Origin of the sequence: Burkholderia diffusa (genome assembly GCF_001718315.1) — a bacterium.
In the GTDB taxonomy this organism is placed as follows: Bacteria; Pseudomonadota; Gammaproteobacteria; order Burkholderiales; family Burkholderiaceae; genus Burkholderia; species Burkholderia diffusa_B.
Map to the genome: position 1 here is coordinate 454471 of NZ_CP013364.1, position 57671 is coordinate 512141.

A 57671-nucleotide genomic window follows, 5' to 3' on the forward strand; every position below is an offset into this window, starting at 1 on the left:
TTCAGTTGCTTCACGTTCACGGCATCCGTATCGTCGGTGCCGGCCGCGACGTTCTTCAGCACGACCGCCGCGTTCGCGTTGCCGCCGATCAACGACACCGAGTTCAGCCGGTTGCCGCTGCCGTCGACGTCGTACTTGACGACATTCTTCACGGCCTCGCCAGTCTGGTTCGATACCTGCGTGATTTGTTGCTCGAGATCGGACTTCACGCCGTACAACTGGCCGCCGTTCACCGCATCGGTGCTGCCGGCGGCGACGTTCCCGTCGGCGACGTTGGTCAGTTTCGTCGATGCGCCTCCACGAGCGGCGCTGTATGCGCCGAGCGTCGGATCGAACTGCAATGCATCCTTCTGCAGCCCGGCGATCGCGGTCGTATTGCCCGCGATGTTGGTTTCGGCGTTGCCGATGCGCGTCTCGTGATTTTGAAGCGTCGTGGTGTTGCCGACGACGCGACCATCGAGGTTCGTCAGCGCGTCGCCGACATTGTTGAACGAATCGCCACCTACCTTGTATGCAGGCGCCGTGATCGAGCCGTCAGGATTCGCCGTTGCACCGCCGCCGAGCGCGGCCGCCGTGCCGTCGATCGCGCGGCGCAATTGCGCGCCGTTCACCGCATCCGTGCTGCCGGCCGACACATCGCCTTGCGCGACATTGGTCACGCGCACCGGCACCCCGCCGTTACCCGCGCCGAGCGAAACCTGCCGCTTGCCGGCATCGTCGTATTTCACGGCGAGCGCGTCGAGCTGGCTCGTGCCGTCGTGGATCGCCGCGTTCAACTGGTCGACGTTGACCGCGTCGGTACCGTTCCGGCCGGCCGCGAGGTTGCCGATGCGCTGCGGGCCGTTGCCGCCATGGCTCGCGTCGTAGGTCCCGAGGTTTGCGTTCCATTGCAGCGCATCCTGCTGCAGCGCCGCGATGTTGCCGGCGTTCGTCGTGACCTGGTCGCCGAGCTTCGTCACGTTGTTACCGACGTTGGCGATCGACTGATTCAGCGTGTCGGTCGCCTTGCCGAGCTGGCCGACGTTCACCGCATCGTTCGCAGCCACGCCATCCGCGACGTTGTGCAGGCCAACCGGTGCCGGCGCACCCTGGCCGCCGAGCGTGACGCCGCCATGCGCATCGTCGTCGTACTGCACCGCGTTCTTCGTCGCGTTGCCGATCTGGTTCGCGACCGACGTGCTCAGATTACCGATCGTCGTGCTGACGCTGTTGCTCACGCTCGTGCTGAGCGATGCGAGGCCGCTGCCGAGCTGGCCGACGTTCACGGCGTCGTGCGGATCCTTGCCGTCCGCGACGTTGTGCAGCGTCGTGCCGTTCGGCCCGGCAAACGTGACCGAGTCGAAGCCCCTCTGACCGTCGTACTTCACGTTGCGCGCATCGGCTGCCTGCAGGCCGCCGATGTTCGACGCCGCCGTGCTGAGCGACGCATTGATGCCGGACACGTTGTTCTGCAGGTTCGTGATGTTCGCGGCAGCGGTCGACAGCGACGTCTGCAGCGGTGCAACGCTACCCTTCAATTGCCCGACATTGACCGCATCCGTATCGGCGACACCTGCGGCAACACCGCTGATTGTCGTGCCGTTGCTGCCGTCGAGTGCGATCGCGGCATGCGAATCGTCGGTGTATCTGACGACGTTCTGCGTCGCCGTCACGATGCTCGTGCTGAGGCTGTTGCCGACGCTCGTCACGCGCTGGTCGACGTTCGCGATCGACGTCGACAACGCATTGCCGACGGAGGTCACGCGGGCGTCGACGTTGCCGATGCCGGTGCTGAGCGTGCTGTTGACGTTCTTCAGTTGCTGGACGTTGACGGCATCCGTATCGGCCGCGCCGGCCGCAACGTTCTTGAGCTGGCGCTCGTGGCCGAGCGAGCCGAACGAGACAGCGCCGCCGACCGGTGCCGCCGTGCCGCCTAACACGGGCGTGCCGCCGTTGTTCGCGCCGGTGCTGCCCGAACCGATCGCGACCTGGTTGTCGTCATTCGTCTGCGCGCCGGCGCCGATCGCGACGGACTGCGTGCCGCCCGCACGTGTCTGGGTGGCCGCGTCGTACGCGGCGCCGTTCGATACGCCGTCGCTCGTGGTCGGATTCGCGCCGCCGATCGCAATCGAGCGATCGCCGCTCGCGAGTGCCGAGTGACCGAGCGCGATCGAGCTCGTGCCGTGCGCATCCGCGACGTTGCCGAGCGCCATCGAATAATCGCCGATCGCGGCCGACTGGCGGCCCATCGCGAGTGCCGTATTGCCTTGCGCGAGCGCGACCGTGCCGATCGCCGTGGCCGAGTTCGCTAGCGCCTGTGCACCGACGCCGATCGCAATCCCGCCGCCGCTGCTGGTGCCGCTCTTGCTGCCGGCATTCGACTGGTCGCCGATCGCGATTCCGCTGGAACCGGCCTTCGCATTCGTGCCCGACGTGAAATTCGTGCTGCTGGTCGCGACGTAAGTCCCGCTCTTCGTCGCAATACAGGCGGTATTCGTCCCGTCGATGCATTGCCCGTTCAACGCATTGTCCGGGTTGCCGCGATCGACGAAATTGTCTGCATGTGCGGCCCCCGCGACCAGCACGCCTGCGCCTGCGAACATGGCGGCGACGAGCGCCGGGATCTGGTTCCTCTTCATTTTCTTCTGCTCCGTTTATAGCGTTCGATTTGAATACGGACTACTTACGTTTATTCACAGCTTCCAGCTCGACTCCAACTCCGACTTCAGTGCGAAACGCGCTGCGCGCCCTGCGTCACCCGCCAGGCCGATGGCGATACGCAGCCGCCGCTCATGTCGACAACGCGCGCGCAGCGCCGGGCCGCCGCATGATTTCCGGCCCGCTTCTTTCATTCGATAAATAAATAAGGAATGCAGACTTCACGGTCAGGACGAGTTCCCCCGACCGATTCTCACGGTTCAACCCGTCACGCCGAACATTCCGAATTTGATGCCACGCCGGCCGCGACCAACCCCGTCTCTTTTATTTCATTGCGTGAAACTGGGTGAACCTCTTCGCGGCCGCTCTTTTCTTTTGCTTGAGCGGCGACATTGCCACGCCGCCCGATCCACCCGTCATTCAAAATTCGGACGAATTATGAGACACCACCCAACATCAGAAAAGACAGCATTCTTCATACATTGTAAAACTCAATATTTTCAAACACTTGCATCTCATTACATGCGCACGCAAACGATTAACCACATTTACACTTAATAAAAATGTTTTCACGAACGGACAAATGCTTTGCCGGAGCGGATTAAAAGCACGCGTGATTTTTTTAAATTTTTTAAAAAAGCCGTCGCACACCCGCCAGCACCCCGGACGACACGCGAATCCGAGTGTCCGCGATAACCGATAAGGCGAAAAACACCGAAAACGAGATCACCGCGCCAAAGCGCGAAAACGGCGAATGGAAAAATAGAAGCCCCCGTCATCTGGCGCGAAGCGGAATAACCTCCTACAATTCCGCTCGCATCGATTCCGGTACCGGCAATCATCCGCGCCTTTATCGGCCAGTGATCAGAACAACGAACGCCGAGTATTGCGCCGCCCCTGCCTGCCGTGCAGTCCGGCGACGTCCGCTTGTCGATGCGAGCGTGCCATGCGCATTCGCGAAGTCGCGTCGCGGTTTCCGACGATTTTCCCGAACGAAATCGCCGCCGCGCTGGAACGCTCTCCGCAGTCTTTCCCGAACAGGTGCACGATGCCTCGACCGAGCTCCGCATTGGGCCGCGCCCATATCCTGATCGTCGACGATCAGCCCGAGCAACTGCGCTTGCTGATCGATATCCTGCGCGGCACCGGGTGCCGGATCAGCGTCGCTTTCGACGGATTGCAAGCGTGCGAGCGTGCGCAGGCGCTCGTGCCGGACCTGATCCTGATGGATGTGCGCATGCCGCGCATGGACGGCTTCACCGCATGCCGCCGGCTTGCCGCCGATCCGCTGACGAGCGCTATTCCGGTCATTTTCCTGACGGTGGCCGGCGAGTTGCACGAGCGCGTCGAGGGGCTCGAGATCGGCGGCGTCGACTATGTGGTGAAACCGTTCGAGCCGGCGGAAGTCATCGCACGAATTCGCGTACAGCTGATGCGAACGGTCCGCCCGGTTCCGGCGGATACGGAGGATATGGCGGAGGCGCCCGCCCCGTTCGCGGCCGGCAAGGACGACGACATCATCGTGCGCGCGGCGATTCGCCATCTGTCGCGATCGCTGAACGATCCGCCGACGGTCGAGCAACTGGCGCGCGCGGTCGGCACGCATGAGAAGCGCCTGTCGCGCGCGTTTCGCGACAATCTCGGGCAGACGGTGTTCGAGTATCTGCGGCACGAACGCCTGCGGATCGCCCAGGATCTGCTTGATTCGACGTCGCTCAGCATCGCAAGCATCGCGAAGGAGATCGGTTTTTCCTCACCGGCGAATTTCGCCACCGCGTTCCGCGAACGGTTCGGCATCACGCCGACCGAATGGCGACGACAGCGCCATGCAGCCGGACGCGCGACGGCCCGTAAGCCGCAGCGCGACGCGTAGTCGCGCCCGGCATGACGATCGCGACTACCAGTTGTATTTCGCGCTCGCCAGCACCGTTCGCTCGTTGCCGAACACACATACCGCGTACGACTGGCAGCCGCTGACGTAGCGTCGGTCGAACAGGTTCGCGACATTCAACGCAAACCGCCAGTGACGCAGGTCGTAGTGCATCGCCAGGTCATACAGCGTGGCGCTCGGCACCGTCAGCAAGTTGTCCGGCGCGCCGGCCAGCGCGCTCTGGTAGCGCACGCCGGCACCGATGCCCACGCCCGCGAGCGCGCCGCCGTGCCAGGTCCAGTCCGCCCAGAGCGACGCCATTTGTCGCGGCAGCGGCACCGACACCGGCCAGTTGTTCAACGACGCATCGTTCGCCTGCACGTTCTTGACGTCCTGGTACGCGTACGACGCGACGATCGACAACTCGCGCGTCACCTTTCCGACCGCGCTCAGTTCGACGCCGCGCGAACGCACTTTTCCGGTCTGCATGGACGACGTGCCGGTGCGATCGAGACTCGGCGGCGTCGGCGTGACGACGTTGGTCTGATCGATCCGATAAACAGCCGCGGTGAGCATCAGGTTCCGTCCGGGCGGCTGCCAACGCAGCCCGGCCTCGGTCTGCACGCCGCGCGTCGGTTTCGGCAAGCCGCCGCCGTACATGCGCACGCCGATCACCGGATCGAACGACGTCGAGTAGCTGGCGTAGGGCGCGAACCCCGCATCGCCCTGCCAGGTGAGCCCGATGCGTCCGGAAAACGCACTGATGTCCTGCTGCGTGCCGGTTCTGGCCACCCGGTCGTCGAAGCGCGCGCTCACGCGATCCTCCCGGCCGCCGAGCGTGAGCGTCCAGCGGTTCCAGCGGATCTGATCCTGCGCGTACGCGCCGAGCGTGTTCATGGCCGTGTACTGATCGAAACGCCCGAGCGACGTCCGGCCGGAAAAGATCGCGGCCGTCACCGGAAGATAGACCGGGTGGTACAGGTTCAGTGACGGCGCCAGCGCGAGCCACACGCTGTTGGTCGTCGTCTGCCGGTCGAATTGCAGGCCGAGCAGCAACGTGTGTTCGAGCGGGCCGGTGGCGAAGCGCGCCTGCGCACGGTTGTCGATGTCCAGCCGGCTGTAGTTCAACTGGAACAGCCCCGCGGTACGCATCATGTTGGTCGTACTGCCGGGCGCAAACCCGTTGCCGAATACCGTCGCGTCGTCCAGCGACAGTCGCGACCAGCGCACGTCCTGCTGCAGCGTCCACATCGCATCGACGCGATGTTCGAGCGCGTAGCCGAGCGACCATTGCTTCTTCCGATAGTCGTTGAACGCCGGGTCGCCCATGTAGATGTCCTGCGACAGGCGCCCGTTCGGGTTCGGCAGCACCGTGCCCGCCGCCGGCAGGAAGTTCGACGAAATGTCGCCGTGATCCTGCAGGAACGACGCGGACACCGTCAGCGACGTGTCGGCCGTCGGCCGCCAGCGGAACGACGGCGCCACCGCGACCCGCCGGTCGGCGTTCGGACCGGTCACCGCATTGCCGTCGCGCGCGACGCCAACGAAGCGGTACGCATACTTGCCGTCCGGATCGAGGGTGTCGCCGACGTCGAGCATGGTCTGCTTGCGCGCGTCGTTGCCGATCTGCACGCCGGCTTCGCGAATGCGCTCGCCGTCGGCGAGCTTGGTGTGCGTATCGACGATCGCGCCGGGCTCACCCGCGCCGTACAGCACCGACGTCGGCCCGCGCAGCACGGCGACCGAGTCGATCGTGTACGGATCGACGCGCCAGTTCGCGATGACCGCCGTGTTCGGCGCCGGCACGCCGTCGACGTACAGCGTCGGCGTGAAGCCGCGCAATGCCGCATACCAGTCGGTGCGCGTGTCGGCGCCGAACGTCGCGAAACCCGGCACGTAGCGCAATGCCTGATTCAGGTCGGTCGCGCCTGTCATCTCGATCTGCTGCGCGGTCACAAGGTTGGTCGTCTGCGGGATTTCTGCGACAGGCGTGTCGGTCCTGGTGGCGGTGGCCGTGCGCAGCCCCACGAGCCCGAGCGACGCACAGTCGGCCTCGCCTGCCACGTCGATCTTTGGCAGCACCGCCGCCGCGTCGGCTGGCCGCACCGTCGCCGTACCGGATGCCTGCGCGTGTACACCGCCTGCGGCCGCCGCGCACAACGTCCCCCCGGCCGCGATCGCGATTGCGCGTCGCACCGAACCTGTCGCCGTTCCCATCGTTTCGATACTCTCCGTCGTCCCGCCGCGGCCCCGCCGCCGCGTGGTGCTGCCTGCCGCGCACGAATCGGTGCGCGTCGATCGATTGCGTCGTTTTCGAGCGCGTGAATGATATCGCCGCACATTGCGCGGTCCTTATAAAAATGCATGCGGCCGCGATCCCGGTGTCGCGGACGCATGAGCGTTCACCATGTCCCGTACAGCCGCCCGTGTCGCGCGCGTTCAACGGAGAACGCGACGACCGCACGCCGTGCAATCCGTGCGCTTGACGCGCAGACCTGTCCGATCATATTGGCGACGTCGACGCGGCAACCGTCATTGCCGCCATGCCCGCGCATGCCTGGAGCGACTGACCCGCACCGCGCGTCGTTCGAACCGTTCCTCCAGGTCCGCATTCCTGCGCGTCATCGCGCCGTTCCCCGGTTCTTCTCGTTCGTCGAACGATACCGATGCGGCTTCAACGGCATGCGCTTGTCGCTGCCTCCGGCCTGGAAAGCGGTCTGAAACATCGCACCATGTCATATGTCGTGCGACAACTATGTGAAATGGTGGGAATCCATCGTTTTGGATGTCTGAAAAGCCTGCGGCCCGACCGCCGGTGACGATCATATCTCGCAAACGTATCAATCGCCATTTTTTGGCGACACTATTAGCATGTTAATCAACGAATCCACTGCAATCGGCTTCCGAAAAATAGATCGCCCCCAAACGCCAGTTCATGGTCGAAAACGCTGATCCTTCCAGTACAATCCGCATCGTCATGCGATGACTGATTTCAAAATGGCGCTGTCTCTTTTCAGCTGAGTCCGATCAAGGAAGGACGCACACGACATGAACGACCCGCGGCTTCGGCCTGAATCCGGCGCGCGCATTTCCCGGCGCACCTTCCTTTACAGCATCGGCGCGCTCGCGCTTTCCGCTTGCGGCGGCACGGGAGCGAGCGAAAGCGTCGCCGGCACCACGGCCGCCGCGACCGGCAACCGTGCGCTCGCGCGCGTGGCCACCGGCACCACGGCCATCGCCACGAATGACGCGTTCGCGCATCCGGGCCTGCTGCACGCCCAAGCCGATTTCGAGCGGATCGCGCAGAAAGTGGCGGCCGCCGCATCGCCATGGCGCGAAGGCTGGAACACGCTGATCGCGAACGGGCATGCGCAGTTGTCTTGGTCGCCGCGCCCGCAAGCCGTCGTCACGCGCGGCGGCACCGGCTCGCAGAACTACCCGGTGCTGTACAAGGACATCGCGGCCGCGTATGCGTGCGCGCTGCGCTGGCGGATCTCGGGCGACACCGCGTATGCGGACAAGGCCGTGCAGATCATGAATGCGTGGTCGTCGACGCTGCAGAACCTCGCCGGCGACTCGAACGTCGACCTGGCGGCCGGCCTCTACGGCTACGAATTCGCGAACGCCGGCGAGATCATGCGCACCTACCACGGCTGGGCCGCCGCCGACTTCGCCGCTTTCCAGACGATGATGGCCGGCAAGTTCTACCCGATCAACGCCGATTTCCTGAACCGCCACAACAACACCGACATCACGCACTACTGGGCGAACTGGGATTTGTGCAACATCGCGTCGATCATGGCGATCGGCGTGCTGTGCGACGATCACGCGAAGTTCGACGAAGCCGTCAACTACTTCATCGACGGGCCAGGCAACGGCGCGATCGCGCAAGCCGTGTACTACGTGCATCCCGGTCATCTCGGCCAATGGCAGGAGTCGGGCCGCGACCAGGGGCACAACACGCTCGGCATCGCGCTCGGCGGTGCGATCTGCGAAATGGCGTGGAACCAGGGCATCGACCTGTACGGGCACGACAACAACCGTTTCCTCGCGGGTGCCGAATATGTCGCGAAGGCGAATCTCGTGCAGCCGGACGGCACGTTCCTTCCGGTGCCGTACGTGCCGTATGCGAACGCCGATGTCACGCAGGCGCATTTCTCGAGCGCCAGCCAGGGAACGATCCGTCCGTGCTGGGCGCTCGTCTACAACCATTACGTGAACCGCAAGGGGCTGTCCGCGCCGTGGTCCGCGAAGTTCGCGCGCGCGATCCAGCCCGAAGGCGGCGGCGGCAACTACGGCGAAACGAGTGGCGGATACGATCAGCTCGGCTACGGCACGCTGACATGCACGCGCGACCCCGTTGCGCCCGCAACGGCACCGAGCGGGCTGACCGCGTGGCCGGCCGCCGGACAGGTCGTGTTGTCGTGGTGGGGCGTCGCGAACGCCGCCAGCTACAACGTGAAGCGCGCCGCCACGACGGGCGGGCCGTACAAGACCGTGGCAAGCGGCATCGTCGATCCGCTCACCTACACGGACACGCCCGCGCAAGGCATCTGGTACTACGTCATCAGTGCGCAGACCGCATCGGGCGAATCCGCGAATTCGGCGGAAGTCACTGCGTCGACAGCGCTGCAACTGCATACGATGCTGACCTTCGACGAGACGAACGGCACGACCGCCGCGGACGCGTCCGGCAACGGCCATGCGGGCACGCTCGTCGGCGGCACATCACGCGTGTCCGGGAAGACCGGCAACGCGGTGTCGCTTGACGGCGCCAGTGGCTACGTCGCGCTGCCGAACGACATCGTCGCCGACGTGTCGGATTTCACGATCGCGGCGTGGGTCAACTGGCGCGGCGGACAGACGTGGGCGCGCATCTTCGATTTCGGTTCGGGCACCGGACGTTATCTGTTCGTCACGCCGAAAAGCGCGCGCGGGACGATGCGCTTCGCTATCACCACCAACGGCGGGCATGGCGAGCGCACGATCGACGGCAACACCGCACTGCCGGCCGGGCAATGGGCGCACGTCGCGGTCACGCTCTCCGCAACGACCGCAACGCTCTATCTGGACGGCAATGCAATCGGCTCGGCGAGCGACGTCATCTTCGCGCCATGGCGCATTGGCAAAACCGCGCAGAACTGGATCGGACGCTCGCAATATCCGGGCGATCCGTTCTTCAACGGCGGGATCGACGAGTTCCGCATCCATCGCGGCGCGATGTCGGCCGACCAGGTGAAGGCGCTGGCTCAGCGCGCGTGATGCGTGCCGGGTTCCCGAATGCGTGTCGCGGCGGACCGCGCGTCCGCTGTCCGCCGCCGCGACATCGCGCACGCGCTCACGGCGACCGGTTGAAATAATGCCGGGCCAACGCGACCCAATACCGGACCCCGGCCGGAATGATGTCGTCGTTGAAATCGTATTTCGGGTGATGCAGCGCCGGGGCGGCCGTTCCGGCCGGCGCGTTGCCGATCAGCACATAAGCACCGGGGCGCTCCTCGAGCATGAAGCCGAAGTCCTCGGAGGTCATGTTCGGCGGCACGTTCGCGTAAAGGCGTGCGTCGCCGAAGGTGTCGCGAATCACCGCTTCGCAGAGCGCGGTCTCGGCCGGCGTGTTGACCGTCGCCGGGTAGTACTGAAAGAACTCGACGTCGACTTGCGCGCCATGCGCGCGGGCAAGCGCCTCGCACACTAGCCGGACGTCGCGCTGCAACTGTTGCTGCAATGCCGACGACAGCGTGCGAATCGTGCCGCGCAGCTCGGCGCTGTCCGGAATGACGTTGTCGGTCGTTCCCGCATGGAACATGCAGACGGAAATGACGGCCGGGTCCACGGGATCCTTGTGCCGCGCGGCGATGGTCTGACACTGCAGCACCATCGAACAGGCGAGCGGGACGGGGTCGATGCCCAGGTGCGGCTGCGCCGCATGCGCGCCCTTGCCGGTTACCGTGATCCTGAACCGAGAGCCCGCTGCCATGATGGGCCCGGTGCGCAACCCGAAATGCCCGGCCGGCAAGCCGGGCCAGTTGTGCATGCCGAATACCGCCTCCGCCGGGCATTGCTCGAACAGCCCGTCGTCGATCATCTTCCGCGCGCCCGCGCCGCCCTCTTCGCCGGGCTGAAATACGAAATGAACCGTGCCCGGCAACTGCGGCAGCGCTTTCAGCACGCGCGCGGCGCCGAGCAACATGACGGTATGTCCGTCATGCCCGCACGCATGCATGATCCCTTGCGCGCTGGATGCGTGCGCGAAGTCATTGGCTTCCTGGATCGGAAGCGCATCCAGATCCGCACGGAGCACGATTCCACGCCCCGGGTCCGCGCCGGGCAGGCTCGCGACGACGCCCGTGCCGCCCAGCCCGCGCGTCACCGCATAGCCGAGATCTTCGAGCTCACGGGCAACGACGTCGGCCGTCCGGTGTTCCTCGAATCGCAACTCGGGATGCGCATGCAGGTCGCGACGCAAGGTCGCCCAGTGCGCGTGATGCGTTTCCAATGACGTCTCGGGGATGATGGGGTTTTTCAATTTCGACACCCTCGCAAGGCAAACCGGTTCAAGTCGGGACTGCGGCCGCGTCAATCATGAAACCCGAGAATCGACTTGACCTCCATGTACTCTTCCATCCCTTCGATCCCGTACTCGCGGCCGTTGCCCGACTGCTTGTACCCGCCGAACGGCGCCTGAGGGTCCCATGCCGGGTAGTTCAGGTGTACCTGCCCCGACCGGATGCGCGCTGCCACCGCACGCACGCGCTCCATGTCCGTGCCCTGCACATGCGCGCCAAGCCCGTAGACCGTATCGTTCGCGATGGCGACCGCTTCGTCGACGGTGTCGTAAGGCAGGATCGCGAGGACCGGGCCGAAGATCTCCTGCTGCGCGATCGCCATGTCGGTGCGGACGTCGGAAAAGATCGTCGGCCGCACGTAGAACCCCCGGTCGAATCCCGCCGGCCGCCCGGGGCCGCCGGCGATCAGCTTCGCCCGTTCGTCGATGCCCGCATCGATCATTTGCGCGACCCGGCCGAACTGCGCGCGATTGGCCAGCGGGCCATGCGTCGTCGACTCGGCGAACGGATCGCCGACGACCATTCGCTCCATTGCCGCGACGGCCAGCGCCTCGACATTGCCCAGCACGCCACGCGGCACGATCAACCGGGTCGGCGCGCTGCACGACTGGCCCATGTTCCGGAACGCGGCGGCAACGCCCGGCGCGATGGCGCGCGACAGGTCCGCATCGGGCAACACGACGTTCGGCGATTTGCCGCCAAGCTCCTGCGCGACGCGCTTGACGGTCGGCGCCGCCGCCTGCGCGACCAGCACGCCGGCACGCGTCGAGCCAGTGATCGAAACCATGTCGACTTCCGCGTGCGACGCGAGCGACGCGCCCACCTCCGTTCCGCTGCCGCTCACCAGGTTGAACACGCCCGCAGGCACACCCGCATCGGCGATCACTTCCGCGAACAGCAACGCGCTGAGCGGCGACAGCTCGCTGGGTTTCAGCACCACCGTGCAGCCCGCCGCCAGTGCCGGGCCGACCTTCGCCGTGATCTGATAGATCGGCCAGTTCCACGGCGTGATCAGCGCGCAAACACCGATCGGCTCGCGCACGATCGCGGTCGTCCCGCGCCGGGTGCGAAACGGATAGCTGGCCAGATTGTCGCGCGCGACGCGAATATGTTCGGCCGCAAGCGGCACATGCGCGGTGCGTGCATAGCCGATCGGCGCGCCCATTTCCATCGCGAGCGCCATGGCGAATCGTTCGGCACGCGCCAGGATCAGCATGTGCACGCGGTCGAGGAGCACCGCGCGTTCTTGCGGCGACGTCGCGGACCAGCGTTCGAACGCATTGCGCGCGGCCTGCACCGCACGGTCGGCGTCGCGCGCGTTGCCGAGCGGGATGTCGCACAGCACGTCTTCGGTGGACGGGCAGACGACCGCGAAACGGTCGCCGCCGTCCGGCAAAACCCAGTCGCCGTCGATGAAGAAGCGATCGAGCCTGCCGGCTTCCATCAGACGACGAACCGGTGAATCGGTGGGTGAATTCATTACGGGATGTCCTTGAGTCGATGCCATGCGCCCGCCAGCGGCCGAAGCCGCGGTGTGCCGACTAGAAATCGGCGACCTTGCCCCATGCGGAATCGCCGAACCGGCTCGGCCGATACGGTATCGGGTCCACGATCGGTTGCGCACCCGTGGCGAGATCCGCGATCAGGTGACCGGCGCCGGGGCCGATGCCGAAGCCGTGACCGGAAAAGCCTGCCGCGAGGATCAACCCCGGCACGCCCGGCACTTCGCCGATACCCGGCACGCCGTCCGGCGTGCTGTCGACGAATCCGGCCCATGCATGCGTGATCGTCGATTCGCGCAGTTCCGGGAGCAATTCGACGGCACGGCGGTACGTTTCGGCGACCGTCGGCATGTCCGGCTTCGGATCCAGGATGCGCACCGCCTCCATTGGCGTCGGCGCATCGAGCCGCCATCGCTTCAGCGTTTCGTGTCCGCCGCGCATCCCTTCGAGACCGCCCGGCAGAAGATTGCGCCAGCGCTTCGCGAACATCGGCACGAACTGCGGCGCGAATCGCAGGAACTGCGGCGTCACGTCCACGCGTGCGCGGCCGCTGATGGCCAGTGCATAGCGCCCGTCGCCGCGGCGCGTCACGGACACGCCGGACGTATACAGTGCATCCGGCAAGCGCTGTTCGATGGGCGACACGCTCAGGATCGACTGGCGGATCGACGCCTGCGGAAACCGGATGCCGAGCTGACGGCAAAACGACGACGCCCACGCGCCGCCGGCGAGCACGACCGTCCTGGTCCGGATCACGCCGGCTTCCGTGACGACACCGCCGACGCGCCCGCCCTCCAGCTCGATGCCGCGCGCCGCGCAGTGCTGGTTGACGCTGCCGCCGAGCTTCATCAACGCGGCCGCCACGGCCGGCGCGGCTTTCCCCGGGTCGGCCGTGCCATCGCTCGGCGAGAACACACCGCCCTTCCACGGTCGCCCGGTCGCGTGCCCGCGCTCGCCGGCCTGCTTGCTGTCGAGCATGTACGTCGTTACACCCGCCGTCTTCGCGAATTCGCCCCAGCTGGCCCAGCGTGCCAGCTCGGCCTCGTCATTGCTCAGATACAGCAGCCCGCAACGATGGAAGCCCGTGTCTTCGCCGGATTCGGCGGCGAATCGTTCCCACAGATCGATGCTCTTGCTCGCCATCGGCAATTCGCGTTCGTCGCGGTTCTGCTGCCGGCACCAGCCCCAGTTGCGGCTCGACTGCTCGGCCCCGATTCGGCCCTTCTCGACCAGCGCGACCGACACCCCGCGCCGGGCCAGGTAATAAGCGGTGAAGACGCCGATGATGCCGCCGCCGATCACGACGACGTCGGCCGAGGCCGGCGGCGAGGATGGTGTTTCGATATGGCGCAACGGAGGGGACATATTCACTCTCGTTCGGTTGATACGGTGACGTTTTGCACAACGTAGAATTTCGCCACGCGCTCGCTGCTTTCCCATCCGATCGGTGCGCCGCGCGGCACGAAGAGCGCGTCGCCGGCGCCGAGCGACAGCACGCTGCCGTCGGGCGCGGCGAACCGTACGCTGCCGGCGAGCAGGAGCATGAACTCGTTCACGCGATGCGGGCGAACGATTCGGTGATAGGGCGTCGAATCCCACGCGCCCGCGCAGTACCCGGCGCCGTCATCGATGAATACGTTGTCGCTGCGGCATTGCGGTGCGGCGCCGAGCAGCACTTCGGCCGGGAGCGACGCGGACGGCTTGAAGTCGGCGTCGGCGCGCAGCGCGAACAAGCCGCGCTTCGTCGGTTTCGTGCATGCAGCCGCGCAGAACATCACGAGCACGCGCGATTCCGCCGCGACGCGAAGCGCCGTGCCGACGCCGATGACCGCCCCCTCCCCCGGCCCCAGCACCAACGGAGCGGCGCCCGCCGCTTCCAGCGTCAGCTCGCCTTCGACGACGATGAGGGTCTCGATGTGCGGATAACGCGCGACGTCGAACTCGCCGACGAAACGGATACGCCCGGCGGCCATCGCGTCGGGCCCTTCCCACGCGATCTCCCGATGTCGGGCGAAAGGATCGCACTCGCCGAATGCCTGCTTGCGAAAGGCGCTTGGATCAGTCGTGCCGTCGGCACTGTGCAACACGAACACTGCGGTCATTTCAGCTCCTGCCCGGTGCGCGACGATGTTGTCGGGAACCACGTCGCGCGGTATCGGAAATCATTGTTCGCGGATGTCGCCCGCGCCGCGCCTACGCAACGTGACACGACGCCTCGCGGCGTTCGGCATGCATGCGCACCGGCGACGTTCGCACCGGCGCGTCATCCGGCCGGGCGAGCACGTAATCGCGCGGCGTGATCCCGAGCACCCGCCGAAAATGCCGGCACAGATGGCTCTGATCGAAGAAGCCGACCTCGGTCGCGACCACCGACGGCGCCACACCGGCGCGCAGCAAATCCTGCGCACGCCGCACGCGCACGAGACACAAATACCGGTGCGGCGACAAGCCGACTTCGCCGCGAAAGCGCGCCGTGAAACGCGACACGCTCAATCCGGCCACGGCCGCGAGCGTGTCGAGGTTCAGCGGCTGCGCGAACGATGCGTCGATCGTGCGCAGCACGTCGCCGATCGCCGACGAGACGGGCTGCGGAACACGCGGAGCGCGCGGCGTCGCGCCTTCAAGCGATTCGTGGAACAGGGTGGCCATGCTCGCCGTCCTCATGCAATCGCCTTGACGGCAGTGCCTTGTGCGATGAAATGCGCGACCGAGCGCGGCTCGATCCATGCGGCCACTCTCTTACCCACAGCCGCCCTGGCGCGGCTGGCTTCGTCCAGCGCAAGCGGGCAAATGAATCGTGCGGTCATATCGAATCCTCCCGGGGCAGCCGCTTCAGTGCAGGAAATCCTGCATCCGGTAATACGCGCCGACGAACGGCAGGAACCACGCGTGCCCGAAATGGCCGGGCATCGCCGGCCAGTCGAGCTCGCGCCACGGATTCGATGCGGCCATGCCGTACAGCACGTCTGCCATCACGCGGCCCATGTGCACGGACATCTGCACGCCATGGCCGCTATAGCCCATCGAGTAGTAAAGCCCGTCGTGCTGGCCTGCGCGCGGCAGCCTGTCGGCGGTGATGTCGACCAGCCCGCCCCAGCAGTAATCGAGCCGCACGTTCGCCAGTTCCGGGAAATAGCCAGCCATGCCGGCGCGCAGGATCTCGCCGCTTTTCGCATCGGAGCGCGGGCTCGACATCGCGAAGCGCGCGCGGCCGCCGAACAGCAGCCGGTTGTCGGGCGTCACGCGGAAGTAGTTGCCGATCTGCCGCGATGTGACGTACGCACGGCGATGCGGGAACAACCGGTTCAGTTGCGCGTCGGGCAACGGCTCGGTGACGACGATGAAACTGCCGACCGGTGCGATGCGCCGCCGGAACCACGGGAACGGGCCGTGTTGCGACGCACCGGTCGCGACCAGTACGCGATCGGCGACGAGCGTGCCGCGCGTGCAGGTGATCACGTGGCGCTCGCCGTCGATCCGCTCGAGCCGCGTGACGGCCGCGTGTTCGTAGATGCGTGCGCCCGCCCGCACGGCCGCCTGCGCGAGGCCGACGCCGAACTTGCCCATGTGCATCTGCACGCCGTTACGCTGCAACAGCCCGCCGTAAAAGCCGTCCGACGCAATTTCATCGCGGATCCGCGACGGCTCGATCAGTTCGATGTCCGGATCCACGTCACGCCGCAGCGCGTCGAACGTCTTCGCCAGTCCCGCGAAATGCTGCGGCTTCGCGGCGAGCTTCAGCTTGCCGGCACGGCGGAAATCGCAGTCGATCGCATGTTCCGCGACGATCGCCTCGACGCTCTTCACCGCGCTTTCGTACGCGCGATAGAACTGCGTTGCAGACTCGGCGCCGATCCGCGCGGCCAGCGACGCGTAATCCTGCGCGACGCCCGTGTTGCACTGGCCGCCGTTGCGGCCCGATGCTTCGCCGGCGATCTGCGCGGCTTCGAGCACGACGACCGATACGCCGCGCCGCGCCAGCGCGAGCGCCGCCGACAGGCCGGTGAAACCGCCGCCGATCACGGCCACGTCGGCGCGACCTTCGACGGGCCCTTCGCAACCTGCACGAAACGCGGGACGCGTATCCAGCCAGTACGATTCGAATTTCATCGGATCCTTCTCGAGCATTCCGTCGACAGCGATCGGCGATCGCCCGTTGAAAGCCATTTAATCACCGTCAAAAAGCGCGGTTGCCGCGTATTCGCGCGCGGTACACGCACGATTCACCGTTTTGCACGACCGTCGCAGCACACTATGCGGCAACGCTGCTCGCCGCACCGGCGACCGCGACGGACGAACGATTCGGCATGCTACTGACGCACCGGCTGCGCCGTTGCGACGCCCTTCGCCGGCTCGGCCTGGAAGCGCGCGAGATCCGCCTCGCTGCGATGACACAACACCTGCGCGCCATTCTCGAGCGTGCGCAGCGCGGGCGCGGTCCGGTTGCACACGCCGTCCACCCGCATCGCGCAGCGCGACAGGAACGGGCACAGCTCGGCGTCGTCGGCGCTCGCGCCGATCGGCACGAGCGGCCGGTGGCAGCGTTCGGCCGCATCGTCGAGCCAGCCCGCGCGCAATTCCGGCGCGGACGACACGAGCAGATGCGAATACGGGTGATAAGGCGGCGCGCACAGCGCGTCGCGGCTGCCCGTTTCAACGCGGCGGCCCGCGTACAGCACGACGATGTCGTCGCTGATCGCGCGCACTTTCGCGATGTCGTGCGTGATGAACACGTACGACACGCCGAGCTTCGCCTGCAGGTCGCGCAGCAAGTCCATGATCGCGGCGCCGACCACGGTGTCGAGTGCCGACGTGACCTCGTCGCACAGGATCAGGTCGGGCTCGGCCGCGAGCGCACGCGCGAGGTTCACCCGCTGCTTCTGCCCGCCGGACAGCTCGCCGGTGCGCCGCGCGGCCACCGCCTGCGGCAGCCGCACGAGATCGAGCAGCTCGGCGACACGCTGCCGCGCACGCGCGCCCTTGATCCCGTGATAGAACGCAAGCGGCCGTGCGAGCGTGCGCTCGACGGTATGCACCGGGTTGAGCGCGGTATCGGCGTTCTGGAACACGATCTGCACGCGACGGTGCTGCTCCTTGGTGCGCTTGGCTATGTCGAGCGCGAGCGGCTCGCCGTCGAGCAGAATCCGACCGGCCGTCGCCGGCACGAGACCCGCGATCACCTTCGCGAGCGTCGTCTTGCCCGAGCCCGATTCGCCGATCACGCCAACCGTCTGCCCGCGCCCGATGCGCAGGTCCACTTCGTGCAGGATCACCTTCGCGGGCCAGCCTTTCGCGGTCCGGCCGCCGTAGCCGGCGACCGCGCCGCGCACGTCGAGCAGCGGCGCCGGCGCGGCGCTCGCCGCTTTCGCATCGCGTTCGGCATCGGTCGGCGTCACCGCTGCGATCAGGCTTTGCGTGTACGGATGCGTCGGCGCATGCAGGATCTGTTCGGTATCGCCTGCTTCGCGGATCACGCCGTCGCTCAGCACGACGATCCGGTCGGCCATCTGCGCGACCACGGCCAGGTCGTGCGATACGTAGACGGCGCTCATCCCGTAGCGCCGGATCACGCTCTTGAAGGCCTGCAGCACGTCGATCTGCGTAGTCACGTCGAGCGCGGTGGTCGGCTCGTCGAGAATCACCAGCTCCGGATCGGTGATCAGCGCCATCGCGGCCATCAGCCGCTGCAGCTGACCGCCCGACACCTGATGCGGATAGCGTTTGCCGATCGTCTCGGGTTCGGGCAGCGCGAGCGCGCGGAACAGCTCGACCGCCTTCGCCTGCGCGTCGCGCTTCGACAGCGTCTTGTGGATCAGCGCGCTCTCGATCACCTGATCGAGAATCGTGCGCGACGGGTTGAACGCGGCGGCCGCGCTCTGCGCGATGTATGCGACCTTGCGGCCGCGCAGCGCGGCCAGTGCCGGCGCGGGCAACGTGCAGACATCCGTGCCGCCGAGCTTCACCGAACCGCCGGCGATCCGGCAGCCGGCACGCGCATGGCCCATCAGCGACAGCGCGATCGTCGTCTTGCCGGAGCCCGATTCGCCGATCAGCGCGAGCACCTCGCCTCGCCCGATATCGAAGTCGACGCCGTGAACGATCGTCGTTTCCTCGCCGCCCGGCCGGCCGCCGACCACGCGCAGCCCGCGCACCTCGACGAGCGGAGTCGAATCGTGTCGCATCAGTGTTCTCCGGCGGCGACGGCCGCACCCTTGCGGCGGCCGCGATGCGGCAGTCCGTCGATCAACAGGTTGACGCCCACCGTCAGGATCGCGATCGCGACCGCGGGCATGATCGCGACGGCCGAGCCGTCGCCGAGGCTCGCGATGTTCTCGCGCACGAGCGAGCCGAGGTCCGCGTACGGCGGCTGCACGCCGAGCCCGAGAAAGCTCAGGCCGCTCAGCAGCAGCACGACGAACGTGAAGCGCAGCCCGGTATCGGCGAGCATCGGGTGGATCATGTTCGGCAGCATCTCGACGCACGCGATGTACAGCGCGCTTTCGCCGCGCGCACGTGCAACCTGCACGAATTCGAGCGTGCTGATGTTGACGGCCAGCGCGCGCGCGATCCGGTACGAGCCGGGCATGTAGCTGACCGCCGCGGTCAGGACCAGGAGCGGCAGCGACGAGCCGAACGCGGCGACGAACATCAACGCGAACATCTTCGACGGAATCGACGTGAGCGCATCGAGCAGCCGGCTCATCGTCTCGTCGACCGCGCGGCCCGACACGGTCGCGAGCAGCCCGAGCGTCGTGCCGGTCAGCGCGGCAAGCAGCACCGCCGCGAGCGCGAGCAGCACGGTCAGGCGCGTGCCGTACAGGATCCGGCTCAGCATGTCGCGGCCGAGGAAGTCGGAGCCGAACGGCAGCTTCGCGCTGAACGGCGCGAACACGTCCGGCGTGACGATCGCGCCGACGTCGTGCGGCGCGAGCAGCGGCGCGAACGCCGCGATGAACAGCATCAGCGCGACCATCGACAGGCCGACACGGCCGCCGGTCGTCAGTGCCATGCGCGCGGCGCGGCGCTTGGGCGGCTGGTCGGGTGCGGGTGCGGCGGGCGGCGTCGCGCCGCTCCACGGCGGAGGCTGATCGCCGGACGGCGGCAGCGCGCTGCTGCGTTGAACGGGTTCGGTCGGGTGCATGGGCGGCATCTCGGAAGGAGGACGGAACGCTCAGGTCCGCAGTCTCGGGTTCGACACGATCGAGCACAGGTCGGCGAACAGCACGAGCGTCAGGTAGGCGACGCAGAAGATCAGCGTGCACGCCTGGACCAACGGGAAATCGCGGTTGCCGACGGCATCGACCATCAGGCTCGCGAGGCCTGGATAGTTGAAGATCGTCTCGACGACGATCACGCCGCCGAGCAGATACGACAGGCTCAACGCGATCGCGTTGGCAATCGGGCCGATCGCGTTCGGCAGCGCGTGGCGCAGCACGACACGCGCGGGGCTCGCGCCCTTGAGCACGGCCATCTCGACATACGACGCGCTCAGTTGCTCGATCACCGCGGCGCGCGTCATCCGTGCCATCTGCGCGATCACGACCGCGCACAGCGTCAGCACCGGCATCGCGTACGCCCGCAGGAAATCGTGCAGGCTTTCGATCGGGCCGCTGTACGACAGCGCGGACAGCCAGTGCAGCTTCACGGCCAGCACGAGCACGGCGACCGTCGCGATCAGGAATTCAGGCGTCGCGACGAGCGACAGCGTCCCGAGGCTGATCATGCGATCGACCACCGACTCGCGCTTGACCGCCGCGAGGATCCCGAGCAGCAGCGCGATCGGCACCGACACGGCGGTCGTGATCGCCGCAAGCGCGAGCGATTTCGGCAGGCGCCCGCCGATCATCTCCGACACCGGCATGTCGCCCGACAGCGAGCGGCCGAAATCGCCGTGCAGCAGCCCCGCGAGCCAGTGCAGGTAGCGCACGTGGGCCGGCATGTCGAGGCCGAACTGCTGACGCAGCGCGGCGACCGTCTCCGGGGTCGCGGACTGGCCGAGCGCGGCCTGCGCGGCGTCGCCCGGCAGCAGGTTCGTGATCGTGAAGATGATCGCGGACACGATCAGCAGCGTCAGCGCGGTGACCGCAATGCGCCGGCCGATCAGCCCGAGCAGGATTCGATTCATGAAGCGGCACTCCGGAAAAGGTCGCGCGCGGCCGGTGCAGTCGCCCGCACCGGCCGCGCGGCGGCGGCATGCACCGGGCTCAGGCGTTCCACCACACGTGCTCGGCGAACATGAAGCCCATCATTCCACCGGTCGGGATCGAACCGAGGCCCGCGAGCCGCTTGTCGTAGCCGTCGAGGAAGCTGATGAAGGCCGGAATGCCGACCCGGCACTGCTGCGCGACGAGCACCTGCATGTCGCCGTACATCTGCTTGCGCTTCGCGTCGTCGGTTTCCGAACGCGCGGCGAGCAGCAACTGGTCGAACTTCGCGTTCTTCCAGCCCGATTCGTTCCACGGCGCATCGGACTTGAAGAACTGCGTGAACACCACGTCGGCGCTCGAGCGCGGGTTGATGTTGCCGAAGCCGAGCGGATGCTTCATCCAGTGGTTCGACCAGTAGCCGTCGGGCGATACGCGGTTCACCTGCAGGTTCAGCCCGATCTTCTGGCCGGCCTGCTGCAGCAGCACGGCCATTTCGATCGACCCGTTCGCGTCGGACGTCGCATAGATCGGCGGCAGCGTGACGCCCAGCGCGCCCGCCTTCTGGAACAGGAACTTCGCCTTGTCCGGATCGTGCGGCCGCTGCGGCAGCGACGCGTTGAAATAGCGATGCCCCGGCGGGATCGGCTGGTCGTTGCCGATCACCGCGTAGCCGCGAAACACCGCCGAGCGGATCTGCTCGCGATCGAACAGGTACTTCATCCCTTCGACGAAATCCGGATTCGCGGTGATCGGGTTGTCGCTACGCACGATCAGATCGGTATAGAGCCCCGACTTGGTTTCCTGCAACGCATAGCCCGGCGTCGACGCCACCCGCTGCGTCGAGCGCGGATCGATCGCGTTGATCAGGTGCACGTCGCCCGACAGCAGCGCGTTCAGGCGCGCGGCGCTGTCGCTGATGCCGATCAGCTCGATCTCGTCGAGGTACGGCATCCCCGGCTTGAAGTAGCTGTCGTTTCGCACGCCGACGGTCGACACGCCCGGCTTGAACGACTTCAGCTTGTACGGGCCGCAACCGATGCCGGTGCTGAAGTCGGTCGTGCCGTCCTTGACGATCACGAGCTGCGGCGTCGCGAGGATCACCGGCAGGTCGGCGTTCGCGCTGACGAGCGTGAGCGTGACCTCGTCCGGGCCGCTCGCCTTCGCATCGGCGAACTGATCGGCGAGCGGCTTGACCTTCGACGCGGTGGCCGCGTTCTTGTGGCGCATCAGCGAGAACACCACATCGGCCGGCCCGACCGGCTTCCCGTCGTGGAACGTGACGCCCTTGCGCAGCTTGATGATCCACGTCTTCGCGTCGGTCGTCTGCAACGACTGGGCGAGGTTCATCTGCGGCGTCAGGCTCGCATCGAGCTGCGTGAGGCCGCTATAGAACATGAAGAAACGAATGTAGTCGGCGCCCGTCGAGCCCTTGGCGGGGTCGAGCGTATCGGCCGTCGAACTCGATTCGTTCGCGACACGGATCTTGCCGCCGCGCTTCGGTGCCGGCGCGGCGAACGCGGACTGCGCGTCCATCAGCAGCCCGCCGCCGCCGACGGCCATCATGCCGCTCGCCGCCATGACCCGCATCATGTCGCGGCGCGTGAAGCCGCCCTTGCCGCCGTTGTCGATATCGTCGCTCATCCGAACTGCTCCTGACTGTGGAAAGTGGGTCCTGGGGTCCAGCGTGGTTCGAGAAACCCGTCGCGGCCGCGTGCTGGTAGCGGGCGCGACGTCATGCGCATTGAGTTCATTTAAGCATCGCCAAAATGCGGGTTGTCGCGATTCGGGGCGGCTGCACCACACGATTCGACCGTTTTGGGCCACCTGCGCAGCATGATTTGCTGCGTGAGCGCACCTGCCGGCGTTTGCGCGATGCGATGCCGCGACGGTCGGGGTAACGGTGGCACGGCGACGGAAGTGATCAAGCGACGCACGCGGCGAATTGCGCCGACAACACTGCCGGCTCGGCATCGCTAACGCCTTCGGCCCGCGCAGGCAGCGTGCTCCTGTCGAACCGACGGCCGTGCGATCTCGCGGCGCCTTCCAGTGCCTCCGCACGAAAATTCAGATGATTGCGTTGTGCTTTCGAACCGACCTGCCGCCGCACCGGTGCACGGCGCCGCGCCATGCGAACGCCGAGACGCCCCGCGCGATCCGGTCTACGGCGCGTTCTGGATCGGCGTATGCAAATTCATGCCGGGTATTTGCCGGCGCAACGTGACAGAGTCGGAGACGACGCAGCCTTCGTGTGCGGCGCGCATGGATTTGCCGGGGATGGTGAAGGCGCCGGCCAGGTCGGCGCGGGCGCGACGCGTTGCTGCGCCGCGCATGCCGGCGAGCGTGACGAGGGATGACACGCGCGGCGCACGTGTCGATGCGATCTTGCAGCGCTGCCGGCATGCCGCGTGCGGCGGTGATCCCCAACGTCGCGGCACGCCGGCAACGCGCCGCGCGCTTACAGGCCGAGCTGCGTCGCGAGATGGCCGATGTCCGACACTTCGTAATAGTTGTAGAACGGCGTACCGGGCTCGTGGCCGCGATTGACGAACGCCTTGTGCCTGATCCCGAGATCCTCGGCCGTCATCAGGTCGTAGCGCAGGCTCGACGACACGTGCAGCACGTCCTCCGGCTTGCAGCCGAGCTGGCCGAACATGTATTCGAAGCCCTGCATGCGCGGCTTGTACGACTGCGCCTGCTGCGCGGTGAACACCGCATGAAACGGCGCGCCGAGCTTGTCGACGTTGCTCATGATCTGGTCGTCCGACGCGTTCGACAGGATCACGAGCTTGTACTTCGTGGCGAGCCGCGAGAGCCCGGCCGGCACGTCCGGATGCGGCCCCCACGTCGGCACCGCCTGATAGAAGCGCTCCGCCTCCGCCTCGTCGAACTTCACGCCGACCCGCGCGCAGGTGCGCCGGATCGCGTTGACGACGACGTCGCGGTACGGCTTCCACGCCCCGAGCACCTCGTCGAGCCGATACGCGGCGAACGCGCGCACGAATTCCTCCATCGCGACCGCCGACAACCGGTCCGCGTAGATCTCGCGCGCCAGTTCCGCCATCCGGAAGCGGGTCAGCGTGCCGTAGCAGTCGAACGTGATGAACTTCGGTTCAAATTGGATCATGGTTGGGTCCTGTCGGTGTGAAACCCCGGCAGGGCCGGGGACGGGCTGGGTTCAACGAAATTGAATCAGGGCAAAAAATCCGTCGCACATCGTTCGACGCCGTTCGAAACGCAGATTCGCCGCGTGTTGCACGCCCCGGGCAGCACGATCTGCGGCGCGGTCGCCAGCGGCGGCGCGAGCCGGCCGGCCGGCGGACTTCACGCAACCGCGGCGCGGTAACCGCCCGGCACGGTTCGCCTGCGCGCGGCAGCGCCGCCGCGTTTTTATCGTAGTGTCATTCCCACAGCAGAAGCTGTCGGAATGGCCGGGCGCGCCGGCATGATGCGCGCGTTCGTGCGCGCCGATCGACCCGGTTTGCGTCGATCTCGCACGACCGTCCGCCGACGCCGGAAAACAGGCGAATCGTCCTATCCGCGCCGCAGCGGCACTGGCAGAGTCGATATGTCATTCCTACCCATCCGGAGTCCGGCGTGGCCGACCTCAATTCTTCCAGCACGCTTACCTATCGGCCGTTCGCCGAAACCGACCTGCCCGCCGCGCACCGACTGTCGGAGGCAGTCAAGTGGCCGCACCGGCTCGACGACTGGCGCTTCGCATTCCAGCTCGGCAGCGGCTTCGTCGCCGAGGACGAATCCGGCGTCGTCGGCACCGCGCTCGGCTGGCGCTTCGGCGAATCGCATGCATCGCTCGGCATGGTGATCGTGTCGCCCGAGCGCCAGGGCCGCGGCATCGGCCGCGAACTGCTCGCGCGCGTCGTCGACAGTCTCGGCGCGCGCACGATCTTCCTGCATGCGACACCGTCCGGCGAGCCGCTCTACGTGAAATTCGGCTTCGAGGCGATCGGCACGATCGACCAGCACCAGGGCGCCGCATTCCAGCCGCCGCTGATCTCGCTGCCGCCCGGCGAGCGCCTGCGCCCGCTCGGCACCAACGACGGGCCGCGCCTCGCCGCGCTCGCATCGCGCGCATCGGGCTACCCGCGCGACACGGTGATCGATGCGCTGCTCGACGTCGCCAACGGGATCGCACTCGATCGCGACGGCGAGTTGCTCGGCTTCGCGCTGTTCCGCCGTTTCGGCCGCGGCCACGTGATCGGCCCGGTGATCGCGCCCGACGCGCTGCGCGCGCAGGCGCTGATCAGTCACTGGCTCGCGCTGCACGAGGGCATGTTCGTGCGCCTCGACGTGCCGGGCGACAGCGGGCTGTCGGACTGGCTGCAGGGGCTCGGGCTGCCGCGCGTCGATACTGTCGTCGCGATGGCGCGCGGCGCGGCGCTCGCCCGCGATCCGGCGTTGCGCGCGTTCGCGATCGTCAACCAGGCGCTCGGCTGAGCGGCGCGCAATGAGTTTCCTCTACAAGGCCGACCCGGTGCGCGGCGCGCAATGGGCGCAGCGCTTCGCGCAACAGGCGCCCGACCTCGCGTTCCGGATCTGGCCGGACCTCGGCGATCCGGAGGCCGTGCGCTATCTCGCCGCGTGGCAGCCGCCCGACGATCCGTGCGCGCTGCTGCCGAACCTGGAGATCGTGTTCTCCGTCGGCGCCGGCATCGATCAATTCGACCTGTCGCGCGTGCCCGCGCACATCCCGGTCGTGCGGATGATCGAACCGGGCATCGTCGACGGGATGATCGAATACGTGACGCAGGCCGTGCTGACGATCCATCGCGACCTGTTCGACTACGCGGCGCAGCAGCGCGAGCACGTGTGGCGCGAGAAACCGGTGCGCGCGGCCGCGTCGCGACGCGTCGGCGTGCTGGGGCTTGGCACCCTCGGGCAGGCCGTGCTCGACACGCTGCGGCGCTTCGGTTTCCCGTGCGCCGGCTGGAGCCGTACGCCGCGCACGCTCGACGGCATCGACTGCCATGCGGGCGACGCCGCACTCGATACGTTCCTTGCTCGCACCGACATCCTGATCTGCCTGCTGCCGCTCACCGACGATACGCGCGGCCTGCTCGGCGCGCGCGTGTTCGACGCGCTGCCGGCGGGCGCATCGCTCGTGCAGGTCGGGCGCGGCCCGCAGCTCGACGCGACCGCGCTGCTCGCCGCGCTCGACAGCGGCCGCCTCGACAGCGCGATCCTCGACGTGACGGATCCGGAGCCGTTGCCGGCCGGCCACCCGTTCTGGACGCATCCGCGCATTCGCATCACGCCGCACATCGCCAGCGCGACGCGACCCGACACCGCGGTCGACGCCGTGCTCGCGAACCTCGCGCGCCATCGCGCGGGGCAACCGATGATCGGCGTCGTCGATCGCGCACGCGGCTACTGACGCGCTCGCCCGGCCTGGCGGAGCACGCAGCAGAAAATGCCGAAGCGCCCCGTGCAAACACTGCTTCCGTACGTTTCAGCGCGCAAATTGAAGGCGCGTGCGGATTTCTCGCCCGGTAGCATGACCTCACGCTGACACCCGACGAGAGTCCCGCACTGCCATGAACCAAGCCACGCTGATCGAAGCCGATCGTCAACATCTGATCCACCCTGTCGTCAACTATCGTGCGCACGAGGCGCGCGGCGTCACCGTGCTTGAATCCGCAGAAGGCGTGTTCCTGCGCGACGCCGACGGCCACACGCTGCTCGATGCGTTCTCGGGCCTGTGGTGCGTGAACGTAGGCTACGGCCGCGACAGCATCGTGAAGGCCGCCACCGAGCAAATGGCGAAGCTGCCCTACGCGACCGGCTATTTCCATTTCGGCTCGCAACCCGCGATCGAGCTGGCCGAACGGCTCGCGGCGCTCGCCCCGCCGTCGTTGAACCGCGTGTACTTCACGCTCGGCGGCTCGGATGCGATCGACTCCGCCGTGCGTTTCATCACGCACTATTTCAACGCGACCGGACGCCCGACGAAAAAGCACATGATCGCGCTCGAGCGCGGCTATCACGGCTCGTCGTCGATCGGCGCCGGCCTCACCGCGCTGCCCGCGTTCCACCGTCACTTCGATCTGCCGCGCGCGGACCAGCACCACATTCCGTCACCCTACCCGTATCGCCACCCGCTCGGCGACGATCCGCAGGCGCTGATCGCCGCGTCGGTCGCCGCGCTCGAAGCGAAGGTTGCCGAACTCGGCGCGGACAACGTCGCGGCCTTCTTCTGCGAGCCCGTGCAGGGTTCCGGCGGCGTGATCGTGCCGCCGGCCGGCTGGCTGAAGGCGATGCGCGACGCGTGCCGGCGCCTCGGCATCCTGTTCGTCGCCGACGAGGTGATCACCGGCTTCGGCCGCACGGGCCCGCTGTTCGCGTGCGAGACCGAGCAGGTCGACCCGGACCTGATGACGGTCGCGAAAGGGCTGACCGCCGGCTATGCGCCGATGGGCGCGGTGCTGATGTCCGACGAAATCTACGAAGGGATTGCGGGCAGCCGCGCGGAATCGGCCGCGGTCGGCCACGGCCATACATATTCCGCGCATCCGGTCAGCGCGGCGATCGGCCTCGAAGTGCTGAAGCTCTATCACGAAGGCGGGCTGCTCGCGAACGGCCGGGCGATGGCGCCGCGTTTCGCCGCCGGGCTCGATGCGCTGCGCGCGCATCCGCTCGTCGGCGACGCGCGTTCAACCGGCCTGCTCGGCGCACTCGAACTGGTCGCCGACAAGACGCGCAAGACGCGCTTCGATCCTGCGCTCAACGTGCCCGACCGGGTTGCCGCCGCCGCGTATGCGAACGGCGTGGTGTTTCGCGCATTCGGCGATGGCGTGCTCGGCTTCGCGCCGGCGCTGAGCTTCACCGCGGGCGAATTCGACCTGATGTTCGAGCGCGTGCGCAAGACGCTCGACGATGTGCTGGCCGACGCGGGCGTGCAGCGCGCACTCGACACCGCACACGCGCAACCAGCCTGACCGGCCAAGGGAAAGCCGGGCTTGTGGCGATAATCGTTCGACTCTAAAGTAACCGGACATTCCATTTTTTCCTCTCACGTGAACATGACGGACAGCAAGCTGGATCGCATCGACCTGCGCATCCTCTCCCAGTTGCAAAAGCGCGGCCGCATGACCAACGTCGAACTGGCCGATGCGGTCGGGCTGTCGCCCAGTCCTTGCCTGATCCGCGTGAAGCGGCTCGAGAAGGCCGGCTATATCGGCGGATACGGCGCGCACATCCAGCTCGAGAAACTGGGCGACGTACAGGTCGTGTTTACCGAGGTCACGCTCGCCGACCACCGGCGCGAGGACTTCGACCGTTTCGTCGCGGCGATCCGCAACGTCGACGAGATCGTCGAATGCCACCTCGCGAGCGGCGGCTACGACTATCTGCTCAAGTTCATCACGCGCAGCGTGAGCCATTACCAGACGATCGTCGAAGGGCTGCTCGAGCAGAACATCGGCATCGAGAAATATTTCAGCTACGTCATCATCAAGTCGCCGTTCGTCAAACGGCATTACCCGCTCGAATCGCTGTTCGGCGAACGTCACTGACGGCCAGCGTGCGGCATCCACGAGCGCGGCGGCCCGCCGCCCGCGCGGGGTAGTCGCGCGCGCCGCGGCCATCGTCACCGAATCGCGCCATCCAAGGACCTGTCATGCCGCTTACGCTGTCCCGAACCGAACTCGTTCGCACCGCCAACCTGATCGACGGCGCCTGGCGCGACGCGCTCGACGGCCGCCGCTTCGACGTCACCGATCCGGCGACGCTCGAGACTGTTGCCCATGCGCCCGACAGCAGCGCGGCCGACGCACGCGCCGCGACCGATGCAGCCGCGCGCGCGCTGCCCGCATGGCGCGCGACGCCCGCCCGCGAACGGGCCGCGATCCTGCGCGCATGGCATGCGGCGATCGTCGCGCATACCGACGATCTCGCAAAGCTGATGTCGCGCGAACAGGGCAAGCCGCTCGCCGAAGCGCGCGGTGAAGTCGCATACGGCGCGTCGTACGTGCTGTGGTTCGCCGAGGAAGCCACGCGCGCTTACGGCGATCTGATTCCGCAGCAGCAGCGCGGCAAGCGGCTCAGCGCGGTGAAGGAGCCAATCGGCATCGTCGCCGCGATCACGCCGTGGAATTTTCCGCTCGCGATGATCGCGCGCAAGATCGCACCCGCGCTCGCGGCCGGCTGCACGGTCGTCGCGAAGCCGGCGGAGGACACGCCGCTCACCGCGCTCGCGCTGGCCTTCCTCGCGCAGGAAGCCGGCGTGCCGCCCGGCGTGCTGAACCTGATCGCGGCGTCGCGCGAACGCGGCATCGACGCGGTGGCCGACTGGCTCGCCGACGGCCGCGTGCGCAAGATCACGTTCACCGGATCGACGCCCGTGGGCAAGCTGCTGGCGCGCGAATCGGCGGCAACGCTGAAGAAGCTGTCGCTGGAGCTCGGCGGCAATGCGCCGTTCATCGTGTTCGACGATGCGGAACTCGACGCCGCGATCGACGGGCTGATGGCCGCCAAGTTCCGCAACGGCGGCCAGACCTGCGTGTCGCCGAATCGCGTGTACGTGCAGACCGGCGTCTACGACGCGTTCGCCGCGAAGCTCGCCGCGCGCGTCGCCGCGCTGAAGGTCGCGCCCGCGACCGACCCTGCCGCGCAGATCGGGCCGATGATCAACGCGCGCGCGGTCGACAAGATCGCACGCCACGTCGGCGACGCCATCGAGCGCGGCGCGCGCGTGCTCACCGGCGGCCGGCGCCTGGCCGAACTCGGCCCGAACTATTACGCGCCGACGGTGCTCGTCGACGCCGCCGCCGACATGCAGCTGACGTGCGAGGAAACCTTTGGCCCCGTCGCCGCGCTGTTCCGGTTCGACACGGAGGACGAAGCCGTCGAGGCCGCGAACGACACGCCGTTCGGGCTCGCCGCGTACTTCTACTCGCAGGACGTGCGCCGCATCGCGCGCGTGTTGGCGCGGCTCGAAACGGGCATCGTCGGCATCAACGAAGGCGCGCTCGCGAGCGAGGCCGCGCCGTTCGGTGGCGTGAAGGAATCGGGCTACGGCCGCGAAGGCTCGCGCTACGGCCTCGACGATTACCTGTCGATCAAGTACCTGTGCCAGGGCGGGCTCGACTGATTCCGCGCTACCGCTGCCGTTGCGCTCGCGTCGCGCGGCGTGCCGCGGCCGGCGTCCCCCGGTCGCACACGTTTGCGCCATCCCGTGCGGTCATCGCTTCGCATGCGGGCCTCGATTTCCGGGTAACCGTGCCGTTAACCCGGATTTGACCAGCGCCGCTGCAGTCGCAGCCGGCTTCCCGCACGAGCGCGAGCAATGCCTGCATCCATTTCGATCGAGAAAATTGCCGACTGGGCCGGCCGCAATCACCTGATCGTCGGCGTGCTGGGCACGCTGATGTCGCTCGCGGCGCTCGGCATCAGCGCCGCGACGCTGTGGGCCGCCCGTAGCGAGGTCGTCGGACATGCACACGAGACGTCGCGCAACATCGCGGCCGTGTTGGTCAGCGAGATCGCGCGCACCGTCGAGACGTCCAACAATGCGCTCGTCGCGCTCGCCACCAATCTCGGCAATCCCGCCGTCGCACGCATGGACGCCGGGCTGCGTCATGACGTGCTGTTCGAACGCACGGCCGCGCAATACGTGACCGGCATGGGCGTGACGGACCGCCATGGCCGTTTGATCGACGGCTGTTGCAGCTCGACCCACAACTGGGACTTCAGCGATCGCGACTACTTCAAGGTCCATCGCGATGCAGACAACGTCGGCCTCTACGTGTCCGAGGCGTATCACGCGCGTTCGCGCGGCGGCACGGAATCGATCGCGCTGTCGCGGCGCATCGAGCGGGCGGATCACACGTTCGACGGGATCGCGGTGGTCGCCGTCGACCTCGCCTACTTCGATCGGCTTCTGTCCCGCCTGAATGTCGGTCCGCACGGCGTCAGCGCGATCCTGCGCGCGGACGGCACGATCCTCGCGAGGAACCCGCCGTTGAGCGATCACCAGATGGTCCGCCTGCGCCGCTCGAAGGCGTTCGAGAGAATGGTGAGCCGCGAATCGGGTTTCTATGCCGCGCGCTCGAGCATCGACGGCGTCATGCGGCTTTACACGTTCCAGCGGGTGCCCGGCACGCCGTTGATCGCGGTCGTCGCACCGGCCGAGCATGATGTGCTGGCCGGCACCACGCACCTGACGTGGACGGTCGGTGTGTCCGCGTCCGTCATCGGCGCGCTGTTCTGCGCGGTGGTGTGGCTGCTCGCGTTCGCGCTGCGGGAAAACCTGCGCAAGCAGACGCTGCTCACCGACCTGACGCGCACCGATCCGCTTACGGGCCTGCACAACCGTCGCGCGCTCGATGCCGCGCTCGCCGACGAATGGGCGCGGCTGCAACGCGGCAGCGACGGCAGCCTGTCGGTGCTGTTCATCGACGCCGATCACTTCAAGCAGTACAACGATCGCTTCGGTCATGCGCAAGGCGACACCGCGCTGCGCTTTCTCGCCGAGTGCATTCGCGCGCATACGCGGCGGCGCGGTGATCTTGCCGCGCGCTACGGCGGCGAGGAATTCGTCGTCGTATTGCCCGATACGGATGAAAGCGGCGCCGCGAAAGTCGCCGAAGCGATTCGCCGCGCCGTGGAGCGCAACCGGCTGGACGGGTTCGATGCGACGGTTCCGGCCTTCACGGTCAGCATCGGCTGCGCGACCGGGCACCGTGCGCATCCGCGATCCGTGCACGCGTTGTCGCATCAGGCCGACGTCGCCCTCTATGCGGCGAAGCGCCAGGGCAGAAACCGCGTGTGCCGCGCCGGCGCCGAATCGGTCGCCCAATTGGCTTGACCGTTCCGGATCCGATCGTCTTTTCGACCACGCGCGCATGCGGGATCCAACCTCGCCAGCGGCCCGATTTTCCCCGTCGCGACGTTCAGCAGCACGAATTCACCAGATAGTGAGAAATCGGGCGCATCGACCGCGACCCGAAACAAATCCGTAACGGCTGCGTCACGATCGCCCACGACAATCCGCCATCTTCGACACTCAGGATGGAGCGTTGCATGTTTGCGTCACGAAGCCGTTTCCCGCTGCACGTCGCAGCATTATCGAGCGCGATCGTTCTCGCCGCGTGCGGCGGCGGCGACGATGTCGCGTCGACCGCCGCGACCAGCGCGGCCATGCCGGCCCCGCCAGCCGATCCCGGCTTCGTCGACAGCGCGCCCGTGCCGAGCGTGCCGGCCTTCGTTGACAACATCGCGACCAACCAGCGCGGCGACGCGCGCTATGCGACGCTGTCGACCAACGCGGCCGTGCGCGTGGTGAGCCGCTTCCTGGACCTGTGGCAGCCGGCGACGATGCTCGTCGATGCCGGCGTGAGCGCGCCGGCCAACGGCGCGTTTCCCGCGATCTCGCCGTCGACCTGCTCGGGCCTGCCCGGCAGCGGCACGCCGTGCGGCACGATCCTGAACGACACGGTGCTGGCCGCCAACGTGCAATACGTGATCAACGCAACGACCGCGCGCACGCAACAGCAGGCCGATGCCGCCTACTTCGACGACCGGCGCGGCAAGGGCTACAGCGTGACCGACGGCATGGGCCCGCTCACCGACGCATGGCGCACGGCGGCACAGCAAACGACCAGCATCACGAGCGTGCCCGCCGACGCAACCACGGTGCTGTACAACGACAGCGGCAACAACACCGGCGTCGGCAGCAGCACCAATACGAATTTCGGCAAGGTGGTCGACCTGCTCAACGAAATGGGCACCAACGCGTCGACCGAACCGTCGAAGCGCTTTTACAAGTACGCGCGCCCGTATCGCTGGAGCACGAGCGTCGTCGTCGCGCCGACGCTCGTGCCGGCGGAAAGCACGACGCCCGCGACCGACGGCGGCTTCATCAGCGGCCACGAAGCCGAAGCGATGCGCGATGCGATGACGATGGCGTGGCTCGTGCCGGAACGCTTCCAGGAGATGGTCAGCCGCGGCCTCGAACTGGGCGAGAACCGGATCCTTGCCGGCATGCACTCGCCGCTCGACGTGATCGGCGGGCGCATGCTCGCGCTGGCCGTCAGCGCGGCGAACCTGACCGCGTATGCGAGCGATGCGCAGGCGGCGTACGGTCAGGCCCATCAGGCACTGCAGCAGCTCACCGGGACGACCGACACGACGTTCGCCGCGTTCGCGCATTCGGGTACGGCGACGACCGATCGCTTCGCCGATTACGCGACGAACAAGGCCGCCTTCGCGCGCCGCATGACGTTCGGCTTCGGCGCGATCGAATCGACCGGCGCACCGCCCGTCGTGCCGAAGGGCGCGGAGATCCTGCTGCAGACGCGTTTCCCCTACCTGAGCGCCGACCAGCGTCGCGTCGTGCTGAAGACGACCGAAATATCGTCCGGCTATCCGGTGATGGACGATGCGGAAGGCTGGGGCCGCCTGAACCTGTTCGCCGCCGCCGACGGTTACGGCGCGTTCAACGGCAACGTGATCGTGTCGATGAATGCGTCGCAAGGCGGGCTGAATGCGGCCGACCTGTGGCGCAACGACATCGCGGGCGCCGGCAAGCTGACGCTGCAAGGCACCGGCACGCTGACGCTTGCCGGCAACAACAGCTACACGGGCGGCACGCAGGTGAGCGGCGGCACGCTCGCGGCAGCATCGGCCACTGCGTTCGGCAACGGCGACGTATACGTCGGTTCCGGCGGCAGCGTGAAGATCGCCGCCGCCGCGCCTGTGACGGTCGCGACGCGCTACACGCAGCTCGACAACACAACGCTCGAACTCGACATCGACGGCAACGGCGGCGGGCGCTTGCGCGTGGGCGGCCCGCTCGCCGTCGCCGGCGGCACGCTGCACGTGAAGTTCGTGAACCGCTATACGCCGAAGGCCGGCGACACGATCGTGCTGATCGACGGCGCGGCGGCTTCCGCGAAGTTCGCGACGGTGACCGTCGACGGATTCAACGCGACGCCGGTGTATACGGCGACCGGCGTGTCGGTCAGATTGTCGGCATCGTAATGTCCGCATCCCGTGCGGCCAGCCGCGCGGGCGCTCACTGTTTCGAAACGTCCGGGACGTGCATGACGGGCCGCCGGGAAGGAACGATTCGCTGCCGTCGGTCAGCACCGACTCCGTCGTGACGAACGAGGTTCATGCCGCAGGCGCGGCACGCATCTTGCTCACCGCAACGCGGATTCAACGGACCGACGGGCAGCGACGTGGCGAGCAAACCGGGCGACATTCACATAGGCATTTCGGGCTGGCGCTACGATGGCTGGCGGGGCACCTTCTACCCTGAAGGGTTGAAGCAGGCAGCCGAACTGCGATACGCGTCAACCCGGATGCAGACGATCGAAATCAACGGTACCCACTACAGCCTGCAATCGCTCGACAGCTGGCGACGCTGGTACGACGAAACGCCGCCCGGTTTTACGTTCAGCGTGAAGGGCTCGCGCTATCTGACGCACATGCTGCGCTTTCGCGACGAAACCGCGATGGTCGCATGCGCGAACTTTTTCGCGCAGGGTCTCCTCGCGCTCAAGGACAAGCTCGGGCCGATACTCTGGCAATTTCCGCCGTCGCTGCGATTCGACCCCGACCACATCGCGCGCTTCCTCGGCATGCTGCCTCACGATACCGAAGCCGCGCTGACGCTTGCGAAGCGGCACGATGCGCGCGTGAAGACGCCTTATCTTCAGATCGATCGCAAGCGCGCGTTGCGGCACGCGATCGAAGTGCGCCACGCGAGCTTCGTCGACCCGGCGTTCGTGCAACTGCTGCGCCGTCACAAGGTCGCCCTCGTGGTCTCCGATTCGACCGAGCCGTGGCCGCAATTCGAAGACTTGAGCGCGGCCTTCGTCTACATGCGGCTGCACGGCACCGAAACGAAATACTCGGGCGAATACTCGGATGCCGCGCTCGACCGCTGGGCGGCCAGGATCGATTCATGGTGCCGCGGCACGCAGCCCGCCGATGCGCATCTCGCAGCACCGGAGCTGCCGCCGCCGCGCGCGCGAACGCGCGATGTGTATTGCTACTTCGACAACGACGTGAAAACACGCGCGCCGTTCGACGCGCAGCGCCTGATGGAACGCCTCGGGCTGCATGCGCGCGAAGCGGCGGCTGGATAAAAGAGCATGCCGCGTGACGGCCCTGCGCACGACGAACCCGAACCGCAAGGAGAAAAGCGATGACGCTGCTTATCTATCTGCTCGGCTGGATCATTTTCATCGCCGGCGTCGCATGGGGATTGATGACGCTGCACGTATCGCAACACATCATCGAGATCGTTGCCGTCATTCTGTTCGGCATCGCCGTCATCACCGGCGCGACGCGCGCACGCAATCGCGACCGGACATAGCGCAATCGCGTCGCCGCCCGCCCGGATGCCCTCACCCACGCGCCACCGCGATGCCATCGAGTTCCCGCACCGCATCGTCCGGCAACGCCAGCGCGCCAGCGGCGAGGTTCTCGCGCAGATGCGCCACCGACGACGTTCCCGGAATCAGCAGGATGTTCGGTGCGCGGTGCAGCAGCCATGCGAGCGCGGTCTGCATCGGCGTTGCACCGAGCCGCGTGGCGACCGCATCGAGCGTCGACGACTGCAACGGATTGAACCCGCCGAGCGGAAAGTACGGTACGTACGCGATGCCGTCGCGCGCCAGCGCATCGACCAGATCGTCGTCATCGCGGTGCGCGAGGTTGTAATGATTCTGCACGCAGACGATGTCGCAGATCCGCCGGCCCTCGGCGATCTGGGCGGCCGTCACGTTGCTGAGCCCGATGTGCCGCACGAGGCCCTGGCGCTGCAACTCGGCCAGTGCGGACAACGGCGCCTCGATCGAGCCCTCGGCCGGCCCGTGCACGTCGAACATGATCCGCAGATTGACAACGTCGAGCACGTCGAGGCCCAGATTGCGCAGATTGTCGTGCACGGCGGCGGACAGCGCGTCGGCGGAGAAAGCCGGCAGCCATGAACCGTCCGCGCCGCGCCGCGCGCCGATCTTGGTCACGATCAGCAGATCGTCGCGATACGGATGCAACGCTTCGCGGATCAACTGGTTCGTCACATGCGGGCCGTAAAAATCGCTGGTATCGATGTGGTCGACGCCCGCTTCGACGGCTTCGCGCAGCACGGCGAGCGCCGCGTCGCGATCCTTCGGCGGACCGAACACGCCGGGGCCGGCCAGTTGCATCGCGCCATAGCCGAGGCGATGAACGCGTCGGCCCGCGATCGGGAACGTGCCGGATTGAACGACGGCGGACATGATCGTGCTCCTGTATCGAATGAATGAACCGCAGGTTACGCCACGTCGGGCTGCGCGATAATCGGCCATAATCCGCACAACCCGTACGAAAAGGCGAACAATGCAAGTCGATCTCGGCGATCTGAACGCGTTCGTGGCGGTAGCGCGCGCGAAGGGCTTCCGCGAAGGCGCACGCACGATGGGCGCGAGCGCATCCGGCCTGAGCGAGGCGGTGCGGCGGCTGGAAGCGCAACTCGGCGTGCGGCTGCTGCACCGCACGACGCGCAGCGTGTCGCCGACCGAGGCCGGCGAGCGCCTGCTCGCGCGGCTCACGCCGGCGCTGAGCGAGGTGGAGGCGGCGCTCGACGTGGTGAACACGTTCCGCGAGAAGCCGGTCGGCACGCTGAAGCTCAATGTTCCGATGAGCGCGGCGCGGCTCGTGCTGCCGTCGATCGTCCCGCGCTTTCTCGACGCGTATCCGGAGATCCGGCTGGAGGTCGTGGCCGACGAGAACTTCGTCGATATCCTCGCGGCCGGTTGCGACGCGGGCATCCGCTACGACGAACGCCTCGAACAGGACATGATCGCCGTACCAATCGGCCCGCGTTCCCAACGCTTCGCGACCGCCGCGGCGCCCGCCTATCTCGACCGGCGCGGGCGGCCCGCCCATCCGCGCGACCTGCTCGATCACGCCTGCCTGCGCGGCCGCTTCGCAAGCGGCGCGATGCCGGCGTGGGAGTACGAGCGCAACGGCGAAGTGGTGCGCGTGGAGCCGTCGGGGCCGCTCGTCGTGCAGATCGGCGGCGCGATCGATCTCGTCGTGGATGCCGCCTGCGCGGGGCTCGGCATCGTCCATCTGTACGAAGACTGGCTTCGCCCGCAACTCGAGAGCGGCGCGCTCGAGCCCGTGCTCGACGGCTGGTGGCGGCCGTTCTCGGGCCCGTATCTCTACTATCCGGGGCGACGCTTCGTGCCGGCCCCGCTGCGCGCGTTCGTCGATTTCATCAAGGCGGCCGCGCAGTAGAGCGGCGCGTCATCGCCGGTTCGATCGCGACACCACGTCGATCCACACGGCGAGCACCAGCACCGCGCCCTTGACGATCATCTGCCAGTACGCATCGACATCGAGCATCGACATCCCGTTGTCCAGGCTCGCCATCACGAGCGCGCCGATCAGCGCGCCGTAGACGGTACCCGATCCGCCGCGCATCGACGTGCCGCCGATGAAGCATGCGGCAATGGCATCGAGCTCGCCCATCGTGCCGGCCGACGGCGAACCGGCCGCGAGCCGCGCGGTGTTGACGATCCCCGCGAACGCGCACATCAGCCCCATCAGCGCGAAGATGGCGAGCTTCACGCGATCGGTGTCGACGCCCGACAGGCGCGTCGCCTCCAGATTCGAGCCGACCGCGTAGATGCGCCGGCCGAACACGGTCTGCGTCGCGATCCACGAGAACGCGCCAAGCAACGCGAGCAGCAGCAGCACGGGCACGGGAATGCCGCCGTAGCGGTCGAGCGTCGCGACAAACGCGAACAGCACGGCGCCGGCGCCCACGACCTTCACGACGTCCTGCCACAGCGGTGCGACCGCAAGGCGGTAACGATGCCGCGTACCGCGCTGCCGGACGACCAGCAGCGCGACGAGCGCGAACAGCAGGACCGCGAGCCCGTCGCCGGCCGCGCGCGGCAGATAGCCCTGCCCGATGAACACGAAGCCGTCGGACACGGGCGCAATCGTCGAGCCGCCCGTCACGCCGAGCAGGATGCCGCGAAACGCGAGCATCCCGCCCAGCCCGACGATGAACGACGGCACGCGCCGGTAGGTCGACCACCAGCCGTTGAACAGCCCGACCAGCACGCCGAGCGCAAGCACGGTCGGCACCGTCGCCGCGACGGGCCAGTGGCGGTTCACGTCGAGGATCGCCGCGACGCCGCCGAGCAGCCCGAGCAGCGATCCGACCGACAGGTCGATCTCGCCCGCGATGATCACGAACACCATCCCGCACGCTAGCATTCCGGTGATCGACATCTGCCGCAGCAGGTTCGACACGTTGCGCGGCGTGACGAACGCGCCGTCGGTCAGCACCGAGAAAAACATCCAGATCGCCGCGACTGCGAACAGCAGGGCGAGCACCTTGTAGCGCACGAAAATCTGGCGCAGCGGACGGCCACGTGCGCGACGCGCGTCTGCGTCCGGCGGCACGGCGGAAGAGGAAGAAAGTTCGGTATTCATGTGGCACTCGCTGCAATGGGTTCGGCCGGCCGCCGCGCGGGGGTCAGCGCGGCGCCGAGTATCTGTTCCTGCGTCAGTCCGTCGTTGACGAAATCGCCGCGCAGTTCGCCTTCGCCGATCACGAGCACGCGATCGGCCAGCCCGAGCACTTCCGGCAACTCCGACGACACGACGATCAGCGCGACGCCGCGCTTCGCGAGCGCGAAGATCAGCCGGTAGATCTCGGCCTTGGCGCCCACGTCTACGCCGCGGGTCGGCTCGTCGAGGATCAGCACCTGCGGGTCGGCCAGCAGCATCCTGGCGAGCACCGCCTTCTGCTGGTTGCCGCCGGACAGGCTCGCGATCGGCAGAAACGGGTGTGCGGCACGCACCGACAGCCGCTGCATCTCGGTACGAATCGCGTCGAGCTCGGCGGCCGCGTCGATCCGCCCGCGCGCGGCGAAACGGCGCAGCACCGACAGCGTGATGTTGTGGCCGACGCCGAGCTGCGGCACGATCCCGTGACGCTTGCGATCCTCGGGCACCATCGCGATGCCCGCGCGGATCGCATCGGCCGGCGCGCGAATCGCAAGGGGCTGGCCGTTCATCCGCACGGTCGCCGTGCTCGCGCCCGGATACGCACCGAAGATCGCCTGCATCAGCTCGGTGCGGCCCGCGCCGACGAGCCCGGCGACACCGAGGATCTCGCCGCGCCGCACGCTGAACGACACGTCGTCGACGCGCTTGCGGCGCGGGTTCGCCACGTCGTGACAGGTCACGTTGCGCACGTCGAGCACGACGTCGCCGATCTCGTGCGGCTCGCGCGGATACAGGTTGCGGATCTCGCGGCCGACCATCATCGCGATGATCCGGTCGGTGGTCATCCCGTGCATCGGCTCGGTCGCGACGTGGCGGCCGTCGCGGATCACGGTCACGGTGTCGCACACCGCATCGACTTCGTCGAGCTTGTGCGAGATGTACACGCACGCGACGCCGCGCCGCTTCAGGTCGCGCACGATGTCGAGCAGGATGCGCGTTTCCGCCGCGCTCAGCGACGACGACGGTTCGTCGAGAATCAGCAGCTTCGCGCGCTTGTTAAGCGCCTTCGCGATCTCGATCAACTGTTGATGGCCGCCGCCGTAGTTCATCACCGGCTGTGCGACGTTGATCGCGTCGATGCGCAGCTCGCGCAGCAGTGCCTCGGAACGCCGCACCATCTCAGCGTAGTGCATGCGCCCGCCGGGCAGCGTGATCTCGTTGCCGAGAAAGATGTTCTCGGCAACCGACAGCTCGGGCACCAGCATCAGTTCCTGGTGAATGATGACGATGCCCGCGCGCTCCGTGTCGCGCACGCCGGACGCGACGAGCGGCGCGCCCTCCCAATGGATCTCGCCGTCCCACGTGCCGTGCGGGTAGACGCCCGACAGCACCTTCATCAGCGTCGACTTGCCGGCGCCGTTCTCGCCGCACAGCCCGACGCATTCGCCGGGGCGCACGGTCAGGTCGATGCCGTCGAGCGCCTTCACGCCGTCGAATGCCTTGACGATGCCGCGCATCGTCAGCAAGGGTTCGGTCATACGTTCATTGCCTCGCAGTAAGCACGCGGCCGGCCGCACACCCGGCCGGCCACGCACATCCTGCCCGTCGTGCCGTTACTGGCTCGCGAGCTGGGCCTGGGTATAGAAGCCGTCCTTCACGACGACGTCGACGTTGCGCTTGGTCAGCAGCGTCGGCTGCAGCAGCACCGTGTCGACCTTCTTCTTCCCGTTGTCATACTGCGCGTTGAACGCGGGCTTCGTGCCCTTCGCGAGGTCGACCGCGAGCTTCGCGGCTTCGCTCGCGATCAGCTTCAGCGGCTTGTAGACGGTCATGGTCTGCGTGCCGGCGATCACGCGCTTGACCGCCGCGAGGTCCGCATCCTGCCCCGACACCGGCACCTTGCCGGCCAGGTGCTGCGCGGCGAGCGCCTGGATCGCGCCGCCCGCGGTGCCGTCGTTCGATGCGACGATCGCGTCGATCTTGTTGTTGTTCGCGGTCAGCGCATCCTCGACGATGCGCAGTGCGGTCGATGCGCTCCATTCGGGCACCCACTGCTGGCCGACGACCTTGATGTCGCCGCGATCGATCGCCGGCTTCAGCACCTTCAACTGGCCCTCGCGCAGCATCTTCGCGTTGTTGTCGGTCGGCGCGCCGCCGAGCAGGAAATAGTTGCCCTTCGGCTTCGCGTCGAACACGCCCTGCGCCTGCAGTTCGCCGACCTTCTCGTTGTCGAACGAGATGTACGCGTCGACGTCCGCATCGAGGATCAGGCGGTCGTACGACACGACCTTGATGCCGGCTTTCCTCGCTTCGGCGACGACGTTGCCGAGCGTCTTCGAATTGAACGGCACGATCACGATCACGTCGACGCCGCGCGAGATCAGGTTCTCGATCTGCGAAATCTGCCGCTCCTCGCTCGCATCGGCCGACTGCACCGACACTTTCGCGCCGAGCTTCGTCGCGGCCGCGACGAAATAGTCGCGATCGCGCGACCAGCGCTCGACGCGCAGGTCGTCGATGCAGAAGCCGATCTCGGGCTTGTCCTTGCTCGCATGCGCGAGCGGAGCGCCCAGCACGAAGAGCGCCAGCGCCGCGGCGCCGGCAAGGGAACTCAATACGGTACGACGCGTCACGGATTTCATGTCTCCACTCCTTGTTATGGAACCACCTCACGAACGCCGGACGGCCGCGGGAATGCGCCGCCCGCATCGAATCACTGCAAGGCACGGCATCGTGCCGGCGAAGCGCCGGTCACGCGCCCGCCGAAAACACCGGTTCGAGCGCGCGGTAAAGCGCGCGGAACGTCGGCCGCCGCGCATCGCGATACCACGCGTGCCGCGCCGGATCGGGCTCGCGCACCGCGACGACCGGCGGTTGCGGACACACGTCGTCGAGCGACGCCTCCGGTTCGAGCGCGAGATGCGCGAGCCGTGCGGCACCGAGCGCCGGGCCGACCTCGCCGCCCGCGCGCAATGTCAGCGCGCGTCCGCTCAGGTCGGCGAGCATCTGCGTCCAGTACGCGCTGCGCGAGCCGCCGCCGATCACCGTGATGCCGTCGGGCGCCAGTCCGGCCGCATGCAGCGCATCGATGCCGTCGAGCAGCGCGAAGCCGACGCCTTCGAGTGTCGCGTTCGCGAGATCCGCGCGCCGCGTGTCGGGCGTGAGCCCGTAGAACACGCCCTTCGCATTCACGTCGTTGTGCGGCGTGCGCTCGCCGCTCAGGTAAGGCAGGAACCACGGGCGCTCGGCACGCGCGTTCGTCTCGGCATCGGCGAGCAGCGCCGCCACACCGTCATAACCGGCCAGTTGCGCGGTGAAGTCGATGCAGCCAGCCGCGTTCAGCATCACCGACATCAGATGCCACGTGTCGGGCAGCGCATGACAGAAGCTGTGCACCGCCGATTCAGGGTTTGCGCGAAATCCGTCCGACACCGCGAAATACACGCCCGACGTGCCGAGCGACAGCAGCGCGTCGCCCGGTCGCACGATGCCGACGCCGACCGCGCCGGCCGCGTTGTCGCCGCCGCCGGCGACGACCGGGATCTCGCGCAGGCCGAGCTCGCGTGCGACGGCCGGCAGCAGCGTGCCGGCCACGCGGTTGCCCTCGAACACTGCCGGCATCTGCGCGCGCGCCAGACCGCATGCGGCGAGCAGCGTGTCGTCGTAGTCGCGCTTCGCGACGTCGAGCCACAATGTGCCGGCGGCATCCGACGGATCGGTCGCGAACGCGCCGGTCAGCCGGTAGCGCAGGTAATCCTTCGGCAGCAGCACGTGGGCAATGCGAGCGAACACGTCGGGCTCGTGGCGACGCACCCAGAGCAGCTTCGGCGCGGTGAAGCCCGGCATCGCGCCGTTGCCCGTCACCGCGCGCAGCGCGGGTGCGAGCCGCTCGAGTTCCGTGCATTCCGCATCCGCGCGGCCGTCGTTCCACAAGATCGCGGGGCGCAGCACGTCGCCGCGCGCATCGAGCAGCGTCGCACCGTGCATCTGGCCGGTCAGTCCCAGCGCGGCGATGTCGCGCGGATCGATGCCGCCCGCGCGCGCTTCGTCGACGAGCGCGGCCAGCGCGCCGCACGCGGCGTCCCACCAGTCGCGCGGCGCCTGTTCGGACCAGCGCGGCCGAGGCCGGCTCACCGTCAGCGGGCGGCTCGCGCTCGCCCGCACCGCACCATCGCGGTCGAGCAGCACCGCCTTCACGCCCGACGTGCCGAGATCGAGTCCGATGTACATGGCGTCAGCGCAGCCCGTAGATCGCCTGGTTCACGATGTTCTCGAGCCGCTCCTGCGCGCCGCTCACATGTCGCGGGTCCACGCCGCGTGCGAGCGCGTCGTCCGCGAGCGACTGCAGCGTATAGCCGCCCGACAGGATCTTGCGGCCGAACGCGTCGTCCCACTGCGCGTAGCGCTGCCGGCGCAGCGCGTCGAGCCGGTCGTTCTCGACCAGTACGGCAGCGCGTTCGAGCGCGAGCGCGAGCACGTCGATCGCACCGACGTGGCCGTAGAAGAGATCTTCCGGATCGATGCTCTGGCGCCGCACCTTCGCGTCGAAGTTCATCCCGCCGGTCGTGAAGCCGCCGTGACGCAGGATCTCGTAGAACGCGAGCGTCAGTTCCTCGACGCTGTTCGGGAACTGGTCGGTGTCCCAGCCGTTCTGCGGATCGCCGCGGTTCGCGTCGACGCTGCCGAACACGCCGAGTGCGAACGCGTTGGCAATCTCGTGGTGGAACGAATGGCCGGCGAGCGTCGCGTGGTTCGCCTCGATGTTCACGCGAATCTCGTTCTGCAGTCCGTACTGCACGAGAAAGCCGTGCACGGTCGCGACGTCGTAGTCGTACTGGTGCTTGGTCGGTTCCTGCGGTTTCGGCTCGATCAGCAGCGCGCCCTTGAAACCGATTCGATGCTTGTGCTCGACGACCATCGACAGGAAGCGCGCGAACTGGTCGCGCTCGCGCTTCAGGTCGGTATTGAGCAGCGTCTCGTAACCTTCTCGGCCGCCCCACAGCACGTAGTTCTCGCCGCCGAGCCGATGCGTCGCATCGAGCGCGTGGCACACCTGGGTTGCGGCCCACGCGAACACGTCGGGGTTCGGGTTCGTCGCGGCGCCCGCCGCGAAGCGCGGGTGCGAGAACAGGTTCGCCGTGCCCCACAGCAGCCGCACGCCGCTGGCCTGCTGGCGCTCGCCGAGATAGTCGACCATCCGCGCGAAATTGGCCGCGTACTCGCGCAGGCTGTCGCCCTCCGGCGCGACGTCGGTGTCGTGGAACGTATAGAAAGGCGTGCCGAGCTTCGTGAAGAACTCGAATGCCGCATCGGCCTTCATGCGCGCACGTTCGAGCGCGTCGCCAGGCTGCTGCCACGGCCGCTGGAACGCGCCCTGCCCGAAGATGTCGTGCCCCGGCCATACGAACGTGTGCCAGTAGCAAACCGCAATCCGCAGATGCTCGGCGAGCGTCTTGCCGAGCACGCGCTTCTCGCGGTCGTAATAGTGGTAAGCCAGCGGGTTGTCCGACTGCGGACCTTCGTAGCGAATCGAGGGAATGTGTTCGAAATACGACATGGCGTCTCCGTGCTGGGTCTTGTTGCAGCGCAACGCACGTCGCGACGACGACGCACGCGGCCGAATCCGGTTGGCTGGATCGTGCCCGCGCGCCTGCCGGCCGGCAATTGCGAAATTGCGCAGCACGCTTAACGTTTCTTGCCAGCCGCTGCGCGCGGCCTGCGTTCCGTCCTACAATCGCCGGACACCAGAGAACCGCGCGGCACCGCCCGCGCGCCCCGGAGACAACGGCGAGACGCCCGAGCGACGCCCCGCCACGAGACCGACATGACCCGTGCCTCTTCCGCCCAGACGCCGCACCGCATCGCGCTGCTGTTCAACGCGAACAAGGTCTACGACCGCGAGATCATCAGCGGCATCGGCCAGTACCTGCACACGACGCGCGTCGTGTGGGATCTGTTCCTCGAAGACGACTTCCGCTGCCGGCTCGCCGGCATCGAACGCTTCGACGGCGACGGCATCATCGCGGACTTCGACGATCCGGCCGTCGCCGACGCGCTTGCCGGTTCGCCGCTGCCGATCGTCGCGGTCGGCTCGTCGTACGAGGATCCGGCGCAGTACCCGGACGGCGTCCCATATATTGCGACGGACAACCCGAAGCTCGTGTCGCTCGCCCATACGCACCTGATCGGCGCAGGGCTCGCGCATTTCGCGATGTACAGCCTGCCGGTCGCGCAGGAGAACCGGTGGGCGCAGCAGCGCGAGCTCGCGTTCGACCGGCTCGCGCGCGCGGACGGGCTCGACGCGCCGATCTACCGGGGCGTGTCGACCAGCGCGTCGGGGTGGAATCATGCGATCGAGCAGCTGATCGACTGGCTGCATGCGCTGCCGAAGCCGGTTGGCGTGATCGCGGTCACGGATGCGCGTGCGCGGCATCTGCTGCAGGCGTGCCTGCTGGCCGGCATCGCGGTGCCGGAACAGGTCGCGATCATCGGCATCGACAACGATCCGCTCACGCGCACGCTGACGCGCATTCCGCTGTCGTCGGTGATCCAGGGCACCGAAGAAATGGGCCGCACCGCCGCGCACCTGCTGCACCGGATGTTGCGCGGCGCAAGATTTCCCGGGCAGCGCATCCTCGTACCACCAGTCGGCATCAACGTGCTCGAATCGACGCGCCACCAGCCGCTCGCGAGCCCGCACGTGATGCGCGCACGGCATTTCATCCGACAGTACGCGTGCCAGGGAATCAAGACCGAACAGGTCGCCGACTATGTCGGCGTGTCGCGTTCGCTGCTCGAAGAGCACTTCCGGCGCGAGCTGCAGCGCACCGTGCACCAGGAAATCCTGCGTCACAAGATCGAGGCGGCGCAGGCGCTGCTCGCCGGCCGCAATGCGTCGAGCGCGGAAGTCGCGATCCGCTGCGGCTTCACGTCGCTGCAATACATGTACGCGGTGTTCCGCCGCGAACTCGGCTGCACGCCGCGCGAATACCAGGAACGCGCGGCGTCGGCTCACTGAATTCACCGCCCACGAGCGACCCACTCATGCATATCGACACCGACTCCCCCCGCCCGGCATCCGATGTCGGCCGCATTCCGTCCGAACCGTGGGGCACGCTGCCCGGCGGCGATCCGGTGCGGCGCTACACGCTGCGCAACGCGCACGGGATGCGCGTCGTCGTCAGCGATCTCGGCGCGACCGTCGTGTCGTGGCTCGCCCCCGACCGCACCGGGCGCTTCGCCGATATCGTGCTGGCCCACGACACACCGGCCGAGTACGTCGAATCGGGTGCGTACCTCGGCGCGACGGTCGGCCGCTGGGCGAACCGGATCGCGGGTGCGCGCTTCACGCTCGATGGCATCGACTACACGCTCGACCGCAACGAGAACGGCAATCTGCTGCACGGCGGCGCCAGCGGCTTTCATCGCGCGCGCTGGGACGTGATCGACGACCACCGCGGGCTGACGCTGCGGCTCGATTCGCCGGAAGGCGATGCGGGATTCCCCGGCAACGTGAGCGTGCAGGTGCGCTACGTGCTCGACGATGACGGCACGCTGACGATCGACTATTCGGCCCGAACCGATGCGCCGACGCCGCTGAATCTCACGAATCACAGCTACTTCAACCTCAGCGGACGCGCGGGCAGCGACGTGCGCGGCCACCTGCTGCAGATCGACGCCGACGCGTTCGTCGAAGTCGACGACGCGCTGATCCCGACCGGCACGGCCGACGTGACCGGCACGGCATTCGATTTCCGGCACAGCGCGCCGATCGGCGCCCGGCTCGACTGGCCTCACGCGCAGCTCGCGCGCGGGCGCGGCTTCGACCATTGCTACGTGCTGCGCGACCCTGCGCGCGGCGTGCGGCCCGTCGCATCGATCTACGATCCGGAAAGCGGGCGGGAGCTCGCCGTATCGACGGATCAGCGCGGGCTGCAGCTTTATACGGGCAACTATCTGGATGGCTTGCGCGTGGCCGGCGGCATCCCGTGCGGGCGACACGCGGCGCTGTGCGTCGAGGCCGGGTTCTATCCGAACCAGGTCAACATGGACACGTTGCGCGACGAAACCATCCTTCATCCCGGTGAGACCTACCGCCAGACGACGCGGTATCGGGTGGGCATTCGGGCGTAGCGGCAGCGGATACGCACCCCGTCAGCACGGCCGCGCGGGAGACCACGGGGTAAATCGCGCAAGCCGGTATACCGGATCGATCCGGGCACCTTCCGCCCAAAGTTGGCCCGCCGCGTGAAGGCTTCGCCGGCGCACCAACCTGTGTCAGACTCGCACGTGCGATCGAGCGTCCGCGCGCGGTCCGCCGGCGATCGATTCATTCAACTCTTGCGGGTTTGTCACGGATGTCTGAAGAATACGAAGTTCATGGTCCTCACGACCATGCGATGGAGCATCACGCGCCACACGGCAACGATCAAGGTACGTCGCGCATCGCGGTGCTGACGGCCGTGCTTGCCTGCTTCGGAGCGATATCCGCCTACCAGAGCGGTGCCGACGAGAGCCTCGCGCTGCTCTACAAGAACGACGCCGCAATCCGGAAAACCGAGGCGGCGAACCAGTGGGCCTACTATCAAGCGAAGGGCAACAAGCAGAACCTCGCCGAACTCGGTGCGGCGTTGAGCCCGGACGCGTCGCCGCAACGCAAACGGTTCGAGACGGACGCCGCGCGATACCGCGCCGAAAAGGAGCCGATCCGCATACATGCCGAGGCGCTCGAAAAGGAAGTCGAGAAGAACAACGCGGCGAGCGAGGCGCGGATGCACCGGCACCATCGATGGTCGCAGGCGACGACCATCATCCAGATCTCGATCGCACTTGCGGCGATCACGATCCTCACGCGCCGTTCATGGATGCAGGGCCTGTCGATCGGCGTGGCCGCAATCGGCATTGTGATCGCGGGGTTGGCGTTCTTTGGCGTTTGATTGACGGCGAGGCCGACACGGTCTTCGCCAGATAGTAGGCAACGCACATGTTCTTTGCATCGGCATCCACGGCTGCGCTACGCTCGATTCCGCCTCGAATCGAGGCTGAAATTTAAGCGCTTAAACCGACGAAGCCCGCGATCCTGCGATCGATCGACCGGGCCCGATACTGGAGGATGACGATGAACAGACGATCGATGTTGCGCTGGAGTATCTCGACCGCGGCGCTCGCATGCGTCGACCTGGCCGGTACGTTGCCGACCGTCGCGCAAGGCGCCGCGCGCGCCGCGGGCGCCCCGTTCGCGATGGGCGCCGACGTGTCGACGCTGCCGGAGCTCGAGGCGCACGGCGCGCAATACTTCGACCGCGGGCACCCGCGCGACTGCCTGAAGATCCTGCACGCGCACGGCGTCGATTCGATCCGCATCAAGGTATGGAACGACCCCGGCAATCCGGAATTCTTCCCGGCCAACCAGAGCGATGCGGCCGGCTACAACAACGCGGCCCATGTCGTCGCACTCGCGCAGCGCGCGGCCGCGCTCGGCATGCGCATCCTGATCGATTTTCACTACAGCGACTGGTGGGCCGACCCCGGCAAGCAATATCCGCCGCACGCATGGGCCGGCAAGAATCTCGCCGATACGTGCGCGCTGCTGTCGGCCTACACGACCGACGTGCTGCGACAGTTGCAGCGTGCCGGCGTGCGTCCCGAGTGGGTGCAGATCGGCAACGAGATCACGGGCGGCATGCTCTGGCCGCTCGGCCGCTACGATCAGTGGGACAACCTCGCGCAGCTTCTGAAGACCGGGCGCGACGCAGTGAAGGCCGTCGATCCGCGCATCAAGGTGATGCTGCACATCGACAGCGGCGGCGACAACGCGAAAAGCCGCTGGTGGTTCGATAGCGCGACGCAGCGCGGTGTCGCGTTCGACGTGATCGGCCTGTCGTACTACCCGCAGTGGCAAGGCTCGCTCGACGACCTGCGCAACAATGCGAACGACCTCGCGGTGCGCTACGACAAGGAACTGATCGTCGTCGAGACCGCGTATCCGTGGACCACCAGCGACGGCGACTCGGAACCGAACGCGATGACGAACACCGGTTCGACCGCGTTCCCGCCGTCGCCGGCCGGCCAGGCGCAGTTCCTCGCGGCGGTCGTCGATATCGTGAAGGGCGTGCCGGGCAATCGCGGCAAGGGCGTGTTCTGGTGGGAACCGGAATGGATCCCGACGCCGGGTGTCGGCTGGAAGCTGGGCGCGGGCGATCAATGGGACAACAACACGTTGTTCGACTTCCACGGCAACGCGCTGTCGTCGCTCGACGCGTATCGCCGGCGCTGACGCATTCGCAGTGTCACGGCATCACCGCACCGACGCATCCCGCGTCAGTGCGGTGCATCGAAGCGGCGTCGGGCAGACGCCGTCATGCTGCTTGTGCCATTCGCACCGCCCCGTTCGCCGCGCGCGTCCCGGCCGAGCAACACGAATGCGACGAGCGCGAGCCCGCAGCACCCCGCGAACGTCGCGCGATAACCGAACAGATCGACGCACGCGCCCGACAGCACGCCCGATGCGATCGAGCCGACGCGTGCGGTGCTGAAGAACATCGCGGTCGCGGTGCCGGGACGCGTCGGCATCAGGTCGCACACGCGCGTCATTCCGAGGCACGACGTAATCGCGACCACGCATGCGCTCAGCAGTTGAAGCGGCAGGATCATGTTCACGCGCGTCACGGCAGCGAGTCCGATGAAATACACCGCATGCACGGCCGCGCACGCAGTCAGCCAGCGCGCCTTGTCGAGCCGCGTCGATCGGATGCCGAGCCAAAGCATCATCGGAATCTCGAGCAACGCGGCAAGCCCCAGCGCGGCCGATACGTTGCCCGGCGATCCGCCGAGCCCACGCACGATGTACAGCGGCAGCACGATCATCGTCGCGTTCGCCGCGAGTCCCATCAGCGTGAGCGCGACGAGGGTGCGTCGCACGCTTGCGCGCGGTGCGACGACGATCTCCGCACGGGTATCGTCGGGTAGCGGCGCAGCGCGATCCACAGCGCGCGCATGCGCCGCAGCCGGCCGCCGCGCCGGTTCGGGAATCTGCGCGACGATCGCCGCGCATCCGACAAAACCCGCGGATGCCGCGAGAAAAAGCCCTGTAAAACCCGTCTGCGCGAGGATCAGCGCGCCGAGCGCGGGACCGAACACCCACGCAACCGACAGCATCGTGCGCAGCGCCGCCGACGCCAGTTCGCGCTGTGCATCGTCGTCGACCGGCAGCACCGCGCGCGCGAACGCGAAGATCTGCGACAGCGACACGGCCCCCGCGCCGAGCAGGATCGTGCCGGCCGCGATCACCGGCCCGTGCGCGCGCAGCACGCACAACAGCGCGAAACCGAGCGCGGCGGCCGCGAGCGAGACGACGAGCAACGGCCTGTGGCGATCGCGGCGATCCGACCAGCGCCCGGCCCACGTGCTGGCGACGACACCGCTCGCCGCGATCAGCGTCATGAAGATGCCCGCGAGAAACGGCGACATCCCCGCCGCCTCCACGCCGAACAGCGACAGGTACGGCGCCGTAAACGACATCGCGACGCCAAGCATCAGCGCCGCGGCGGACAGCGGCAGGAAATGCGCGATCCCGGCGAGGCGCGCGAAATGCGACTGTAGCGACCGCGGCGATTGCATCGCGTCAGTCCGGCTCGACCCATGCGGCGACGTCGACCGCGCCGAGTTCCGGGCCGCCGAGCACGAAGCGCGCACCGTCCGGCGCCGGCAGCGCGCACGGCGCGTCGCCATAGTTGAGCGCGAACACGACACGCCCGCGCCGGCGCAAGCGCACGCCGTCCGGCAATGCACGCACCGGCAGTCCGGCGTCACGCGCGCAACGGGAGACGATCGCACGCAACAGCGCGTGGTCGAAGCAGGCGGTCGCCATCGTCACGCGGCCGCGCCGCACGAGCGCGGGTACGCCGTCGTCGCATGCCGCGAGCACATCGATGCCGGTCGCCGATTCCATGTCGACGTGATCGCGCCATTTCAGCACGTGGCCGTCGACGCCGTCGAACGTGACGCGCGGCTTGAGCGACGGCCGCAGCGACTCGACCTGGCCGATCCGCACCGGCAGCACGTCGCGCAGCTTGCCGGGCGCGAGCCCCGGCGCGATCGCGAATTGCGCCGTGCGCGAGCCCGTGCGCGGCCCGAACAGCCAGTGCGCATCGCCGCGCGCGGCCTGCTCGGCGATACGATCCGTGACGACCGGCAGCGTCGGCGCGACGACGAGTGCATAACGCGACACGTCGGCATCGGCCGCGACGATGTCGACGTCGAGGCCGAGTTCGCGCAACGCGCGATACCAGTCGAATGCGTGCTGCTGGTAGTCGAAGTCGGCGCCGTGCGGTTGGATCCGGATCATCCAGTCGGCCTCGTAGTCGAACAGCAGCGCGACGCGAGCCGGCTCGCGCGCGCCGGTGACGAGCCCCACATCCAGCGCGGCCAGCTCGCGGGCGACGCGCGCGACTTCATGGCCACCCGGCGACAGCCGGTCGTCCGGCGCATTCAGCCCCGAGTGCAACTGCTCCTGCGCATGCGGATACTGCCGCCAGCGGAAATACGACACGAGTTCCGCGCCATGCGCGAACGCTTCCCACGTCCACACCCGCACCGCGCCGGAGTGCGGCACCGGGTTGTACGGCCCCCAGTTCACCGGCCCGGCCTGTTGCTCCATCACCCACATCCGCCCGTTGCCGACACCGCGATACAGGTCGTGCGAGAACGCCGAAACGTCCGGGTGGCCGGTACGAGCCCAGCGTCGCTTGTCCGCTTCGTCGAGCGGCAGCACTTCGGTGCGCGGCACCGGGTAGCTGTCCCACGCGGCGACATCGAGACCGCCGCGCGCAAACGCATGGTGATCGAACTCGGTGAAAAAGCCCATGAAGTTGTGCAGCACGTCGCGACCCGGCGCGTGCGGACGGATCGCATCGACCTGCACGGCGTGGAACCGCGCGACCTCGTCCGACTGATAGCGGCGGAAGTCGAGCAGATGTGCGGGATTCGCATCGGTCGGCGTATGGCGCGGCAATTCGATCTCGTCGAAACCGCGATATTCCATGCTCCAGAACACATTGCCCCACGCACGGTTCAGCGCGCCGATGTCGCCGTAGCGCACGGCGAGCCACGCGCGAAATCCTTCGAGCGCCGCACGCGTATAGCTCGGCAGCGTGTTGTGACAGCCGAGCTCGTTGTCGGTCTGCCATGCGATCACCGCCGGATGCGCACCGTAGCGCCGTGCCATCGCGTCCGCGATGCGCACGCAGTGTTCGCGATACACGGGGCTCGCGATGTCGTAATGGCGGCGCGACCCGAACTGCCACACGGCGCCATCCGCGCCGACCGGCAGGATCTCCGGATGGCGATCGACGAGCCATTTCGGCGGCGCGGCGGTCGGTGTGCCGAGCACGATCTTCAACTGCTGACCGGCGAGCGTGTCGATCGCTTCGTCGAGCCACGCCCAGTCATAGCGGCCAGGCTCCGGCTCCATCCGGCTCCATGCGAATTCGGCGATCCGCACGCGGCTCAGGCCCAGTTCGGCCATCCGCCTCGCGTCGCGAGCCCATTGTTCGCGCGGCCAGTGTTCGGGGTAATAGCAAACACCGAGATGCATCGTGGATTCCTTGCAGAAGAATGAGAATTGGACAGGTCAGCCTTTCGTCGCGCCGAACGTGAGCCCCGCGACGAAATGCTTCTGCATCGCGAAGAACATCAGCACCGACGGCAGCGCGGCGAGCACCGAGCCTGCCGACACGATGTTCCAGGCGGTCGTCCACTGCCCCTTGAGCGCGGCGACGCCGACCGTGATCGGCGCCGCGTCGTCGCCTTGCGTGAGGCATAGCGCCCAGAAGTAGTCGTTCCACACGAACGTGAACACGAGGATCGCGAGGGCGGCGAGCGCCGGCCGCACGAGCGGCAGCACGACACGCCAGTAGATCGCCCACTCGGACGCGCCTTCGACGCGCGCGGCCTCGATCAGCTCGAACGGCAGCTCGCGGATGAAGTTGCGCAGGAACAGCGTGCAGAAGCCGGTCTGAAATGCGGTATGGAACAGCACGAGCGCCCACACGGTGTTATAGAGGCCGACGCCGAGCATGATCTGCCGCACCGGGATCATCAGGATCTGGATCGGCACGAAGTTGCCGGCGACGAACAACCCGAGCAGCACGAGATTGCCGCGGAACCGGTAGTTCGCGAGCGCGTGCCCCGCGAGCGACGCGAGCAGGATCGACGCGGCGACGGACGGCACCGTGATCAGGATGCTGTTCGCGAAGTAATGCAGCATCGGCGTCTGCGTGAGCGCGGCGCCGTAGTTCTCGGCCAGCGCGAACTGCTTCGGCCAGTCCCAGTAGTGGCCGGCCATGATCTCGTCGGTCGAGCGGACCGACGTGACGAGTACCGCGAGCAGCGGCACGAGCCACAGCGCGAGCGCGCACGGCAGCGACAGCCGGTACAGCCAGCGGGCGGGACGTCCCCAGCGGGACACGGGCATCGGGTACATTTTCGCGGTCCTTACGATTCGACGCGCACCAGCTTGCGCAGCTGCCACACGATATAGACGAGCATGATCGCGAACAGCACGACCGCGATCGCGGCGGAATAGCCTTCGCGGTAGTACTTGATCGCCTGGTCGACCATGAAGTACGCGAGCACGGTCGAGCTGTCGAACGGGCCGCCGCCCGTCATCACGGAGATCAGGTCGAAACTGCGCAGCGCGCCGATCACGGTCAGCACCACCGCCATGAAGGTCGCGGGCCGCAACTGCGGCAGGATCACGTGCCACAGCAGCGTGAAGCCGCGCGCGCCTTCCATTCGCGCCGCCTCGACGATCTCGCCGTTGATGCCGGTGAGCCCGGTCAGGTAGAGGATCATGCAGAACGGAATCTGCGGCCACAGCGCGGCGGCGATCACGCCGTAGGTCGCATAACGCGGATCGCCGAGCACCGGGATCCCGTGCCCGACGATCAGCTTCAGCAGTCCGAACGTTGGATCGTAGAACCACGAGAACACCAGGCCGACGACGACGCCCGGCAGCACGAACGGCGCGAAGAACAGCGACTTCACGAGCCGGATCCCGAACACGTTCTGGTTCAGGTACAGCGCCAGCGCAAGTCCGAGCGGCGGCGCGGCGAGGAACAGCACGAGCCACAGCACGTTGTTCCTGAGCGCGACGTAGAACGTATCGGACTGCAGCAGCTCGCGATAATTGTCGAGCCCTGCGTAGGTCATCGGCGTCATCCCGTCCCAGTGATGGAAGCTCAGCCAGATGCTGCTGACGATCGGATACAGCACGAACACGGTGAAGAGCGCGAATCCCGGCAGCACGAACAGCAGCGCCGCGCGGTTGCGCCGGCGCGCAAGAGACGCACGCGCATGCCGCCGCGGGCCGGCTTCGCGGCGCACGGCGCTTTCGGACAAGCTGGTTGACATGAGGTGACCTTCGACGAAACGGACGTAACTGACGAAACGGGCGCGACGGTGACGCCGACGCGCCGGGCCGGGCCGGTGTTCGCCGGCCCGGCGCGCGGTGCATCACTTCCGATAGATGCGCTTGCGAGTCTGCTCAAGCCGCTGCAGGATCGCGTCGAGCTGCGTCGGGTCGGACAGGAACTGCTGCATCGCCTTCATCCCCTCGTCCGCCATTTCCTTCGTCATGTCGCGGTCGTAGAACTGCGCGATGCCGCCCGGCGTGGTCGCGAGGGTGCGGAAGCCGATCTTCGAGATCGGGTCCTGCGGCTCGGGCGCCTTGTTGTTCGACGGCAGTTGCCCCATTCCCTTCGCGAATTCGCCGTTGACCGCCGGTTGCCCCATGAACGCGAGCAGGCGACGTGCATCCGCCTTGTTGTGCGCCTTCGCCGGCACGATCATCACGTTGACCGGACCATCCTCGGCAAGCGGCACCGACGCGTCGATCACCGGGAAGCGGAAGAAACTGATCGGGTTGCGCGTCGCGCTCAGCAGGCCCGCTGAATACCAGGTGCCCATCAGCGTCATCGCGGCCTGGCCGTTGACGATCAGCGGGCTCAGCGAATCGACGTCGTAGGACAGCGCGTTGTCGATGAAATACTTGTCGTCGATCAGCTTCTTCCATGCCGCGTACACGGCCCTCACGCGCGGATCGGTATACGCGACGTCGCCGGCCATCAGCTTCTGGTGGAATGCGTAGCCGTTGATCCGCAAGTCGAGGTAGTCGAACCACGCGGCCAGCGTCCACGCATCGCGCGCGGCGACCGCGATCGGCGCAATGCCGGCCGCCTTCAGCTTGCGGCATGCATCCAGAAACTGCGGCCAGTCGGCCGGCTCGCCGTGAATGCCGGCCTTCTCGAACAGGTCCTTGCGGTAGAACAACCCATATGCGTCATAGCCGAGCGGCAAACTGTAAAGCTTGCCGCCGTAGGTCGACGACTGCTTGACGGCCGCATACGTGTCGTACCAGCCGTTCTTCTGCCAGTCCGCGCTCAGGTCCTCGATCAGCCCGCGTTTCGCGAAATACGCGAGCCGCTCGCCGTTGTTCCAGCTCAGCACGTCGGGCGGATCGGTCGCGAGCCAGCCGGACATCTGCACCTTGTACGCCTCCTCGCCGACGTAGCTGATCTTCAGGTCGACGTCGGGATTCGCCTTGTGGAACTGGTCGAACACCGCTTGCCACGTCGCGCGCTGGTTGCCGCGCGCGGCGACGTTCACCTTGAGCGTGCCCGCGTCGGCCGTCTGCGCAGTGAACGCGGCGGCAATAGTCAAGGCAAGCAGCAGTCGGCTCGCACGAAGTCTCATCGTTGTCTCCTGGTATTGGTGTGATGGGTGCCGCATCGCGCGGCAGGTCGGCATTGCACCGCTATGCGAACGCCGCTTCGGCGTGGATGGCCGGCAATGCGATGCCGGCCTCGTCGAACACGTGACAGCGCGACGGCGACATGCGAAACGCATGCCGCTCACCGCGCCGCAATGCGGCCTGGCCCGGCAGTTTCGCGAGCAACGGCATGCCGCCTGGCTGGTCGAGATGCACGTAGGCGGCTTCGCCGAGCTGCTCGACGAGCGCGATGTCGCGGACGATTGCCGGCTGGTCGGCATCGCCCGACGCGGCAACCGTGAGATGCTCGGGACGAATTCCGAGCGTCACGCGCGCACCGCTGCCGACGTGGCGCGGCAGCGGCCGATCGCGTAGCGTCAGCGTTTCGCCGGTGCCTTCCAGCCGCAGCCGGCAGCCGTGCGCATCGCCCGCTTCGACGACGGCCGGCAGGAAGTTCATCCGCGGCGAGCCGATGAAGCCCGCAACGAAGCGGTTGGCCGGCCGGTGATACAGCTCGAGCGGCGCACCGGCCTGCGCGATGCTGCCGAAGCGCGCGACGTCGTCGCCCGCGTGCAGCAGCACGATCCGGTCGGCCAGCGTCATCGCCTCGATCTGGTCGTGCGTGACGTAGACCGAACTCGACTGCGTGAAGCGCGCGTGCAGGCGGGCGATTTCGACACGCGTCTGGCCGCGCAGCGTCGCGTCGAGATTCGACAGCGGCTCGTCGAACAGGAACACGCGCGGCTCGCGCACGATCGCGCGGCCGATCGCGACGCGCTGCCGCTGGCCGCCCGACAACGCCTTCGGCTTGCGATCGAGCAGCGCTTCGAGTTGCAGCACGCGCGCGGCTTCGGTCACGCGACGCCGGATCTCGTCCTTCGGCGTGCCGGCGATGCGCAGCCCGAAACCGATGTTGTCGAACACGGTCATGTGCGGAAACAGCGCATAACTCTGAAACACCATCGCGACGCCGCGCTCGGCGGGCGGCGTGTCGTTCATCCGCGCGCCGCCGATCCGCAACTCGCCTTCGGTCACGTCCTCGAGCCCGGCGATCATCCGCAGCAACGTGGACTTGCCGCAACCCGACGGACCAAGAAACACGCAGAATTCGTGCGACGCGATCTCGAGGTTCACGTCGCGCAGCACCGGCGCGTGATCGCCGTAGCGCTTCGAGACGTCCTTCAATGAAATGGCGGTCATCGCGCTCTCCTCTCCTGGTCAGGCGCTTCGGGTTACAAAATTTAAACGCTTAAATTTTGATGGTGCAATTCGCCCGGTTCGCCGTACCATGTCGTCTCCTTGATCTGATGTGTCGAGAAATTAGCGTATCGCCTGTCCCTGTGCAACTTGTGGGACGCACTCCCAGAATATGAGCAGATACTCTCACGCTTCCCTTTCCTCGCGCAGCGTTGCCCCTCCGTCCCGAGGCTCTATATGGTGACGCTCGCGCAAGTCGCGCAGCGCGCGAACGTCACCGCGGCGACGGTCTCGAACGTGCTGCGCAATCCGCAGAAGGTGAAGCCGGCGACCGTCGAGCGCGTGATGGCGGCGATCCGCGAGCTCGGCTATCGGCCGAACCTGACCGCACGGGCGCTGGCCGAGGGCCGCACGTCCACGCTCGCGTTGATGCTGTCGAACATCACGAACCCGTTCTATCCGGAATTCGTGCTGGCCGCCGAGCGCGAGGCGCGCAAGCGCGGCCATTACCTGCTGGTGTCCAATACCGACGATGATCCCGCGATCACGCGCAACTACCTCGAGCGGATCGCGGGGACGCTCGCGGCCGGCGCGATCGTGATGAACACCGATCTCACGGAAGCCGAACTCGCCGACATCGCGCGCCACGGCGCATCGATCGTGCTGTGCATGTGGGAACACGTGCATGCATCGCGCACGCTGCCGTGCGTGACCGTCGATTTCGCTGCTGCGGGCGCGCTGGCGGCCGCACACCTCTCCGGGCTGCGGCATCGCGCGTTCGGCGCGCTCGTCGGCAAGGGGTCGGGCGGTCCGCAGTCGATACGGCTGCGCGGTTTCGCGGACGAGCTCACGGCACGCGGCCATCGGGCCGACGCGCTGACGACGGTGTCGGCACATGATTCGATCGAAGGCGGCTACGAAGCGGCCACCGCGCTGTTGCGCGAGAAGCCCGGCCTCACCGCGCTGTTCGCGACCAACGACCTGATGGCGATCGGAGCGATGCAGGCCGCCGCCGATCTCGGGCTGCGTGTACCGGCCGATCTGTCGGTGGTCGGGATGACCGATATCCAGCTCGCGCACCAGTTCCGCCCCGCGCTGACGACGGTGCGGTTCCCGACGTCGCAGATCGCCGCGCGAGCGATCGCGCTGACGCTCGACATGATCGACGGCGTCGAGCCGGCCGCGGCCGTGCATACGATCGGAGCGCCGGAGCTCGTGGTGCGGGAATCGACGGCGGCGGCGCCGGATTGACGTACGTTGCGCGTTCGCGGCCGCCCGGGAATGCGTCGACCGCAACGAACGAATCGATCGATATGAAAACTGCGCTGGAACGGTGGCAGCAACCCGCTCGCGCATAACGCCCGACATCAATTGAAACGCGCTGCCCGATCGCTTTGGATCACGAAACGAACATCACAAACAGATCGACTACCAAATCGTCCATCACTAAACCGGCCGCTCACAAAAACCGCATCGCAAGCGGCCGGCCCGCGCTCAAAACTTCCACAA

General features: G+C 67.3%; 46 protein-coding genes (2 of these 46 only partly in view). 17 read left to right on the top strand and 29 right to left on the bottom strand.

Annotated elements, in window-relative coordinates:
• Positions 1-2618: the 5' portion of a YadA-like family protein gene (locus WI26_RS28800; protein ID WP_069228101.1), read on the bottom strand. Its footprint begins 997 nt before the window's first position; 2618 of the gene's 3615 nt are visible here — the first part of the coding sequence; its start codon is at positions 2616-2618; its stop codon lies beyond the left edge, outside the window.
• A gap of 588 nt (positions 2619-3206) precedes the next feature.
• Positions 3207-3479: a hypothetical protein gene (locus tag WI26_RS32505; protein WP_155768850.1), complete on the bottom strand. Its 273-nt coding sequence runs from the start codon at positions 3477-3479 to the stop codon at positions 3207-3209.
• 206 nt (positions 3480-3685) lie between these two features.
• On the opposite strand from WI26_RS32505, the gene WI26_RS28805 reads away from it, so the two are divergent.
• On the top strand, positions 3686-4510 hold the full coding sequence (locus WI26_RS28805; protein WP_069228357.1) for a response regulator: 825 nt from the start codon (positions 3686-3688) through the stop codon (positions 4508-4510).
• A gap of 24 nt (positions 4511-4534) precedes the next feature.
• Here WI26_RS28805 and WI26_RS28810 read toward each other — a convergent pair whose 3' ends face one another.
• Positions 4535-6724, bottom strand: coding sequence for a TonB-dependent siderophore receptor (locus tag WI26_RS28810; protein ID WP_069228102.1), 2190 nt, complete (start codon positions 6722-6724; stop codon positions 4535-4537).
• An 831-nt stretch (positions 6725-7555) separates the two neighbouring features.
• Here WI26_RS28810 and WI26_RS28815 point away from each other — a divergent pair.
• Positions 7556-9769 (top strand): LamG-like jellyroll fold domain-containing protein, encoded by a 2214-nt coding sequence (locus WI26_RS28815; protein ID WP_069228103.1) that lies wholly within the window; start codon positions 7556-7558, stop codon positions 9767-9769.
• Between the two features lie 76 nt (positions 9770-9845).
• Here the strand turns inward: WI26_RS28815 and WI26_RS28820 are convergent, their stop codons facing one another.
• The 13 genes from WI26_RS28820 to WI26_RS28880 form a co-directional block, all read right to left on the bottom strand.
• Positions 9846-11033 (bottom strand): M20 aminoacylase family protein, encoded by a 1188-nt coding sequence (locus WI26_RS28820; RefSeq protein WP_069228358.1) that lies wholly within the window; start codon positions 11031-11033, stop codon positions 9846-9848.
• A 50-nt stretch (positions 11034-11083) separates the two neighbouring features.
• Positions 11084-12553: an aldehyde dehydrogenase family protein gene (locus WI26_RS28825; protein WP_069228104.1), complete on the bottom strand. Its 1470-nt coding sequence runs from the start codon at positions 12551-12553 to the stop codon at positions 11084-11086.
• A gap of 61 nt (positions 12554-12614) precedes the next feature.
• Positions 12615-13940, bottom strand: a complete 1326-nt coding sequence (locus tag WI26_RS28830) for an NAD(P)/FAD-dependent oxidoreductase (protein WP_059539297.1) — start codon at positions 13938-13940, stop codon at positions 12615-12617.
• Positions 13941-13942: 2 nt separating this feature from the next.
• Positions 13943-14677 carry a cupin domain-containing protein gene (locus WI26_RS28835; RefSeq protein ID WP_069228105.1) on the bottom strand — a complete coding sequence of 245 codons (735 nt, stop codon included), beginning with the start codon at positions 14675-14677 and terminating at the stop codon, positions 13943-13945.
• A 91-nt stretch (positions 14678-14768) separates the two neighbouring features.
• Positions 14769-15224, bottom strand: a complete 456-nt coding sequence (locus WI26_RS28840) for a helix-turn-helix domain-containing protein (protein WP_069228106.1) — start codon at positions 15222-15224, stop codon at positions 14769-14771.
• A gap of 11 nt (positions 15225-15235) precedes the next feature.
• Positions 15236-15382 (bottom strand): hypothetical protein, encoded by a 147-nt coding sequence (locus WI26_RS32510; protein ID WP_155624398.1) that lies wholly within the window; start codon positions 15380-15382, stop codon positions 15236-15238.
• Positions 15383-15407: 25 nt separating this feature from the next.
• Positions 15408-16685 carry an NAD(P)/FAD-dependent oxidoreductase gene (locus WI26_RS28845; protein ID WP_069228359.1) on the bottom strand — a complete coding sequence of 426 codons (1278 nt, stop codon included), beginning with the start codon at positions 16683-16685 and terminating at the stop codon, positions 15408-15410.
• Between the two features lie 200 nt (positions 16686-16885).
• The gene (locus WI26_RS28850; RefSeq protein WP_069228107.1) at positions 16886-18757 is read right to left on the bottom strand and encodes an ABC transporter ATP-binding protein; all 1872 of its coding nucleotides are present in this window, start codon (positions 18755-18757) and stop codon (positions 16886-16888) included.
• Entirely contained in the window at positions 18757-19716 is a 960-nt protein-coding gene (locus WI26_RS28855; protein WP_069228108.1) for an ABC transporter permease, read from the bottom strand. The genes WI26_RS28850 and WI26_RS28855 overlap by 1 nt, the downstream gene beginning before the upstream one ends.
• A 30-nt stretch (positions 19717-19746) precedes the next feature.
• A complete protein-coding gene (locus WI26_RS28860) occupies positions 19747-20700 on the bottom strand; it encodes an ABC transporter permease (RefSeq protein ID WP_059510498.1) in 954 nt (317 codons plus the stop codon).
• Between the two features lie 79 nt (positions 20701-20779).
• The gene (locus tag WI26_RS28865) at positions 20780-22363 is read right to left on the bottom strand and encodes an ABC transporter substrate-binding protein (protein ID WP_059539292.1); all 1584 of its coding nucleotides are present in this window, start codon (positions 22361-22363) and stop codon (positions 20780-20782) included.
• 518 nt (positions 22364-22881) lie between these two features.
• Positions 22882-23079 (bottom strand): hypothetical protein, encoded by a 198-nt coding sequence (locus WI26_RS28875; protein WP_069228110.1) that lies wholly within the window; start codon positions 23077-23079, stop codon positions 22882-22884.
• A gap of 98 nt (positions 23080-23177) precedes the next feature.
• Positions 23178-23846 carry a haloacid dehalogenase type II gene (locus WI26_RS28880; protein WP_069228111.1) on the bottom strand — a complete coding sequence of 223 codons (669 nt, stop codon included), beginning with the start codon at positions 23844-23846 and terminating at the stop codon, positions 23178-23180.
• A 470-nt stretch (positions 23847-24316) separates the two neighbouring features.
• On the opposite strand from WI26_RS28880, the gene WI26_RS28885 reads away from it, so the two are divergent.
• From WI26_RS28885 to WI26_RS32820, 9 genes are all read left to right on the top strand, one after another.
• Positions 24317-25177, top strand: a complete 861-nt coding sequence (locus WI26_RS28885; protein WP_069228112.1) for a GNAT family N-acetyltransferase — start codon at positions 24317-24319, stop codon at positions 25175-25177.
• 10 nt (positions 25178-25187) lie between these two features.
• A complete protein-coding gene (locus WI26_RS28890) occupies positions 25188-26114 on the top strand; it encodes a 2-hydroxyacid dehydrogenase (protein WP_069228113.1) in 927 nt (308 codons plus the stop codon).
• 160 nt (positions 26115-26274) lie between these two features.
• Positions 26275-27675, top strand: coding sequence for an aspartate aminotransferase family protein (locus tag WI26_RS28895; RefSeq protein ID WP_069228114.1), 1401 nt, complete (start codon positions 26275-26277; stop codon positions 27673-27675).
• A gap of 84 nt (positions 27676-27759) precedes the next feature.
• On the top strand, positions 27760-28251 hold the full coding sequence (locus WI26_RS28900; protein WP_006749694.1) for an Lrp/AsnC family transcriptional regulator: 492 nt from the start codon (positions 27760-27762) through the stop codon (positions 28249-28251).
• Between the two features lie 104 nt (positions 28252-28355).
• The gene (locus WI26_RS28905; protein ID WP_069228115.1) at positions 28356-29828 is read left to right on the top strand and encodes an NAD-dependent succinate-semialdehyde dehydrogenase; all 1473 of its coding nucleotides are present in this window, start codon (positions 28356-28358) and stop codon (positions 29826-29828) included.
• Positions 29829-30023: 195 nt separating this feature from the next.
• A complete protein-coding gene (locus tag WI26_RS28910; RefSeq protein ID WP_060189148.1) occupies positions 30024-31544 on the top strand; it encodes a sensor domain-containing diguanylate cyclase in 1521 nt (506 codons plus the stop codon).
• Positions 31545-31759: 215 nt separating this feature from the next.
• Entirely contained in the window at positions 31760-33718 is a 1959-nt protein-coding gene (locus WI26_RS28915; protein WP_069228116.1) for a phosphatase PAP2 family protein, read from the top strand.
• 134 nt (positions 33719-33852) lie between these two features.
• The gene (locus WI26_RS28920) at positions 33853-34830 is read left to right on the top strand and encodes a DUF72 domain-containing protein (protein WP_081334401.1); all 978 of its coding nucleotides are present in this window, start codon (positions 33853-33855) and stop codon (positions 34828-34830) included.
• A 59-nt stretch (positions 34831-34889) separates the two neighbouring features.
• Positions 34890-35060 carry a hypothetical protein gene (locus WI26_RS32820; protein ID WP_162999306.1) on the top strand — a complete coding sequence of 57 codons (171 nt, stop codon included), beginning with the start codon at positions 34890-34892 and terminating at the stop codon, positions 35058-35060.
• A 31-nt stretch (positions 35061-35091) separates the two neighbouring features.
• Here WI26_RS32820 and WI26_RS28925 read toward each other — a convergent pair whose 3' ends face one another.
• Complete coding sequence (locus WI26_RS28925) at positions 35092-35967, bottom strand: aldo/keto reductase family oxidoreductase (RefSeq protein ID WP_069228118.1); 876 nt, start codon at positions 35965-35967, stop codon at positions 35092-35094.
• 100 nt (positions 35968-36067) lie between these two features.
• On the opposite strand from WI26_RS28925, the gene WI26_RS28930 reads away from it, so the two are divergent.
• The gene (locus WI26_RS28930) at positions 36068-36970 is read left to right on the top strand and encodes a LysR family transcriptional regulator (RefSeq protein WP_059510510.1); all 903 of its coding nucleotides are present in this window, start codon (positions 36068-36070) and stop codon (positions 36968-36970) included.
• 9 nt (positions 36971-36979) lie between these two features.
• Here WI26_RS28930 and WI26_RS28935 read toward each other — a convergent pair whose 3' ends face one another.
• The 5 genes from WI26_RS28935 to xylA form a co-directional block, all read right to left on the bottom strand.
• Positions 36980-38179, bottom strand: a complete 1200-nt coding sequence (locus tag WI26_RS28935) for a sugar ABC transporter permease (RefSeq protein WP_069228119.1) — start codon at positions 38177-38179, stop codon at positions 36980-36982.
• Complete coding sequence (gene xylG / locus WI26_RS28940) at positions 38176-39735, bottom strand: D-xylose ABC transporter ATP-binding protein (RefSeq protein WP_069228120.1); 1560 nt, start codon at positions 39733-39735, stop codon at positions 38176-38178. The genes WI26_RS28935 and xylG overlap by 4 nt, the downstream gene beginning before the upstream one ends.
• Before the next feature lie 75 nt (positions 39736-39810).
• Positions 39811-40839, bottom strand: coding sequence for a D-xylose ABC transporter substrate-binding protein (xylF, locus tag WI26_RS28945; protein ID WP_059510513.1), 1029 nt, complete (start codon positions 40837-40839; stop codon positions 39811-39813).
• A 109-nt stretch (positions 40840-40948) separates the two neighbouring features.
• The gene (gene xylB / locus WI26_RS28950; protein ID WP_069228121.1) at positions 40949-42427 is read right to left on the bottom strand and encodes a xylulokinase; all 1479 of its coding nucleotides are present in this window, start codon (positions 42425-42427) and stop codon (positions 40949-40951) included.
• A 4-nt stretch (positions 42428-42431) separates the two neighbouring features.
• The gene (gene xylA, locus WI26_RS28955) at positions 42432-43754 is read right to left on the bottom strand and encodes a xylose isomerase (protein ID WP_069228360.1); all 1323 of its coding nucleotides are present in this window, start codon (positions 43752-43754) and stop codon (positions 42432-42434) included.
• A gap of 267 nt (positions 43755-44021) precedes the next feature.
• Here xylA and WI26_RS28960 point away from each other — a divergent pair, with 267 nt between their 5' ends.
• From WI26_RS28960 to WI26_RS28975, 4 genes are all read left to right on the top strand, one after another.
• Positions 44022-45215, top strand: coding sequence for a XylR family transcriptional regulator (locus WI26_RS28960; protein ID WP_069228122.1), 1194 nt, complete (start codon positions 44022-44024; stop codon positions 45213-45215).
• 26 nt (positions 45216-45241) lie between these two features.
• Positions 45242-46330 (top strand): aldose epimerase family protein, encoded by a 1089-nt coding sequence (locus tag WI26_RS28965; protein WP_069228123.1) that lies wholly within the window; start codon positions 45242-45244, stop codon positions 46328-46330.
• 224 nt (positions 46331-46554) lie between these two features.
• Positions 46555-47133 (top strand): DUF4337 domain-containing protein, encoded by a 579-nt coding sequence (locus tag WI26_RS28970; RefSeq protein ID WP_059510516.1) that lies wholly within the window; start codon positions 46555-46557, stop codon positions 47131-47133.
• A 182-nt stretch (positions 47134-47315) separates the two neighbouring features.
• Positions 47316-48473, top strand: a complete 1158-nt coding sequence (locus WI26_RS28975) for a glycoside hydrolase family 53 protein (protein WP_069228361.1) — start codon at positions 47316-47318, stop codon at positions 48471-48473.
• Between the two features lie 44 nt (positions 48474-48517).
• Here WI26_RS28975 and WI26_RS28980 read toward each other — a convergent pair whose 3' ends face one another.
• The 6 genes from WI26_RS28980 to WI26_RS29005 form a co-directional block, all read right to left on the bottom strand.
• Positions 48518-49816, bottom strand: a complete 1299-nt coding sequence (locus WI26_RS28980; RefSeq protein ID WP_069228362.1) for a sugar efflux transporter — start codon at positions 49814-49816, stop codon at positions 48518-48520.
• A gap of 4 nt (positions 49817-49820) precedes the next feature.
• A complete protein-coding gene (locus tag WI26_RS28985; RefSeq protein WP_069228124.1) occupies positions 49821-51791 on the bottom strand; it encodes a beta-galactosidase in 1971 nt (656 codons plus the stop codon).
• A gap of 36 nt (positions 51792-51827) precedes the next feature.
• On the bottom strand, positions 51828-52679 hold the full coding sequence (locus WI26_RS28990) for a carbohydrate ABC transporter permease (protein WP_059510518.1): 852 nt from the start codon (positions 52677-52679) through the stop codon (positions 51828-51830).
• Between the two features lie 11 nt (positions 52680-52690).
• Positions 52691-53608: a carbohydrate ABC transporter permease gene (locus tag WI26_RS28995; protein ID WP_059510519.1), complete on the bottom strand. Its 918-nt coding sequence runs from the start codon at positions 53606-53608 to the stop codon at positions 52691-52693.
• Positions 53609-53710: 102 nt separating this feature from the next.
• Positions 53711-54949, bottom strand: a complete 1239-nt coding sequence (locus WI26_RS29000) for an ABC transporter substrate-binding protein (protein ID WP_069228125.1) — start codon at positions 54947-54949, stop codon at positions 53711-53713.
• Between the two features lie 61 nt (positions 54950-55010).
• On the bottom strand, positions 55011-56165 hold the full coding sequence (locus tag WI26_RS29005) for an ABC transporter ATP-binding protein (RefSeq protein ID WP_069228126.1): 1155 nt from the start codon (positions 56163-56165) through the stop codon (positions 55011-55013).
• Between the two features lie 234 nt (positions 56166-56399).
• On the opposite strand from WI26_RS29005, the gene WI26_RS29010 reads away from it, so the two are divergent.
• The gene (locus tag WI26_RS29010) at positions 56400-57413 is read left to right on the top strand and encodes a LacI family DNA-binding transcriptional regulator (RefSeq protein ID WP_069228127.1); all 1014 of its coding nucleotides are present in this window, start codon (positions 56400-56402) and stop codon (positions 57411-57413) included.
• Between the two features lie 243 nt (positions 57414-57656).
• Here WI26_RS29010 and WI26_RS29015 read toward each other — a convergent pair whose 3' ends face one another.
• Positions 57657-57671: the final stretch of an autotransporter-associated beta strand repeat-containing protein gene (locus WI26_RS29015; protein WP_069228128.1), read on the bottom strand. Its footprint extends 12711 nt past the window's final position; the window shows 15 of its 12726 coding nt (coding positions 12712-12726); its start codon lies off the right edge, out of view; it ends in the stop codon at positions 57657-57659.

Excerpts from the sequence above, each read along its gene's own strand:
- WI26_RS32505 (WP_155768850.1), bottom strand. The coding sequence starts at position 3,479 with ATGATTGCCGGTACCGGAATCGATGCGAGCGGAATTGTAGGAGGTTAT.
- WI26_RS28805 (WP_069228357.1), top strand. The coding sequence starts at position 3,686 with ATGCCTCGACCGAGCTCCGCATTGGGCCGCGCCCATATCCTGATCGTC.
- WI26_RS28810 (WP_069228102.1), bottom strand. The coding sequence starts at position 6,724 with ATGGGAACGGCGACAGGTTCGGTGCGACGCGCAATCGCGATCGCGGCC.
- WI26_RS28815 (WP_069228103.1), top strand. The coding sequence starts at position 7,556 with ATGAACGACCCGCGGCTTCGGCCTGAATCCGGCGCGCGCATTTCCCGG.
- WI26_RS28825 (WP_069228104.1), bottom strand. The coding sequence starts at position 12,553 with ATGAATTCACCCACCGATTCACCGGTTCGTCGTCTGATGGAAGCCGGC.
- WI26_RS28830 (WP_059539297.1), bottom strand. The coding sequence starts at position 13,940 with ATGTCCCCTCCGTTGCGCCATATCGAAACACCATCCTCGCCGCCGGCC.
- WI26_RS28835 (WP_069228105.1), bottom strand. The coding sequence starts at position 14,677 with ATGACCGCAGTGTTCGTGTTGCACAGTGCCGACGGCACGACTGATCCA.
- WI26_RS28840 (WP_069228106.1), bottom strand. The coding sequence starts at position 15,224 with ATGGCCACCCTGTTCCACGAATCGCTTGAAGGCGCGACGCCGCGCGCT.
- WI26_RS32510 (WP_155624398.1), bottom strand. The coding sequence starts at position 15,382 with ATGACCGCACGATTCATTTGCCCGCTTGCGCTGGACGAAGCCAGCCGC.
- WI26_RS28845 (WP_069228359.1), bottom strand. The coding sequence starts at position 16,685 with ATGAAATTCGAATCGTACTGGCTGGATACGCGTCCCGCGTTTCGTGCA.
- WI26_RS28850 (WP_069228107.1), bottom strand. The coding sequence starts at position 18,757 with ATGCGACACGATTCGACTCCGCTCGTCGAGGTGCGCGGGCTGCGCGTG.
- WI26_RS28855 (WP_069228108.1), bottom strand. The coding sequence starts at position 19,716 with ATGCACCCGACCGAACCCGTTCAACGCAGCAGCGCGCTGCCGCCGTCC.
- WI26_RS28860 (WP_059510498.1), bottom strand. The coding sequence starts at position 20,700 with ATGAATCGAATCCTGCTCGGGCTGATCGGCCGGCGCATTGCGGTCACC.
- WI26_RS28865 (WP_059539292.1), bottom strand. The coding sequence starts at position 22,363 with ATGAGCGACGATATCGACAACGGCGGCAAGGGCGGCTTCACGCGCCGC.
- WI26_RS28880 (WP_069228111.1), bottom strand. The coding sequence starts at position 23,846 with ATGATCCAATTTGAACCGAAGTTCATCACGTTCGACTGCTACGGCACG.
- WI26_RS28890 (WP_069228113.1), top strand. The coding sequence starts at position 25,188 with ATGAGTTTCCTCTACAAGGCCGACCCGGTGCGCGGCGCGCAATGGGCG.
- WI26_RS28895 (WP_069228114.1), top strand. The coding sequence starts at position 26,275 with ATGAACCAAGCCACGCTGATCGAAGCCGATCGTCAACATCTGATCCAC.
- WI26_RS28900 (WP_006749694.1), top strand. The coding sequence starts at position 27,760 with ATGACGGACAGCAAGCTGGATCGCATCGACCTGCGCATCCTCTCCCAG.
- WI26_RS28905 (WP_069228115.1), top strand. The coding sequence starts at position 28,356 with ATGCCGCTTACGCTGTCCCGAACCGAACTCGTTCGCACCGCCAACCTG.
- WI26_RS28910 (WP_060189148.1), top strand. The coding sequence starts at position 30,024 with ATGCCTGCATCCATTTCGATCGAGAAAATTGCCGACTGGGCCGGCCGC.
- WI26_RS28915 (WP_069228116.1), top strand. The coding sequence starts at position 31,760 with ATGTTTGCGTCACGAAGCCGTTTCCCGCTGCACGTCGCAGCATTATCG.
- WI26_RS28920 (WP_081334401.1), top strand. The coding sequence starts at position 33,853 with ATGCCGCAGGCGCGGCACGCATCTTGCTCACCGCAACGCGGATTCAAC.
- WI26_RS32820 (WP_162999306.1), top strand. The coding sequence starts at position 34,890 with ATGACGCTGCTTATCTATCTGCTCGGCTGGATCATTTTCATCGCCGGC.
- WI26_RS28925 (WP_069228118.1), bottom strand. The coding sequence starts at position 35,967 with ATGTCCGCCGTCGTTCAATCCGGCACGTTCCCGATCGCGGGCCGACGC.
- WI26_RS28930 (WP_059510510.1), top strand. The coding sequence starts at position 36,068 with ATGCAAGTCGATCTCGGCGATCTGAACGCGTTCGTGGCGGTAGCGCGC.
- WI26_RS28935 (WP_069228119.1), bottom strand. The coding sequence starts at position 38,179 with ATGAATACCGAACTTTCTTCCTCTTCCGCCGTGCCGCCGGACGCAGAC.
- xylG (WP_069228120.1), bottom strand. The coding sequence starts at position 39,735 with ATGACCGAACCCTTGCTGACGATGCGCGGCATCGTCAAGGCATTCGAC.
- xylF (WP_059510513.1), bottom strand. The coding sequence starts at position 40,839 with ATGAAATCCGTGACGCGTCGTACCGTATTGAGTTCCCTTGCCGGCGCC.
- xylB (WP_069228121.1), bottom strand. The coding sequence starts at position 42,427 with ATGTACATCGGACTCGATCTCGGCACGTCGGGCGTGAAGGCGGTGCTG.
- xylA (WP_069228360.1), bottom strand. The coding sequence starts at position 43,754 with ATGTCGTATTTCGAACACATTCCCTCGATTCGCTACGAAGGTCCGCAG.
- WI26_RS28960 (WP_069228122.1), top strand. The coding sequence starts at position 44,022 with ATGACCCGTGCCTCTTCCGCCCAGACGCCGCACCGCATCGCGCTGCTG.
- WI26_RS28965 (WP_069228123.1), top strand. The coding sequence starts at position 45,242 with ATGCATATCGACACCGACTCCCCCCGCCCGGCATCCGATGTCGGCCGC.
- WI26_RS28970 (WP_059510516.1), top strand. The coding sequence starts at position 46,555 with ATGTCTGAAGAATACGAAGTTCATGGTCCTCACGACCATGCGATGGAG.
- WI26_RS28975 (WP_069228361.1), top strand. The coding sequence starts at position 47,316 with ATGAACAGACGATCGATGTTGCGCTGGAGTATCTCGACCGCGGCGCTC.
- WI26_RS28980 (WP_069228362.1), bottom strand. The coding sequence starts at position 49,816 with ATGCAATCGCCGCGGTCGCTACAGTCGCATTTCGCGCGCCTCGCCGGG.
- WI26_RS28985 (WP_069228124.1), bottom strand. The coding sequence starts at position 51,791 with ATGCATCTCGGTGTTTGCTATTACCCCGAACACTGGCCGCGCGAACAA.
- WI26_RS28990 (WP_059510518.1), bottom strand. The coding sequence starts at position 52,679 with ATGTACCCGATGCCCGTGTCCCGCTGGGGACGTCCCGCCCGCTGGCTG.
- WI26_RS28995 (WP_059510519.1), bottom strand. The coding sequence starts at position 53,608 with ATGTCAACCAGCTTGTCCGAAAGCGCCGTGCGCCGCGAAGCCGGCCCG.
- WI26_RS29000 (WP_069228125.1), bottom strand. The coding sequence starts at position 54,949 with ATGAGACTTCGTGCGAGCCGACTGCTGCTTGCCTTGACTATTGCCGCC.
- WI26_RS29005 (WP_069228126.1), bottom strand. The coding sequence starts at position 56,165 with ATGACCGCCATTTCATTGAAGGACGTCTCGAAGCGCTACGGCGATCAC.
- WI26_RS29010 (WP_069228127.1), top strand. The coding sequence starts at position 56,400 with ATGGTGACGCTCGCGCAAGTCGCGCAGCGCGCGAACGTCACCGCGGCG.